The sequence below is a fragment of the Streptomyces sp. PR69 genome (genome assembly GCF_026420845.1).
In the GTDB taxonomy this organism is placed as follows: Bacteria; Actinomycetota; Actinomycetes; order Streptomycetales; family Streptomycetaceae; genus Streptomyces.
Map to the genome: position 1 here is coordinate 1 of NZ_JAOWCB010000001.1, position 56673 is coordinate 56673.

54 protein-coding genes and 1 riboswitch (1 of these 55 only partly in view) are annotated in these 56673 nt (G+C 71.7%); of the genes, 34 read left to right on the top strand and 20 right to left on the bottom strand.

Translation table 11 applies throughout. The features are described from left to right. Positions 1 to 102: 102 nt before the first annotated feature. Positions 103 to 876 (bottom strand): adenosylcobinamide-GDP ribazoletransferase, encoded by a 774-nt coding sequence (locus OF819_RS00005; RefSeq protein WP_267241459.1) that lies wholly within the window; start codon positions 874 to 876, stop codon positions 103 to 105. A gap of 285 nt (positions 877 to 1161) precedes the next feature. Here OF819_RS00005 and OF819_RS00010 point away from each other — a divergent pair, with 285 nt between their 5' ends. Continuing rightward, positions 1162 to 1926 carry a hypothetical protein gene (locus tag OF819_RS00010; RefSeq protein ID WP_267241143.1) on the top strand — a complete coding sequence of 255 codons (765 nt, stop codon included), beginning with the start codon at positions 1162 to 1164 and terminating at the stop codon, positions 1924 to 1926. On the opposite strand, the gene OF819_RS00015 is transcribed toward OF819_RS00010, so the two are convergent. From OF819_RS00015 to OF819_RS00025, 3 genes are all read right to left on the bottom strand, one after another. Then, positions 1874 to 2608, bottom strand: coding sequence for a hypothetical protein (locus tag OF819_RS00015; protein ID WP_416370434.1), 735 nt, complete (start codon positions 2606 to 2608; stop codon positions 1874 to 1876). The two genes, OF819_RS00010 and OF819_RS00015, sit on opposite strands and share 53 nt — an antisense overlap. A gap of 50 nt (positions 2609 to 2658) precedes the next feature. Further along, complete coding sequence (gene cobT / locus OF819_RS00020; protein WP_267241460.1) at positions 2659 to 3768, bottom strand: nicotinate-nucleotide--dimethylbenzimidazole phosphoribosyltransferase; 1110 nt, start codon at positions 3766 to 3768, stop codon at positions 2659 to 2661. 924 nt (positions 3769 to 4692) lie between these two features. Beyond that, positions 4693 to 5901 (bottom strand): bifunctional adenosylcobinamide kinase/adenosylcobinamide-phosphate guanylyltransferase, encoded by a 1209-nt coding sequence (locus OF819_RS00025; RefSeq protein WP_267241145.1) that lies wholly within the window; start codon positions 5899 to 5901, stop codon positions 4693 to 4695. Between the two features lie 93 nt (positions 5902 to 5994). Between OF819_RS00025 and OF819_RS00030 the strand changes: the two genes are divergently transcribed. Then, a complete protein-coding gene (locus OF819_RS00030; RefSeq protein WP_267241146.1) occupies positions 5995 to 6222 on the top strand; it encodes a hypothetical protein in 228 nt (75 codons plus the stop codon). A gap of 583 nt (positions 6223 to 6805) precedes the next feature. Here OF819_RS00030 and OF819_RS00035 read toward each other — a convergent pair. The 3 genes from OF819_RS00035 to OF819_RS00045 all read right to left on the bottom strand — a co-directional run bounded on the left by OF819_RS00035 (position 6806) and on the right by OF819_RS00045 (position 9469). Beyond that, positions 6806 to 7954 (bottom strand): S1C family serine protease, encoded by a 1149-nt coding sequence (locus OF819_RS00035; RefSeq protein ID WP_267241147.1) that lies wholly within the window; start codon positions 7952 to 7954, stop codon positions 6806 to 6808. 100 nt (positions 7955 to 8054) lie between these two features. Beyond that, on the bottom strand, positions 8055 to 8759 hold the full coding sequence (locus OF819_RS00040; protein ID WP_416370435.1) for a class I SAM-dependent methyltransferase: 705 nt from the start codon (positions 8757 to 8759) through the stop codon (positions 8055 to 8057). A 110-nt stretch (positions 8760 to 8869) separates the two neighbouring features. Further along, the gene (locus OF819_RS00045; RefSeq protein WP_267241148.1) at positions 8870 to 9469 is read right to left on the bottom strand and encodes a DUF3043 domain-containing protein; all 600 of its coding nucleotides are present in this window, start codon (positions 9467 to 9469) and stop codon (positions 8870 to 8872) included. Positions 9470 to 9740: 271 nt separating this feature from the next. On the opposite strand from OF819_RS00045, the gene OF819_RS00050 reads away from it, so the two are divergent. The 4 genes from OF819_RS00050 to OF819_RS00065 all read left to right on the top strand — a co-directional run bounded on the left by OF819_RS00050 (position 9741) and on the right by OF819_RS00065 (position 13049). After that, a complete protein-coding gene (locus tag OF819_RS00050) occupies positions 9741 to 10541 on the top strand; it encodes a PspA/IM30 family protein (protein ID WP_267241149.1) in 801 nt (266 codons plus the stop codon). A 126-nt stretch (positions 10542 to 10667) separates the two neighbouring features. Further along, positions 10668 to 10946: a PspA-associated protein PspAA gene (pspAA, locus tag OF819_RS00055; protein ID WP_267241150.1), complete on the top strand. Its 279-nt coding sequence runs from the start codon at positions 10668 to 10670 to the stop codon at positions 10944 to 10946. 154 nt (positions 10947 to 11100) lie between these two features. Further along, positions 11101 to 12363 carry a sensor histidine kinase gene (locus OF819_RS00060; RefSeq protein WP_267241151.1) on the top strand — a complete coding sequence of 421 codons (1263 nt, stop codon included), beginning with the start codon at positions 11101 to 11103 and terminating at the stop codon, positions 12361 to 12363. Then, positions 12360 to 13049 carry a response regulator gene (locus OF819_RS00065; protein ID WP_267241152.1) on the top strand — a complete coding sequence of 230 codons (690 nt, stop codon included), beginning with the start codon at positions 12360 to 12362 and terminating at the stop codon, positions 13047 to 13049. The genes OF819_RS00060 and OF819_RS00065 overlap by 4 nt, the downstream gene beginning before the upstream one ends. A gap of 72 nt (positions 13050 to 13121) precedes the next feature. On the opposite strand, the gene OF819_RS00070 is transcribed toward OF819_RS00065, so the two are convergent. Together OF819_RS00070 and OF819_RS00075 are read right to left on the bottom strand one after the other, a co-directional pair. Further along, the gene (locus tag OF819_RS00070) at positions 13122 to 13397 is read right to left on the bottom strand and encodes a DUF397 domain-containing protein (RefSeq protein WP_267241153.1); all 276 of its coding nucleotides are present in this window, start codon (positions 13395 to 13397) and stop codon (positions 13122 to 13124) included. Then, positions 13376 to 14221, bottom strand: coding sequence for a helix-turn-helix domain-containing protein (locus OF819_RS00075; protein WP_267241154.1), 846 nt, complete (start codon positions 14219 to 14221; stop codon positions 13376 to 13378). The genes OF819_RS00070 and OF819_RS00075 overlap by 22 nt, the downstream gene beginning before the upstream one ends. A gap of 132 nt (positions 14222 to 14353) precedes the next feature. Here OF819_RS00075 and OF819_RS00080 point away from each other — a divergent pair, with 132 nt between their 5' ends. Next, complete coding sequence (locus tag OF819_RS00080) at positions 14354 to 14647, top strand: hypothetical protein (protein WP_267241155.1); 294 nt, start codon at positions 14354 to 14356, stop codon at positions 14645 to 14647. Further along, a complete protein-coding gene (locus OF819_RS00085) occupies positions 14644 to 14808 on the top strand; it encodes a hypothetical protein (RefSeq protein ID WP_267241156.1) in 165 nt (54 codons plus the stop codon). Before OF819_RS00080 ends, OF819_RS00085 begins: the two co-directional genes overlap by 4 nt. 130 nt (positions 14809 to 14938) lie before the next feature. On the opposite strand, the gene nadA is transcribed toward OF819_RS00085, so the two are convergent. Then, complete coding sequence (gene nadA / locus OF819_RS00090) at positions 14939 to 16129, bottom strand: quinolinate synthase NadA (protein ID WP_267241157.1); 1191 nt, start codon at positions 16127 to 16129, stop codon at positions 14939 to 14941. Between the two features lie 298 nt (positions 16130 to 16427). Here nadA and erpA point away from each other — a divergent pair, with 298 nt between their 5' ends. Together erpA and OF819_RS00100 are read left to right on the top strand one after the other, a co-directional pair. Next, positions 16428 to 16784: an iron-sulfur cluster insertion protein ErpA gene (erpA, locus tag OF819_RS00095; RefSeq protein ID WP_267241158.1), complete on the top strand. Its 357-nt coding sequence runs from the start codon at positions 16428 to 16430 to the stop codon at positions 16782 to 16784. Positions 16785 to 17133: 349 nt separating this feature from the next. After that, positions 17134 to 17916, top strand: a complete 783-nt coding sequence (locus tag OF819_RS00100) for a hypothetical protein (protein WP_267241159.1) — start codon at positions 17134 to 17136, stop codon at positions 17914 to 17916. 164 nt (positions 17917 to 18080) lie between these two features. On the opposite strand, the gene OF819_RS00105 is transcribed toward OF819_RS00100, so the two are convergent. Both OF819_RS00105 and OF819_RS00110 read right to left on the bottom strand, forming a co-directional pair. Then, positions 18081 to 19616 carry a hypothetical protein gene (locus OF819_RS00105; protein WP_267241160.1) on the bottom strand — a complete coding sequence of 512 codons (1536 nt, stop codon included), beginning with the start codon at positions 19614 to 19616 and terminating at the stop codon, positions 18081 to 18083. A gap of 235 nt (positions 19617 to 19851) precedes the next feature. After that, complete coding sequence (locus OF819_RS00110; RefSeq protein WP_267241161.1) at positions 19852 to 20058, bottom strand: hypothetical protein; 207 nt, start codon at positions 20056 to 20058, stop codon at positions 19852 to 19854. A 131-nt stretch (positions 20059 to 20189) separates the two neighbouring features. Here OF819_RS00110 and OF819_RS00115 point away from each other — a divergent pair, with 131 nt between their 5' ends. Continuing rightward, positions 20190 to 21164 carry a carbohydrate kinase family protein gene (locus tag OF819_RS00115; RefSeq protein ID WP_267241162.1) on the top strand — a complete coding sequence of 325 codons (975 nt, stop codon included), beginning with the start codon at positions 20190 to 20192 and terminating at the stop codon, positions 21162 to 21164. 65 nt (positions 21165 to 21229) lie between these two features. Here the strand turns inward: OF819_RS00115 and OF819_RS00120 are convergent, their stop codons facing one another. Continuing rightward, entirely contained in the window at positions 21230 to 22603 is a 1374-nt protein-coding gene (locus tag OF819_RS00120; protein ID WP_267241163.1) for a cysteine desulfurase/sulfurtransferase TusA family protein, read from the bottom strand. Positions 22604 to 22929: 326 nt separating this feature from the next. Between OF819_RS00120 and coxB the strand changes: the two genes are divergently transcribed. From coxB to OF819_RS00140, 4 genes are all read left to right on the top strand, one after another. Then, positions 22930 to 23934, top strand: coding sequence for a cytochrome c oxidase subunit II (coxB, locus tag OF819_RS00125; RefSeq protein WP_416370436.1), 1005 nt, complete (start codon positions 22930 to 22932; stop codon positions 23932 to 23934). Further along, entirely contained in the window at positions 23931 to 25667 is a 1737-nt protein-coding gene (gene ctaD / locus OF819_RS00130; protein ID WP_267241165.1) for a cytochrome c oxidase subunit I, read from the top strand. Before coxB ends, ctaD begins: the two co-directional genes overlap by 4 nt. Next, positions 25664 to 26062, top strand: coding sequence for a cytochrome c oxidase subunit 4 (locus tag OF819_RS00135; protein ID WP_267241166.1), 399 nt, complete (start codon positions 25664 to 25666; stop codon positions 26060 to 26062). Before ctaD ends, OF819_RS00135 begins: the two co-directional genes overlap by 4 nt. A gap of 162 nt (positions 26063 to 26224) precedes the next feature. Further along, a complete protein-coding gene (locus OF819_RS00140) occupies positions 26225 to 27475 on the top strand; it encodes a L,D-transpeptidase (protein WP_267241167.1) in 1251 nt (416 codons plus the stop codon). A 162-nt stretch (positions 27476 to 27637) separates the two neighbouring features. On the opposite strand, the gene OF819_RS00145 is transcribed toward OF819_RS00140, so the two are convergent. After that, positions 27638 to 28039 carry a hypothetical protein gene (locus tag OF819_RS00145; protein ID WP_267241168.1) on the bottom strand — a complete coding sequence of 134 codons (402 nt, stop codon included), beginning with the start codon at positions 28037 to 28039 and terminating at the stop codon, positions 27638 to 27640. A 212-nt stretch (positions 28040 to 28251) separates the two neighbouring features. Between OF819_RS00145 and OF819_RS00150 the strand changes: the two genes are divergently transcribed. The 6 genes from OF819_RS00150 (at position 28252) to OF819_RS00175 (ending at position 35612) form a co-directional block, all read left to right on the top strand. Beyond that, positions 28252 to 28872: a cytochrome c oxidase subunit 3 gene (locus tag OF819_RS00150; protein WP_267241169.1), complete on the top strand. Its 621-nt coding sequence runs from the start codon at positions 28252 to 28254 to the stop codon at positions 28870 to 28872. 112 nt (positions 28873 to 28984) lie between these two features. Then, on the top strand, positions 28985 to 29794 hold the full coding sequence (locus OF819_RS00155; RefSeq protein ID WP_267241170.1) for a c-type cytochrome: 810 nt from the start codon (positions 28985 to 28987) through the stop codon (positions 29792 to 29794). Further along, positions 29791 to 30846 (top strand): ubiquinol-cytochrome c reductase iron-sulfur subunit, encoded by a 1056-nt coding sequence (locus OF819_RS00160; RefSeq protein ID WP_267241171.1) that lies wholly within the window; start codon positions 29791 to 29793, stop codon positions 30844 to 30846. Before OF819_RS00155 ends, OF819_RS00160 begins: the two co-directional genes overlap by 4 nt. Then, entirely contained in the window at positions 30843 to 32477 is a 1635-nt protein-coding gene (locus tag OF819_RS00165) for a cytochrome b (protein WP_267241172.1), read from the top strand. Before OF819_RS00160 ends, OF819_RS00165 begins: the two co-directional genes overlap by 4 nt. A 170-nt stretch (positions 32478 to 32647) precedes the next feature. Next, entirely contained in the window at positions 32648 to 33712 is a 1065-nt protein-coding gene (gene trpD / locus OF819_RS00170; protein WP_267241173.1) for an anthranilate phosphoribosyltransferase, read from the top strand. Between the two features lie 176 nt (positions 33713 to 33888). Then, a riboswitch (SAM riboswitch) is annotated at positions 33889 to 34006 on the top strand. 160 nt (positions 34007 to 34166) lie between these two features. After that, complete coding sequence (locus OF819_RS00175; protein WP_267241174.1) at positions 34167 to 35612, top strand: aminotransferase class V-fold PLP-dependent enzyme; 1446 nt, start codon at positions 34167 to 34169, stop codon at positions 35610 to 35612. An 886-nt stretch (positions 35613 to 36498) separates the two neighbouring features. On the opposite strand, the gene OF819_RS00180 is transcribed toward OF819_RS00175, so the two are convergent. Then, the gene (locus OF819_RS00180; protein ID WP_267241175.1) at positions 36499 to 36780 is read right to left on the bottom strand and encodes an Lrp/AsnC family transcriptional regulator; all 282 of its coding nucleotides are present in this window, start codon (positions 36778 to 36780) and stop codon (positions 36499 to 36501) included. Further along, positions 36777 to 37538 (bottom strand): rhomboid family intramembrane serine protease, encoded by a 762-nt coding sequence (locus tag OF819_RS00185; protein ID WP_416370451.1) that lies wholly within the window; start codon positions 37536 to 37538, stop codon positions 36777 to 36779. Before OF819_RS00185 ends, OF819_RS00180 begins: the two co-directional genes overlap by 4 nt. Positions 37539 to 37704: 166 nt before the next feature. Between OF819_RS00185 and OF819_RS00190 the strand changes: the two genes are divergently transcribed. The 5 genes from OF819_RS00190 to OF819_RS00210 all read left to right on the top strand — a co-directional run bounded on the left by OF819_RS00190 (position 37705) and on the right by OF819_RS00210 (position 43164). Continuing rightward, a complete protein-coding gene (locus OF819_RS00190; RefSeq protein WP_267241177.1) occupies positions 37705 to 37950 on the top strand; it encodes a hypothetical protein in 246 nt (81 codons plus the stop codon). A 63-nt stretch (positions 37951 to 38013) separates the two neighbouring features. Beyond that, positions 38014 to 39375 (top strand): NYN domain-containing protein, encoded by a 1362-nt coding sequence (locus OF819_RS00195; protein WP_267241178.1) that lies wholly within the window; start codon positions 38014 to 38016, stop codon positions 39373 to 39375. A 338-nt stretch (positions 39376 to 39713) separates the two neighbouring features. Further along, a complete protein-coding gene (locus OF819_RS00200) occupies positions 39714 to 40763 on the top strand; it encodes a C40 family peptidase (protein ID WP_267241179.1) in 1050 nt (349 codons plus the stop codon). A gap of 241 nt (positions 40764 to 41004) precedes the next feature. Further along, positions 41005 to 42048 carry an NlpC/P60 family protein gene (locus OF819_RS00205; protein WP_267241180.1) on the top strand — a complete coding sequence of 348 codons (1044 nt, stop codon included), beginning with the start codon at positions 41005 to 41007 and terminating at the stop codon, positions 42046 to 42048. Positions 42049 to 42063: 15 nt separating this feature from the next. Further along, complete coding sequence (locus OF819_RS00210) at positions 42064 to 43164, top strand: hypothetical protein (RefSeq protein ID WP_267241181.1); 1101 nt, start codon at positions 42064 to 42066, stop codon at positions 43162 to 43164. A 490-nt stretch (positions 43165 to 43654) separates the two neighbouring features. Here OF819_RS00210 and OF819_RS00215 read toward each other — a convergent pair whose 3' ends face one another. Continuing rightward, a complete protein-coding gene (locus OF819_RS00215; protein WP_267241462.1) occupies positions 43655 to 44911 on the bottom strand; it encodes a glycosyltransferase 87 family protein in 1257 nt (418 codons plus the stop codon). Positions 44912 to 44971: 60 nt separating this feature from the next. Here OF819_RS00215 and OF819_RS00220 point away from each other — a divergent pair, with 60 nt between their 5' ends. Then, on the top strand, positions 44972 to 46114 hold the full coding sequence (locus OF819_RS00220) for a glycosyltransferase family 4 protein (RefSeq protein ID WP_267241182.1): 1143 nt from the start codon (positions 44972 to 44974) through the stop codon (positions 46112 to 46114). A gap of 135 nt (positions 46115 to 46249) precedes the next feature. After that, positions 46250 to 47908 (top strand): GMC oxidoreductase, encoded by a 1659-nt coding sequence (locus OF819_RS00225; protein ID WP_267241183.1) that lies wholly within the window; start codon positions 46250 to 46252, stop codon positions 47906 to 47908. Positions 47909 to 47915: 7 nt separating this feature from the next. Here OF819_RS00225 and OF819_RS00230 read toward each other — a convergent pair whose 3' ends face one another. Continuing rightward, positions 47916 to 49712: an AMP-dependent synthetase/ligase gene (locus OF819_RS00230; protein WP_267241184.1), complete on the bottom strand. Its 1797-nt coding sequence runs from the start codon at positions 49710 to 49712 to the stop codon at positions 47916 to 47918. A 290-nt stretch (positions 49713 to 50002) separates the two neighbouring features. Between OF819_RS00230 and OF819_RS00235 the strand changes: the two genes are divergently transcribed. From OF819_RS00235 to OF819_RS00260, 6 genes are all read left to right on the top strand, one after another. Next, on the top strand, positions 50003 to 50770 hold the full coding sequence (locus tag OF819_RS00235) for a metallophosphoesterase family protein (RefSeq protein ID WP_267241463.1): 768 nt from the start codon (positions 50003 to 50005) through the stop codon (positions 50768 to 50770). Positions 50771 to 50938: 168 nt separating this feature from the next. Beyond that, a complete protein-coding gene (locus OF819_RS00240; protein ID WP_267241185.1) occupies positions 50939 to 51388 on the top strand; it encodes an SRPBCC family protein in 450 nt (149 codons plus the stop codon). Further along, the gene (locus OF819_RS00245; protein ID WP_267241186.1) at positions 51388 to 52566 is read left to right on the top strand and encodes an ArsA family ATPase; all 1179 of its coding nucleotides are present in this window, start codon (positions 51388 to 51390) and stop codon (positions 52564 to 52566) included. The genes OF819_RS00240 and OF819_RS00245 overlap by 1 nt, the downstream gene beginning before the upstream one ends. Before the next feature lie 73 nt (positions 52567 to 52639). Further along, positions 52640 to 53110 carry a DUF5304 domain-containing protein gene (locus OF819_RS00250; protein WP_267241187.1) on the top strand — a complete coding sequence of 157 codons (471 nt, stop codon included), beginning with the start codon at positions 52640 to 52642 and terminating at the stop codon, positions 53108 to 53110. A gap of 65 nt (positions 53111 to 53175) precedes the next feature. Then, positions 53176 to 54117 carry an ROK family glucokinase gene (locus tag OF819_RS00255; protein ID WP_267241188.1) on the top strand — a complete coding sequence of 314 codons (942 nt, stop codon included), beginning with the start codon at positions 53176 to 53178 and terminating at the stop codon, positions 54115 to 54117. 368 nt (positions 54118 to 54485) lie between these two features. After that, positions 54486 to 55241 (top strand): endonuclease/exonuclease/phosphatase family protein, encoded by a 756-nt coding sequence (locus OF819_RS00260; RefSeq protein WP_267241189.1) that lies wholly within the window; start codon positions 54486 to 54488, stop codon positions 55239 to 55241. A gap of 93 nt (positions 55242 to 55334) precedes the next feature. Here the strand turns inward: OF819_RS00260 and OF819_RS00265 are convergent, their stop codons facing one another. Then, a complete protein-coding gene (locus OF819_RS00265) occupies positions 55335 to 55961 on the bottom strand; it encodes a hypothetical protein (RefSeq protein WP_267241190.1) in 627 nt (208 codons plus the stop codon). After that, on the bottom strand, positions 55954 to 56673 hold the 3' portion of the coding sequence (locus tag OF819_RS00270) for an alpha/beta hydrolase (RefSeq protein WP_267241191.1). The gene runs 60 nt beyond the window's last position; 720 of the gene's 780 nt are visible here — the last part of the coding sequence; its start codon lies off the right edge, out of view; it ends in the stop codon at positions 55954 to 55956. The genes OF819_RS00265 and OF819_RS00270 overlap by 8 nt, the downstream gene beginning before the upstream one ends.

Sequence of the window (56673 nt, forward strand, 5' to 3'; positions counted from 1 at the left end):
GTACAGGGGGTAGGGGGCGGAGCCCTCCAGTTTCGGGAAGTGGGGGTCCCCCACGCCTCCAGGGCGTAGGGGGAGGGGAGGGGAGCGCCCCGCCCGACGCGCCTACGCCAGCGCGAGCGCCACCACCGCCGCCGTCGCCGCGGTCTCCGCAAGCGCGCCGAAGACATCTCCCGTCACCCCGCCGAACCGCCGCACGCAGCGTCGCAGCAGCGCCTGCGCGGCGAGCAGCCCGACGGCGAGCGCGAGCGCGTGGTGCAGCGCCCCGAGCGCGCCGAAGAGCGCCCCCGCCGCCCCGGCGCAGACCGCCGCCGTCGTCGCGGCGACGGCCAGCGCGCCGGGCGCCGGGACGACGCCGGCGACCGCCGCGCCCAGGCCCTCGGGGCGCGCGGCGGGGACGCCGGGCCGGGAGGCGAGGGTCAGCGCGAGCCGTGCGGCCACGGCGCTCAGCACGGCTGCCGCCGCACCCCGCGGCCAGCTCTGCGCGTACAGCTCGTACACCGCGGCGATCTGGGCGGACAGGACGAACAGCAGTGTGATCACACCGAACGGTCCGATGTCGGACTGCTTCATGATCCGCAGCGCGTCCGCGGCGGGCTTGCCGCTGCCCAGGCCGTCCGCCGTGTCGGCGAGACCGTCCAGATGGAGCCCCCGGGTGAGGACGGCGGGGACGGCCGCGGTGGCGACGGCGGCGAGCAGTGGGCCGCCGCCCAGCAGCAGGATCAGTCCGCCGGCGGCCGCCGCGGCGAGGCCGACGACGAGCCCGGCGAGCGGCGCGCACAGCATGCCGGCGCGGGCGGCGGTGCGGTCCCATCGGGTGACGCGCACCGGGAGCACGGTCAGGGTGCCGAAGGCGAAGCGCAGCCCGTGCAGGCCGATGGCGGAGTCGGGGGCCGGTGCCGGGGCAGGTCCCGGGGCCGACCTGGCGGCCGGGTCGGGGGCCGGTGCCGGGGCAGGTGCCGGGGCCACCCCGGCCGCCGGGTCGGAGGCGGGGTCGGGCGTTGGGCCGGACCTCGCGTCGGAGGCGGGGTCGGGCGTCGGACCGGAGGCCGGCTCCGGAGAGTGATTGGCATCCACCGCGCGAAGGGTAGCCGGACGCCTCCGACGGTAAATTGCGCATGACGCACATTCACCGGCATAACGTGTGAACCGGAAGCGGACGGCATGGGTGACTGGTTCTACCGCAACATCGTCGAGCCGGGAAAGCTCCCGACGCTCCTCGCCCTGACCTCCTTCATCCTCACCTTCCTGATCACCCGGGCCGTCACCCGGCTGATCCGCGCGGGCAAGGGGCCGTTCCGCAATGTCACACCCGGCGGGATGCACATCCACCATGTCGTCCCAGGCGTCGTCCTCACCGTGGTCGGCGGCTTCGCCTCCGTCGGCAGCGGCCGGCACGGACCCGCCGCGGCCGCCTCCGCCGTCATCTTCGGCATCGGCGTGGGCCTCGTTCTCGACGAGTTCGCGCTCATCCTCCATCTCGACGACGTCTACTGGACCGAACAGGGCCGCCAGAGCGTCGAGGTGGTCGTTCTGGCCGCCGCGCTGGCGCTGCTGGCGCTCGGCGGCTTCTCGCCGCTCGGCGTCGACCAGCTCACGCCCGAGGAGCGGCAGAACCGGGCCGTCGTGCTGGTGACGCTCGCGGGCAACTTCCTCTTCGTCGTCATCACGCTGGTCAAGGGCAAGATGCGGATGGCCTTCATCGGGGTGCTGGTGCCGTTCGTGGCGCTCTTCGGCGCGGTACGGCTGGCCCGGCCGGGCTCGCCGTGGGCCCGGCGCTTCTACCGGAAACGGCCGAGGGCCCGCGCCAGGGCCCGGCTGCGCTCGTACCACCACGACCGACGCTGGGACCGGCCCCGCCGCAAGTTCCAGGACCTCATCGGGGGCGCGCCCGACCGGCCGAACCGCCGGGACGGCGTCGACCGCTGAGCCCCTCGGCTGCGCCGTCGGCGGTGCGGCGCTTCACCGACAGCGCGGCGCACAGGGCGAGCACCGCCGCGATCGCCGCCAGATGCTCCTTGCCCGCCAGATTGGGTTTGACGATCACTTCGACGACCATCGCGGCGATGACCAGGCCCGCCGTGAACCAGGCCCGGTAACGCCAGCAGACGAACACCGCCAGGCCCACGACCGCGGCGGACGGCCCGGTGTCGACCACGCGCGCGTCGGAGGCCGGCAGCCCGAGGCCGGCGAAGGCGTCGGGCCCCAGGGCGACGCCGATCCGGGCGTACATCGTCCCGGCGAGCGTCGCCAGATAGGCGACCGCCAGCGTCCGCGCCCGGCCCACAGTGATCTCCGCTATGCCGAACACCAGCAGGATCTGCGCCAGCGCGCCCCACACCGGAAGGTCCAGCGCGGGCACGAACAGCGACAGCGGGGTGCGCAGCAGCGCCAGCCACAGCGGGTCCTCGGCGCGTACGGCTCCGATCTCCTGGACCGGTCCGTACCCCCACGACTGGTGCTGTACGACCTGGAACAGCGCGGTGAGGCAGACGGCCGTCAGGGTCAGGGGGACCGCTCGCCACTTGTCGGTGACGAGCGCCGTGCGCACGGTTCTGTGCAGCGGGCCCCACTCGCGGCGCGCAAAAGCAGACAAGCGGACCTCTCCCATGAAACGCGATCATATGGGGCATCACGTGTCATGACGGTCCGCCTGATCCGTCAGTCGTCGCTGTGCACGCTCTCGCTGCGCACGCTCCCGCTCTCCGCCTCCGCAGAACCCTGTTCGGGCTGTTCGGGCCGTTCGGGCAGTTCCGCCGCGAGCGCGGCGGCCGCCTGGACGAGGGGGAGCGCGAGCAGTGCCCCGGTTCCTTCGCCCACAGTGACGCCGTGGTCGAGCAGCGGGTTGAGCGCCATCCGGTCGAACGCCTTCGTCTGCGCCGGTTCGCCGCTGACCTGGCCCGCCAGCCACCAGTCCGGCGCGCGGAACGCGGCGCGCTGGCCGACCAGCGCGCAGGCCGCGGTGACGACCCCGTCGAGGATGACCGGCATCCGGCGCACCGCCGACTGGAGCAGAAAGCCGGTCATCGCGGCGAGGTCCGCGCCGCCGACCGCGGCGAGCAGCTCCAGCTGGTCGCCCAGCACCGGACGGGCGCGGCGAAGGGAGTCCCGGACCGCCGCGCACTTGCGCATCCAGGCCAGATCGTCGATGGCGACGCCGCCGCGTCCGGTGACCACCGAGGCGTCGGTGCCGCACAGTGCGGCGACGAGGGTGGCGGCGGGCGTCGTGCCGCCGACGCTCAGATCGCCGAGCACGACGAGGTCCGTGCCGGAGTCGGCCTCCTCGTCGGCGATGGCCATGCCGAGGCGCACGGCCGCCTCGGCCTCCTCGGCGGTGAGCGCGTCCTCGACGTCGATACGGCCGCTGCCCCGGCGCACCCGGTGGCGGACGACCTCCTCCGGCAGCAGGGCCGGGTCGCAGTCGAGACCGGCGTCCACGATGCGGACGGGAACGTCCATACGGCGGGCGAGCACGGCGACCGGGCTCGCCCCGTCCAGCACATCCCGCACCAGCCGGTGCGCGGCGCCCGCCGGGCGGCGGGACACCCCCAGCCCGGCGACCCCGTGATCCCCGGCGAACAGCACGACCCGCGGCTGAGCCACGGCCTTCACCGGGGCGACGCCCTGCGCGGCCGACAGCCACTCCGCGAGCTCGTCCAGCCGCCCCAGGGCCCCGGGGGCGACCGCGAGCCGCTCACGCCGGGCTTCGGCGTCGCGGCGGGTGCCGCTGTCGGGACGCTCGATCAGATCGGAGAAGTCGTCGAGATTCAACCTGCTCATTCGCCGAACAGTACCGGGCCCACCCGCTCTTGGGGGTGTTGCCCCCAGCCCCCTTTCCCGCTTTGGGTGCGGGGGCTTCGGCCCTCCACGGCCCTGCGGCGCTGCGCGCTGCGGGCGTCTCCCGGGCGTGCCCGGTCTCCGCGGGCCGCGGGCCCTTTCCCGCCCACCCGCCCTCACCGCCGCGGGGCTGCGCCCCGCACCCCTGCGGCGAGGGGGCGACCGCGAGCCGCTCACGCCGGGCTTCGGCGTCGCGGCGGGTGCCGCTGTCGGGACGCTCGCCGCGGGGCTGCGCCCCGCACCCCTGCGGCGCTGCGCGCCGTGCGCCCTTCGGGCCTTGGGGCGGAGGGGCCCGTGGGCGGCGGGCCTTCAGGCCCTTGGGGTGCGGGGCCTTGCCGGGTGCGGGCGGTCGGGGCCCCTCCGGGCTCACCTCCTCGGGGCCGGCGGCGTGACCGCCCCTGTCCCGGTGCCCCGGTCTTGCCGCCGATCCCCTGCGGGGGCGCCCCTGCACGGCCCCTCCCCACCAGACGGCCCCGGCCCCCTTCCGAGCCTCGCGGGGTGCTGGAAACGGGCTGGGGGTTCCCCACGCCCTCAGGGCAATGCCGTTGCACTAACAGGCCTTCCCGGTCTCCGCCGGGCAGCTTTCCGCAGCTCTCCGGCCCGGGACCGCTGGGTAAGGCGACGGCGCCCCCAGGGCGCAGGGGGAGGGAGGGAAAGGCACCTGCCCGGGCCACAGGGGCGGCTCGCCCCGGGCCCGCGCCTGGCAAGGTGCTGGAAACGTGGGGGTCCCCCACGCCCTCAGGGCGTAGGGGGCGGGTGGGCGGGAAGGGAACCCGCCCGGGCCACGGGCAGCCCGCGCCGACAGACGGCGGCGCCCGCGAGGCCCCCGCACCCCGCCCGTCACCCGCACCCCGCCCGTCACCCCCGCAGCACCACCGCCTGCCCCGCCACCACCAGCACCACCTGCTCGCACTCGTCGGCGAACGCCGCGTTCAACCGCCCCAGTTCGTCCCGGAAGCGCCGCCCCGCCGCCGTCGCGGGCACCACGCCCGAGCCCGTCTCGTTGGTGACGGCGACGACCGTCCGGGTCGTCTCCCGGACGGCCGTGACGAGTTCGGCCACCCGCTTGCGCAGCGCCCCCCGCGCCGACCGGTCGCCGGCCGCCCACTTCTCGTCGTCCCAGGCGCCGACCCGGTCCATCGCATCGGTCAGCCACAGCGACAGGCAGTCGATGAGCAGCGGCGGCCCGTCCGCCGCGAGCAGCGGCACGAGGTCGCAGGTCTCGGCGGTGCGCCAGCTGCCGGGACGGCGTTCGCGGTGCAGGGCGACCCGCTCCGCCCACTCGGCGTCCCCCTCCCGCGTCCCGCCCGTCGCGACGTACAGCACGTCGGGGAAGGTCTGCAGCCGGCGTTCGGCCTCCACGGACTTGCCGGACCGTGCGCCGCCGGTGACCAGGGTGCGGCGCGGCACGTCCGGGACGGCGTGGTACTCGCCGACGTACAGCGTCGTCCCGTCGGGCACCGCCCGCGCCCCCGCGGCCGCGAGACGCCTCGTCAGTTCCGGCCCGCCGGGCACATCGTGGTCGAGGTGCGCGGCGATGACGTCCGTGGTCGCCCCGACCGCCCCGGACGCCCGCAGCCGGGCCAGCGCGTCGGGCCGTCCGACGACGTCGGCGATGACCATGTCATACGCGGCGAGCCCCTCGGCGAGGCCCGCGGGGGCGCCGCCGGGCGGGAGGTAGAGGAGGCGTTCGCCGTCGGGGGAGGCCACCTCGTATCCCGTGCCGGGGTGGTCCATCGGCACGGCACGCACCCGGTGCCCGCTGATGAGGGTCAGCTCGCGTCCGTCCGGCACCCGCCCGGCCGTGGGCAGCCCGGCGGGCAGGTCGAGGGCGGGCCCGTTGTGCGGATGTGTGAGCAGCACCTGCCGTACGCCGACGAGGGAGTGCCCGGCGCGCGCCGCGGCGAGCGCGGCGCCCGGAGTGAGGTCGAGCAGCAGCGCGCTGTCCACCAGAAGCGCCGTCGAGGCCCGTGCGAGGCCGCCGCGGGCGGTGGCGCAGACGGCGCAGGGGCAGTCGGGGCGGGGGAGTCCGGCGGGCGCGCCGGTGCCGAGCAGAGTCACTTCCACGCCCCTGATCCTGCCGCGTCGCCGTCTGGCCTGCGCGCCCGGCTACGCTGCGGGCAGCAATGAGCGATCAGTCGGCGGGACCCGGGAGGCGACATGGCATGGACGTGGCGGTTCGAGAAGTCCGACGGCACGGAGGTCCAGCCTGCGGTGCAGCCGGAGGAGTTCACCACGCAGGGCGACGCGGAGACCTGGATCGGTGAGCACTGGAAGGATCTGCTGGAGGGCGGCGCGGACCAGGTGGTGCTTTCGGACGACGGCAGAAAGGTCTACGGGCCGATGAGCCTGCACGCGGCCGAGGGAGACGGCGAGGGCGAGCGATAGCCCCAGGGGGCGGGGAGCCGCGCAGTTCGCTCTCCGCCCCCGCGGGCGCGCGGACGCACGCGTGCCTCCGCGGGCTTGCAGCTGCGCGCCTCGGCCGAGTGCCGGCCACCGCGTTTCCGGCCATTCCGCCGGCGGGTCGAACTCTGCGCACCCGGGTGGGCGTCGCGTCAGTCTCCGGCGTGTGTGCGCGGGCCGAGTTCCCCGTTCCCCGTCCCCTCGCGGGCACGCGGCCCGCACCCGCCTCCGCCGGCTGCCCGACGCGGCATAAGCCCCCGCACCCCCGGGCGCGTCAGCTTCCGCCTCCCGCAGGTGTGTTGGCCCTCCGCTTCCCGCGGGTCGGTTGAGCCCTCCGCCTCCCGCAGGCGCATCGACCATCCGGCCCCCGGCGCGGTCTGAGCCTCCGCAGCCTGGCGGGCGCGCCGAACTCCGGGCTCTGCGGGCCCGCGACCCGCAGGTCCGCAGCCCCCAGGCCCGTTGGTCCGCTGGTCCGCAGGCATCCGGCCCCTGGCCCCGCCCCCGGGCGTCCGACCCCCGCCCCCGGTCTCCCACGGGCCGCCGCGCCGCACGCCGTCGCTCCACCGCGTCATTCCATTTCGCCCAGCGTCACCTCCGCCGACCGTGCCGTACCGCCCCGCACATACTCCACGTCCACCGTGTCGCCCGGCCTCAGGGAGGCCAGCGCCTCCGCCAGGGACGTGATCGTGGTGACCGCCTTGTCGCCGACGCGGGTGATGATGTCGCCGGACCTGAGTCCCGCCTCTGCCGCCGCGCCGCCGGGCGTCACCTCCACCACCGCCACACCAGACGGCTGGTACTCGGTGTTCAGCACGGTGCGGCCCCGGATGCCGAGGGCTGCCCGGCCCGAGTCAGTGACCTGGCCGTCGCGGATGATCTGGTCCGCGATCGAGCGGACCGTGGAGGCGGGGATGGCGAACCCGATGCCCGGCGCCGCGCTGCCGCCCAGCTCGGGGTCGGTCGCGGCCAGCGTCGGCACGCCGATGACCTGGCCGTCCAGGTCGACGAGCGCGCCCCCGCTATTGCCCGGGTTGATCGCCGCCGACGTCTGGACCATGTTGCCGAACGTCGTGCCGACGCCCCCGCCCGCGCCGCTGGTGGTCACCGCGCGGCCCACCGCAGAGACGATGCCCTGGGTGACGCTGCTCGACAGGCCCAGCGGCGAGCCCATCGCCAGCACGATCTGACCCACCTCGACCTCCCCCGAATCGCCGAAGGCCGCGGGCTTCAGCCCCTCGGGCGTCTGCTCCAGCTTGATGACGGCAAGATCCTGCTCGGGGTACGAGAACACCAGCTCGGCGGTCAGCGGCTGTTCCCCGGTCGCGGTGGTCACCCGCATCGACCGCTCCCGGCCGACCACATGCGCGTTGGTGACGATATGGCCCTGGTCGTCGTAGACCACGCCGGAGCCGAGGCTGTCGTCCGCCTCGATCTGGACGACCGACGGCAGGACGTTCTCGATCACGTTCTGGTAGTCGTCCTGGAGTTCGCTCGCCGCCTTCGGCGCGGCCGCGCGCCCCGCCGCCTGGTTCGAGGCTTCGGCCGTGGAGCGCGCCTGCCCCTGAGACGCGGGCGCGGGCGAGCCCGGCGAGCAGCCGCAGGCCAGGGCGATCACGCCGACCGCCCCGAGAACGGCGGCGGTCGTACGGCGGAGAAGGGACGTCGTACGGCGGCGAGGGGACGTCGTACGACGGCGAGGGGACAGAGAAGCGCTCATGCTGGGAGTGTCCCCGCCGGACCGCCCCCGTTGCCCGCCGAGCGCCGCCGATCAGAGGGCCGGGGCCTTGACGCGCCCCGGCTCAGTCCTCCCGCGCGGCTCAGTCCTCCCGCCCCGGCCGGTCGCCCCGCACCCCGCACAGATGCAGCAGCGCCGCGACCCGGCGGTACGGTTCCGTGCGGCCCGCCCGGTCCTCGGCCGTCAGCAGCCGGGCCAGTTCCGCCGCGGGCGGCAGCGGCTCGTCGTTGTCGGCGAGGTCGGTGAAGACCCGTACCCCGTACCAGGCGTGCAGCGGCGCCGCGATCCCCGCCAGGGTCGCCGTCAGCGCCTCCAGGCGGTCCGCGCGCACCTTCAGACCGAGCCGGTTGGTGTACGCGTCCGAGTCGAAGGCCGCGAGCGCGCTGTCCCAGTCTCCGGCGAGGCCGGGCCGCAGGGCGAGCGCGTCGCCGTTGCGGACCAGCAGGGAGAGCAGTCCGCCGGGCGCGAGCATCCTCGCCAGTCCGGCGAGCATCGCGTCGGGCTCCTCGACGTACATGAGCACGCCGTGGCAGAGCACCACGTCGAAGCTGCCGGGCCGGAAGTGGACGCCCGTCTCCCGGCCGTCGCCCTCGATCATCCGGAACCGCTCCCGGATGCCCGGGGGCTCGCCGGCCAGCGAGGCCTGGGCCGCTTCGAGCATCGCCGGGTCGGACTCAAGCCCGGTCACCGTGTGCCCGGCGCGGGCGAGCCGCAGCGCCTGCGTGCCCTGGCCCATGCCGACGTCGAGGACGCGCAGCCGCTGTCCGACCGGGAAGCGCGCGGCCATCTGTTCGTCCAGCTGGCGGGCGACGAGCTCCTGGCGGACGACGTTGCGCAGCCCGCCCAGTCCCGCCAGCCACTCGGCGGACGCCCCCGAGAAGGGGGTGACGTCCGCGCTCAGGGCCGTTCCCCGCGCTTGACCTTCGGCTTGGGCAGCCGCAGTCGGCGCATCTGCAGGGTGCGCATCAGCCCGTAGGCGACCGCGCCGCGCTTGGGCTCGTTCGGGAAGCGCGCCTTGAGCTGCTTCTTCAGCCGTACGGCCAGACCGACCGAGTCCACGACGATCAGCACGATCACACCCAGCCACAGCAGCAGCGCGATGTTCTGCATCTGCGGGTTCTGGAGCATGCTCAGCACCAGGATCACCACGGCGAGCGGCAGGAACCACTCGGCGATGTGGAAGCGCGAGTCGACGAAGTCGCGGACGAAGCGGCGGACCGGGCCCTTGTCCCGGGCCGGGAGATAGCGCTCGTCACCGCTGGCGAGGGCCTCACGCTGGCGGGCCAGGTCCGCACGGCGGGCCTCCCGCTGGCGGCGCATGGCCTCCTTGCGGCTCTGCGGCGCGCCGCTGTTGGCGCGGCGGCGCTGGCTCTGGGCCTCGTTGCGCTTGGGCGTGGGACGGCCCTTGGGGGCCTGGGGGTCGCGGGGCTGCTTGGAGAGGTCCGCCGTCACCGGAGCGGTGGGGGCCTTCTCTTCCTTGGAACGGCTACGGAACACAAAGCCCAAGGGTACGGGCTGACAGGAGTGGGGCCTACTGCGGCGGGGAACGATCCCGCAACGGCAGCTGCCGCCGGGGCCCGCCGCCGGTTCCCCGGCGGTCATCTACTCCTTGGGCCGGAGCGGCGTCCGGTCGCAGTCGTCCTTGGGGAGGAGCCCATCCGCGCTCGGACAGTGCGGTAATAGAGACAGGGCCCGTACTGTGGGTTCTGTTGGAGTGCTGGAGCTCAAGTCCGTCAGAAGGGGGCGCGCGAAGCCCATGAGCGGTGTCATGAAGCGTATGGGGATGATCTTCCGCGCGAAGGCAAACAAGGCCCTGGACAGGGCCGAGGACCCGCGCGAGACCCTTGATTACTCGTATCAGAAGCAGCTGGAACTGCTCCAGAAGGTGCGCCGCGGCGTCGCCGACGTGGCGACCTCGCGCAAGCGTCTTGAGCTGCAGCTCAACCAGCTGCAGGGCCAGTCCGCCAAGCTGGAGGACCAGGGCCGCAAGGCGCTGGCGCTGGGCCGCGAGGACCTGGCGCGCGAGGCGCTGTCCCGCAGGGCGGCGCTCCAGCAGCAGGTCACGGACCTGGAGACACAGCACCAGACGCTGCAGGGCGAGGAGGAGAAGCTGACCCTCGCGGCGCAGCGGCTGCAGGCCAAGGTCGACGCCTTCCGTACGAAGAAGGAGACGATCAAGGCGACGTACACGGCGGCGCAGGCCCAGACGCGCATCGGCGAGGCGTTCTCCGGCATCTCGGAGGAGATGGGCGACGTCGGTCTGGCCATCCAGCGGGCCGAGGACAAGACCGCCCAGCTCCAGGCGCGGGCCGGGGCGATCGACGAGCTGCTCGCCTCGGGCGCCCTGGACGACCCCTCCGGCATGGCGAAGGACGACATCGCGGCCGAGCTGGACCGGATCTCCGGCGGCACGGATGTGGAGCTGGAGCTCCAGCGGATGAAGGCGGAGCTCGCGGGTGGCTCGGGTGCGGAGAAGCAGGCGATCGAGGGAGGCAACGGCGCGGCGGGCGCTGCCGGTCAGCAGGACGCGCAGCAGCAGAACAGCCCGCACCGCTTCGACAAGCAGTGACAAGCAGTGACAAGCAGCGACAAGCGGTGATGCGGCAGCAGTGAACGGCGTCTGAACACGGACCACGGTAGTGTGACCATCAGTGTGCGTTGGTGACCGACAGTAGGCCGACAGTTGGGACTCGACATGATCGTACGGATCATGGGGGAGGGGCAGGTGAAGCTGGCGGACAGCCACTTCGCCGAACTGAACAAGCTCGACGACGAGCTGCTTGAGGAAATGGAGAGCGGCGACGGACCGGGGTTCCGCACCACGCTCCAAGCGCTCCTGGACAAGGTCCGCGAGCTGGGCGAGCCGCTGCCGGATGACGCTCTGGAGCCGTCGGAGCTGATCCTGCCGGCCCCGGACGCCACCCTTGAGGAGGTCCGCGCCATGCTCAGCGACGACGGTCTGATCCCCGGCTGAGCCTCCCGGCTCGCTGCCCCCGCTCCACTCCAGCCCTCTGCGCCGCCCCGCGCCCGGAAGCCCGGGTGCGGGGCGCGCGCGTATCCATGCGCGTGTATATGCGCATGTACGCGTGCGTACCCGTGCGCGGGCCGACGCCGTACCGTTGCGTGACGTGACCACACTCGCCCCCGGGCTCGCCCCCACCCAGCGCTGGCTGCGCACGCATCCGACGGTGTGCGACGGCGTGCTCGCACTGGGCGTGCTGCTGTGCATGGTTCTCGCGGCCTACGCCGATCCGCATGCGCCGCGCGGCGCTTTTGGCACGTTCGGCGCCCGGACGCCCGAGCCGAGCAGCCTGCTGCTGATGCTGCCCGCCGCCGGGGCCCTGGTCTTCCGCCGCCGCGCTCCGGTGGCCGTGCTCGGCTGCACCGGCCTCATCACGGTCATCGAACTGATCAAGAGCGAGCCGCCCGCCCCGCTGGCGATGTCCGCCGTGATCGCCCTCTACACCGTGGCATCCCGCACCGACCGGCCCACCACCTGGCGGGTCGGCCTGCCGACCATGATCACGCTGACCGGGACGGCCATGGTCTTCGGCCCCGCGCCCTGGTACGCACAGGAGCACCTCGGCATCTTCGCCTGGACCGGCATGGCCGCGGCCGCGGGCGACGCCGTACGCAGCCGCCGCGCCTTCGTCGACGCCATGCGCGAACGGGCCGAACGCGCCGAACGCACCCGCGAGGAGGAGGCCCGCCGCCGGGTCGCGGAGGAGCGGCTGCGCATCGCCCGCGATCTGCACGACGTGGTCGCCCACCACATCGCCCTGGTCAATGTGCAGGCGGGCGTCGCCGCCCATGTGATGGACCGGCGGCCCGACCAGGCCAAGGAGGCGCTCGCCCATGTACGGGAGGCCAGCCGCTCGGCGCTGACCGAACTGCGCGCCACCGTGGGACTGCTGAGGCAGTCCGGCGACCCGGAGGCCCCCACCGAGCCCGCCCCCGGCCTCCATGTCCTCGACGAGCTGATCACCACCTTCCGGCAGGCGGGGCTCCCCGTCGACGTCGCCCGCGCCGACGGCGGCGAGCCGCTCCCGGCGGCCGTGGACCTCGCCGCGTACCGGATCGTCCAGGAGGCCCTGACGAACGTCCGCAAGCACGCCGGGCCGGACGCCACGGCCGAGGTGAGCGTCGTACGGGTCGGGCCCGCCGTGGAGATCACCGTCCTGGACAGCGGCGGCGGCGACCCGGCCGACGACTCCGCCGGACAGCCGGGCGAGGGCCAGCCCGGCGGCCACGGGCTGCTCGGCATGCGCGAACGCGTCGCCGCCCTCGGCGGAACCCTCACGACAGGGCCCCGCCACGGCGGCGGTTTCCGCGTCCAGGCGATACTGCCTGCGACAGCTGCCGCCACGGCCCGGGTACAGGGGGACGGATGACCATCCGCGTGCTGCTCGCCGACGACCAGGCCCTGCTGCGCAGCGCCTTCCGCGTGCTGGTGAACTCCGAGCCCGACATGGAGGTCGTCGGCGAGGCCGCGGACGGCGCGCAGGCGGTGGAGCTGGCGCGCAGCGGCAAGGCCGACGTCGTGCTGATGGACATCCGCATGCCCGGCGTCGACGGACTCGCCGCCACCCGCCTGATCAGCGAGGACCCCGAACTCGCCGACGTACGCGTGGTCATGCTCACCACCTTCGAGGTCGACGAGTACGTGGTCCAGTCGCTGCGCGCCGGAGCCTCGGGCTTCCTCGGCAAGGGCGCGGAGCCGGACGAACTCCTCAACGCCATCCGCACCGCGGCCGCGGGCGACGCCCTGCTGTCCCCGGCCGCGACCAAGGGTCTGATCGCCCGGTTCCTCTCCCAGGGCGGGGGAGCGGACGAGGGCCGGCCCGACTCGGGTCCGTACGCCGAGAAGCTCGCCGCGCTCACCGGCCGCGAACGCGAGGTCCTGGTCCATGTCGCGGGAGGACTGTCCAACGACGAGATCGCCGAACGGCTCGAAGTCAGCCCGCTGACCGTGAAGACGCATGTGAACCGCGCGATGGCCAAGCTGGGCGCCCGCGACCGCGCGCAACTCGTCGTCACCGCCTATGAGTCGGGCCTGGTCCGCCCGAGGACCGAATAGCCCGAGTAGCCGGGTAACGCCCTTGGCCCGTCCCAGCACCTTCCCGGGACGGGCCCCGTGCGCGTGCTGCTCCTATGCCTTGAGCCCGCCGACGAAGACGGCCCAGGCGGCGGCGGGGACGACGATCGGGGGGAGGTGGGGGTTCTTGCTGTCCCGTACGGGGACGACGCCGGGGAGATTCGCGGCGACCTCGACGCACGCGCCCCCGTTGGAGTTGCTGTAGCTGCTCCTGCGCCAGCGGGCGGCTCCGGGGAAGTCCTGGGCCACTTCGACGCAGTTGCCGCCGTCCATGTTGCTGTAGCTGCTCTTGCGCCAAGTGGCTGCGCTCAGCTCGACTCTGATTCGCATGGCTCGTACCCCTCCATCACTTGCCGGATAAGCGACGCGGAGTCCTCTGGAGACAGAGCGTACGCCCGGAGCGCATCGTAAAGCGCCCAGCGCTGGTTGACTTCTTCCGGGTCCTCCAGTAGATGGCCGGACTTGCGCCCCTCCTCGTACGCGACGACCTGTCGGCCAGGCAGCCTCAGCAGCGTCACCGGCCCTTCCATGAGCGCGTATCCGCCGTGGCGGAAGGGGAGCACCTGAACCTTGGTGTGCGGAGTATCGATCCGTGTCAGCAGCGACTCCAACTGACCATGCATCACCGCAGGCCCGCCCACAGGCCGGTGCAGCACAGCCTCATCCAGAATTGCCCAGTACCGCGCAGCGGAGGCTGAGCGCAGACGCTCCTGACGACCGAGCCGCGCTTGTACACGCTCCTCGATCTCCTCTGGGGTGATCCCCGGCACATAGCCGAAGAAGGCACGGGCGTACGCCTCGCTCTGGAGCATCCCCGGTACGACGTGTGTCGCCACGTCTTCCATGACTTCGGCGCGGGCCTCGAAGTCCATGTACCTCCGGTACTGGTCCGGATGCGCCTCGCGCTTGGCGAGTTGGTACAGCCCGTGGAAGTACTCGTCCGTCCCGAACGCCGCATCCAGCCGCGCGGGCAGATCCGGCGGCGGCATCAACTCCGCGGTCTCCACCCGCGCCAGCGCGCTCTTGCTGGAGTTCACGATCCCGGCGAGCTGCACCAGCGACAGCCGTGCCCGCTCCCGGTGGCGGCGCTGCTCGGAGCCGAAGTAGTGGCGGGCGGAGACGTACGGGGTCAGGGCCTGGGGCTGGAACTTCATCGGTCGAACCTTTCTGCCGTCCCGTTCTCAACGCGGGGACGCGCAGCCCCTGTTGAGCCCATGCGCCACAGGGCAACGATGGGAGCACACACCGTAATCGCCCGAAGCACGGCATGGAGGACATACGCGATAATGCGCAACGAACAGGGGACCCCGCTGCGACTGCTGCCGTGGGCGTCGGCGACGGGCGGCCCGTGCTACCTGAGCACCGAGGACTCGGCCAGCCGCATGTCGCGGCTGGCCGACAAAATGGAGGCGGACCTGCTCGCCTCGGCCGCGTTCGTCCTCTCCGAGGCGAGGCCGCTGCTCGCGGAGCCCGCCACGGAGGCGCGGGAGCTCCGCTTCACGGGCGTACGCCTCGCCGAGGCGCTGGGCGACGCGCTGCGCATCGCGTCGAGCCGCGGCGCGCGGCTGGAGGGGGAGTGAGCGGGTCGGAGGAGCTCGCGGATCTCGAAGACGACCTCGCTATCGCGCAGAACCGTCTGAACGAGGCGCTGGGCTCCCCGGAGCCGGTCCTTACGCTGGATGAGCTGAGCGCCGAGCTGGCCGCCGCTGACAGCGGCGAGGAGGAGCCGCATGGGCGCTGACGTCGTGATCTCCGTCGAAACCGTGGGTCGGGTCCCGTGACACGCAATGGCCCCGCCTGATGCAGCTGTCGCCCCGGCCAGGTGTGATCACCCGGCCGGGGCGACGGGCAAGGGCTCGGCAGGCCTGCGGCTACGGCAGTGCCAGCATGCGCTCAAGCGCCAGCTTGGCGAAGCTTTCCGTCTCGCGGTCGACCTGGATGTGGTTGATCAGCTTGCCGTCCGCGAGGGACTCCAGCGCCCACACCAGGTGGGGGAGGTCGATGCGGTTCATCGTGGAGCAGAAGCAGACCGTCTTGTCGAGGAAGACGACCTCCTTGCCCTCCGGGGCGAAACGATTCGCCAGGCGGCGGACGAGGTTCAGCTCGGTGCCGATGGCCCACTTGGAGCCGGCCGGGGCCGCCTCCAGGGTCTTGATGATGTACTCCGTGGAGCCCACGTAGTCCGCCGCGGCGACGACCTCGTGCTTGCACTCGGGGTGCACCAGCACGTTCACGCCCGGGATGCGCTCCCGTACGTCGTTGACGGAGTCGAGGCTGAAGCGGCCGTGCACCGAGCAGTGGCCGCGCCAGAGGATCATCTTGGCCGCGCGCAGCTCATCGGCGGTCAGGCCGCCGTTGGGGCGGTGCGGGTTGTAGACGACGCAGTCGTCGAGGGACATGCCCATGTCGCGGACGGCCGTGTTCCGGCCCAGGTGCTGGTCCGGCAGGAAGAGGACCTTGTTCTGCCGGGGCTCCCCCTGCTCGAAAGCCCAGTCCAGCGCCCGCTTGGCGTTGGACGAGGTGCAGATCGTGCCGCCGTGCTTGCCGGTGAAGGCCTTGATGTCCGCGGAGGAGTTCATATACGAGACGGGGACGGTGGCCTCGGCGACCCCCGCCTCCGTGAGCACGTCCCAGCACTCCGCCACCTGCTCCGCCGTGGCCATGTCGGCCATCGAGCAGCCCGCCGCCAGGTCCGGCAGCACGACCTTCTGGTCGTCGGAGGTCAGGATGTCGGCCGACTCGGCCATGAAGTGCACGCCGCAGAAGACGATGTACTCCGCCTCCGGCCGCGCCGCCGCGTCCCGCGCCAGCTTGAAGGAGTCGCCGGTGACGTCCGCGAACTGGATGACCTCGTCGCGCTGGTAGTGGTGGCCGAGGACGAAGACCTTGTCCCCGAGCTTCTCCTTGGCCGCGCGGGCGCGCTCCACCAGATCCGGGTCGGACGGGGAGGGGAGGTCGCCGGGGCACTCCACGCCCCGCTCGCTCTTGGGGTCGGCCTCGCGGCCGAGCAGCAGCAGAGCGAGAGGCGTCGGCTGGACATCCAGCGGCTGGGCGGTGGTCACGTCACGCACCCTTTCTTCTGATTCGATAAGCGCGGCGAAGCCGCTCGGACGGAGTCGGTGCCGACGCCGCCAGCGGCCTTCTCGTCTAAATGACGCTATCTATCATAACCGCTTCACGTCAGTTTGACGATGCCCATAGTGTCGATGTGACGCACCCCCCGTTCCCGCGCTCGTGCCCCATTCCGGCGCGGTATGCGAGCATGAGAGGAAGAGGACGAGAGCTCCGCGGAATGAATCCGCGATCACGCCGGTTGCTACCGTCGGCAAGCAGTCTCCGTACAACCCGGGAGAGATGTAGATGTCCGTATCGGACGAGACCACCACCGTCACCGACGGCATCATCCTGACCGACGCCGCCGCGGCCAAGGTCAAGGCCCTGCTCGACCAGGAAGGCCGGGACGACCTGGCGCTTCGCGTCGCCGTTCAGCCCGGTGGCTGCTCCGGTCTGCGGTACCAGCTCTTCTTCGACGAGCGCTCGCTCGACGGCGATGTGGTGAAGGACTTCGACGGGGTCAAGGTCGTCACCGACCGGATGAGCGCCCCGTACCTGGGCGGCGCCACGATCGACTTCGTCGACACCATCGAGAAGCAGGGCTTCACGATCGACAACCCGAACGCGTCGGGTTCCTGCGCCTGCGGCGACTCCTTCAGCTGACGGGCATCTGACAGCACGGACGAGGCGGCGAGCCCCCAGCCGGGGCTCGCCGCCTCGTCCGTATGCCGCGCTGCCCGCGTCGTAGCGGAATGGCGGTTCCTGTCCGCCCCCGGTCCGACGGCGCGTCGAGCGCGGTGAGCGCAGCAGTGCCTGAGGGCGCGTGCTGGGCATCGTGCGCTGTGGTGTGCTCCTGTGTCAGGCCGTGCGGCCGGTGCGGGCATCGACAGCCATCCGCAGCTCCGCTCCAATGCCATGGGTGACGCATGTCACCTCTCGTGTGCGGACGTCGCGTCCCGCCCCGGGTGGGGCCGGGGCGCCGCGTCCGCCGTGTGGCAGTGAAGGAGTGAGCATGTCCGGTCTCTTCCTCCGAATCCGGCAGGCGGCCCGGTTGGCCGCCGCCACCGTCGCCGCCCTGGGCCTGGGGCTGGCCGGCACGGGCCCCGTGCACGCCGACACCCCCGAGGGCAACGGCATCACCATAGAGAACGTCACCGAAGTCGACCCGGACACCCTGGAGTTCACCGGCACCTACTCGTGCAGCGGCTCCACCACGGTCCAGGTGGCCGTCGAGGCCAAGGACACCGCGCTCGGCGTCGGCGCGTTCCTGGAAGGCTTCCCCTGCCCGGCCGCGGGCGAGCCCTTCAGCGGGCAGCTGGTCAACCAGACCCCGGGCCAGACATGGGACAGCAGCGTCGCCGCCGTGGGCGTCCTGGCCGAGCTGCGCAACCCCACCGGAGGGGCCCTGCTGTCCACGCACAACGGCTTCCTCATCGACGACATCTTCGAGGTGATCATGGTCGACTCGGCCGAGCTCACCTCCACCGGTGCCGTGACCGTCTCCGGGCGCATCCGCTGCTCCACCTCGGGCGACAACCGGACCCTGACCGTCAACGTCACCCAGACCGACGCCAACGGCGGCACCACCACCGGCGAGGTCATCAAGACCGCCCAGTGCCCGGCCACGCCCGGCACCCTGGGCACCTGGACCGACGACGTCGCGCCCCTCGCGTTCGAGTACCAGCCAGGCACCGCCAGTGTCCTCACCACCATGGAGGCCGACGCAATCCTCGTTCCCGACTTCCCCGCCGACAAGGAGACCAAGCTGAACGTGATGCTGAACGACTTCGCGTAGAAACGCCGTCTGTCCGCTTGTCGCTCCCGCAGCGCCGCTCCCTGTCGGCGACCCGCGATGCGATGCAGCGTGACGGATGACTCGGCAGGGCGCCGCCCAGGCGGGCGGCCCTGCCGAGAGGACCGGCACGGTCGGCTGAAGCCAGGAGAACAGCCGTGCGGGGCTCAGTGCGCGGGGACGACCTCCTCCGACTCCGCGTCCACGACCTTCCGCTCGCCCAGCGGCTTCTCCAGCGTCACCGTCGCCGTCAGCTCCTTCGCCAGTGCGATGCACGCCCGGCCGGGGTCCGGCACCGACTCGACGATGCGCACGGCGACCTCGCCGTCCCGCTCGTCCGCCTCCGCGGCGTAGCTGCTGCACACGCCGCCCCAGAACCACACCGTCAGCTCCCGGCCGCCGTCGCCGTCCGCGCTGTACGCCAGCACCCGCCGGTCCGACACCGGCGGCGTCCCGCCCTTGTCCTTGGGCGGACCGGGCTCCTTCAGATACTCCGCGGCCACCGCCGGATGCGTGATCGTGAACGAACCGGTCGGGCCCTCGGCCTCCACCTCGAACAGCCAGGACGGCACCAGGGCCTGCCGCCCGTCCACATAGCGGGCGGCCAGCCCGAAGACTGCCTGGTCGATCAGTACGACCTCCGTCGATCGCGACGGGTCCGGCTCGCAGGGGGCCACGGGCTCCGCTTCCCCTGTCTTGGCCTCGCCTTCCTCGCCTTCCTGCACCGGCACCGGCGTCGCACAGCCCCCGATGCCGATCGGGCCCCGGCTCGCCCCCTCGTTCAGCCGCTTCAGCGCCTCCTCCGCGGGGACCACCGGGTATGAGTCGCTCCTGCGCGGCTCCTTGAGCTGCCCGCTGCCGCCCGTCACCCGGCCGTCAGGGCCGACCTGGACGCCCGTGGACCAGCCGTACGTAGGGAGCCCGCCGACCACGGGATCGGCGTTCACCACCCGTACCGCGCCCATGAGCTGGCGCGCGTCCAGCTTGGCGTCGTCCTGGCCGAGTGCCTTGAGCACGGGGGCCGCCGCCTGCTTCGCGGCCTGTTCGCTCACCGGTGTACCGGGGTCGGAGGGGACTGCGGGGTCGGAGGGGGAGCCAGGGTTGGCGGGCAGGCGCGCGCCTCCGTGGCCGTCCGAGGGGCAGGTCGTCTTGCCCTTCACACAGTTGTCGCTGCCCGGCGCGGCCCCGAAAAGGCCGTACGTCCAGGTGCCGGGGGCCTCCTTGTTGACCTGGAGCAGCGGACCGTCGCCGTCCTTGTCCCCGCCGACCTTCCACACCGTGCCCTGGAGCCGCGGCGTGCCCGACAGACCGAGCGCCTCCGCCAGCCGTGTCACCTCGGCCTCGGTCACCGTCCCCTGCGCACGGTGTACGGCCGCGCTGTCCGGACCCTTCGGCAGCGAGCCCTTGGCCCGGTAGACGACCCCGCCGGACGGATCGGGCTCGCCCGGAGCGATCCCGGCCGCGCCGTCGGCCGGTCGGTCGGCCGGTCCGTCGCCCGCGCCCTCCAGCGCGAGCACCGGCGGGCGCGCGCCGTTCCCGGGGTCGTCCGCGGCGGTCTCCCGGCCCGAGTCGCCGCCCCCGAACGCCGATGTCGCGAGATACGCTCCGCCGCCCGCGACCAGCACCGCAGCCGCGACCGAGACGACGACTGCCGCAGAGCGCCGGCTTCGGGGGCTGTCGTGCGAGTTCTCCGTGCTGCTCACCGCATCGCTCCTTTGTCGCAAGTCCCCTTGACTCCCACAGGCCCCTGCACTGCATTTCCCGGGGAGCAGGGATGGGACGGAGCGGGGGAGCGCGCGGTTCCCTCGAATGCGCCGCCGCGCGCCCTCGTGCGGCGGCGCGACCTCACCCGGTCGCCGTAAAGCGGCCTGAGGGCGTCGTCAACCAGAGGCCGTCGTCAAGCTGTCCGGCCCAGGCTCGTACGGCGGGGTGGGTGCCTCAGTCGCCGTAGTCCGACATCGCGTCGATCAGCCGCGCCGAGGCGGGCGGAACGACCACACCGTGAATGAGGGACGGGGAGACGGGCGCGGGCGCCTCGGCGGCGGGCACCGCCCAGTGCGGGGCCATACGGACGCAGTCGCCGCGCAGCTCAGCCAGGCTCATCTCGAACTCTCGCGACTCACGGGGGGTGGAGTGCTTCGTCATAACCGCACGGTACGCACCGCTTAAGCCCACGACAATAGACCTACTATCGGGTAGTTTCCGCCATTCAGGGACGGCCGGGAAAACGGGTAGCGTGAACTGTCACAGTCGTCCCTCACCAGGAGCGCCTCGCCGTGCGAATCGCAGTCACCGGCTCCATCGCCACCGACCACCTCATGACTTTCCCCGGTCGCTTCTCCGACCAGCTGGTCGCGGACCAGCTCCACACGGTCTCCCTCTCCTTCCTGGTCGACAACCTCGACGTACGGCGGGGCGGCGTCGGCGCGAACATCTGCTTCGGCATGGGCCAGCTCGGCGCCCGGCCGATCCTCGTCGGCGCGGCGGGCTCCGACTTCGCCGAGTACCGCGCGTGGCTGGACCGCAACGGCGTGGACACCTCGTCCGTCCGGATCTCCGAGGTGCTGCACACCGCCCGCTTCGTCTGCACCACCGACGCCGACCACAACCAGATCGGCTCCTTCTACACGGGCGCGATGAGCGAGGCGCGCCTGATCGAGCTGAAGTCCGTCGCCGACCGGGTCGGCGGGCTGGACCTGGTGCTGATCGGCGCGGACGACCCCGAGGCGATGCTGCGCCACACCGAGGAGTGCAAGACGCGCGGAATCCCCTTCGCGGCGGACTTCTCCCAGCAGATCGCCCGTATGGGCGGCGACGAGATCCGCACGCTGCTGGACGGCGCGGCGTATCTCTTCTCGAACGAGTACGAGAAGGGGCTCATCGAGTCCAAGACCGGCTGGACGGACGAGGAGATCCTCGGCAAGGTCGGCTGCCGGGTCACCACGCTGGGCGCGCGCGGCGTACGCATCGAGCGCTCCGGGGACGACCCGATCGAGGTCGGCTGCCCGGAGGAGGAGTCCAAGGCCGACCCCACGGGCGTCGGCGACGCCTTCCGCGCCGGATTCCTCTCCGGGCTGTCGTGGGGCGTCGGCCTGGAGCGGGCGGCGCAGGTGGGCTGCATGCTGGCGACGCTGGTCATCGAGACGGTGGGGACGCAGGAGTACACGCTGCGGCGGGCGAACTTCATGGACCGCTTTACGAAGGCGTACGGGGACGAGGCGGCGGCGGAGGTCCGCGCGCAGCTGGCGTAACGGCGGGCCTTTCCCCCTCCCCTCCCCCTACGCCCTAGGGGCGTGGGGGGAGGGGAGGGGAAACGTCACGCCACCCGCCGCACCGTATACGCCACGCCCCCCTCCACCCCCCGCTCGCCCACATACTCCTGCCCCCGCATCTCGCACCACGCGGGAATGTCCAGCCGTGCCGCCTCGTCGTCCGAGAGGACTGTGACCGTGCCGCCCACGGGGACGTCGCCGATGACCTTGGCCAGTTCGATGACGGGGATCGGGCAGCGCTTGCCGAGGGCGTCCACCAGGATCGAGGAAGACTCCTCGGGGCGCGGCACGGAGGCGACCGGGGCGGCCAGGCGGGCGCGGGTCGCGGCGACCACGTCGGGGAGGGTGGCCAAGAAGGCGTCCACGTCCGTCTCTTCGGCGCCCCGCGGCAGGGAGACGCGGACATTGCCCTCCGAAAGCACCCCCATCGCCCGCAGCACATGGCTCGGCGTCAGCGTGGAGCTCGTACACGACGAACCGGACGAAACGGAGAAGCCCTTCCGGTCCAGCTCATGCAGCAGTGTCTCTCCGTCGACATAGAGACAGGAGAAGGTGACCAGATGGGGGAGCCGGCGCACCGGGTCGCCGACCACCTCCACATCGGGCACCAGCTCCGGCACCCGGGCGCGGATCCGGTCCACCAGGGCCCGCAGCCGTGCCGCCTCGGCGTCAGCCTCCGCCCGTACCGCCCGCAGTGAGGCCGCCGCGGCCACGATCGCCGGGAGGTTCTCAAAGCCGGGCGCTCGCCCCGACTCCCGCTCATCGGCGGGATGTTGCGGGGCGAAACGGACACCTTTGCGGACGGCGAGCAGGCCCACCCCCGCCGGTCCGCCCCATTTGTGGGCGCTCGCGGCCAGCAGCGACCAGTCGCCCGCCACCGATCCCCAGCCCAGCGACTGCGCCCCGTCGACCAGCAGCGGCACGCCCGCCTCCCGGCAGACCTGCGCGACCTCGGCCACCGGCTGTTCGGTGCCGACCTCGTGGTTGGCGGACTGCAGACACGCCAGGGCGGTGTCGGCGCGCAGGGCCGCCGCGAACGCCTCCGCGTCCACCGCGCCCGTGCGGTCCACGGCGACTTCCGTCACCTCGCCGCCGACCGCCTCGGCCGCGTGGAGTACGGACGAATGCTCGACCGCCGACACGACCAGGTGGTTTCCGGTGCGCCGCCGCCCGGCCGCCGCGCCGGACACCGCCGAGTGAACCGCGTACGTCCCCGAAGGGGTGAAGACCAGTTCGTCCGGACGGCAGCCGACCGCCTCCGCGGCGGTCTCCCGGGCCGCGTCCAGCAGCATCCGGGCGCGCCGCCCCTCGCGGTAGAGGCGGGCGGGGTCGGCCCACCCCTCGTCGAGGGCCGCCTGCAGGGCCTGGCGGGCGACGGGGTGCAGCGGTGCGGAGGACGCGGCGTCAAAGTAGGGCACGCTGCCACGCTAACTCCGCGGCGGCTGCACGGAGGAACCAGCGGCCGGGCAGCGGCGGAACCGCGGCTCCGCAGCGGCCGGAGAAGCGGCGGGCAGCGGCCTGGCAGCGGCTGGAGAAGGCGTCAGAACGCAGGCCGGAACAGGTCCGTCCACCCCTTGGGGGTGTCGGACGGCGCGTTGGGCACCCTCCCCGCGCGACCCCAAATAGCGTCCAGTAGGGTTTGGTCCGCATAAACATCCAAACCCCTGCCCGCGTCAGGGCCGGCGACCGACCAGCGAGACGGCCGCGGCCGGCCGCGCGGGCGAGACTCTCGGGAAGGCGCTACGTGAGTCCCAACGGCTCCGACCTCCCCCACCGCCCGCAGGGCGGGGGCGGTACCTCCATGTCGCGGCGCCCGGTGCGGCGGAAACTGCCGCAGGTGCTGACTGCGGGCCTGATCCTGGCTACCGCCTCCGGTTGCTCGTACAACTGGGAGGACTTCCCCCGCCTCGGTATGCCCACCCCGGTCACGGAGGAGGCTCCTCGGATCCTCTCCCTCTGGCAGGGCTCCTGGGCGGCCGCGCTCGCCGTGGGCGTGCTGGTATGGGGTCTGATCCTGTGGAGTGTCATCTTCCACCGGCGCAGCCGCACCAAGGTCGAGGTTCCCCCGCAGACCCGGTACAACATGCCCATCGAGGCCCTGTACACCGTGGTCCCGCTGATCATCGTCTCGGTGCTTTTCTACTTCACCGCACGCGATGAGTCGAAGCTCCTCGCCCTCTCCGACAAGCCCGCCCACACCATCAACGTGGTCGGCTACCAGTGGAGCTGGGGCTTCAACTACCTCGAGGACGTGGACGGGAACCCGGCCACCGGCGACGCCGCGGCCGACAAGAACCTGAACGCGATCCCGGACAGGTACACCAATGACTTCCCGGCGGGCGCCGAGGGCGTGTACGACGCCGGCATCCCCGGCACCCGGAACCCGCAGACGGGCAACCCCGGCCCGACGCTGTGGCTGCCGAAGGGCGAGAAGGTCCGCTTCATCCTGACCTCCCGTGACGTCATCCACTCCTTCTGGGTCGTCCCCTTCCTCTTCAAGCAGGACGTCATCCCCGGTCACACCAATGTCTTCGAGGTGACCGCCACCGAGGAGGGCACCTTCCTGGGCAAGTGCGCCGAACTCTGCGGCGTCGACCACTCCCGGATGCTCTTCAACGTCAAGGTGGTCTCCCCTGAGCGCTACCAGCAGCACCTGAAGGAGCTGGCGGAGAAGGGGCAGACCGGCTTCATCCCGTCGGGCATCGAGCAGACGGACCCGGCCAGGAATGCGGAGAAGAACCAACTGTGAGCATCCTCAACGAACCTCAGGGTGCCGCCGCGGCTGAGGACTCTTACGAGAACGAGCTGCCGGTACGGCGCAAGCAGCCGGGCAATGTGGTGGTGAAGTGGCTGACCACCACCGACCACAAGACCATCGGCACGCTCTACCTGGTCACCTCGTTTGCCTTCTTCTGCATCGGCGGCTTGATGGCGCTCTTCATGCGCGCCGAGCTTGCCCGCCCGGGTACGCAGATCATGTCGAACGAGCAGTTCAACCAGGCGTTCACGATGCACGGCACGATCATGCTGCTGATGTTCGCGACGCCGCTCTTCGCCGGATTCGCGAACTGGATCATGCCGCTGCAGATCGGCGCGCCCGATGTGGCGTTCCCGCGGCTGAACATGTTCGCCTACTGGCTCTACCTGTTCGGCTCGCTGATCGCGGTGGCCGGCTTCCTGACCCCGCAGGGCGCCGCCGACTTCGGCTGGTTCGCCTACTCCCCGCTGTCGGACGCGGTCCGCTCGCCGGGCATCGGCGCCGATATGTGGATCATGGGTCTGGCCTTCTCCGGGTTCGGCACGATCCTCGGCTCGGTCAACTTCATCACCACGATCATCTGCATGCGCGCTCCGGGCATGACGATGTTCCGGATGCCGATCTTCACCTGGAATGTGCTGCTGACCGGTGTGCTGGTCCTGCTCGCCTTCCCGGTGCTGGCCGCCGCGCTCTTCGCGCTGGAGGCGGACCGCAAGTTCGGCGCCCATGTCTTCGACGCGTCCAATGGCGGCGCGCTGCTGTGGCAGCACCTCTTCTGGTTCTTCGGCCACCCAGAGGTGTACATCATCGCGCTGCCGTTCTTCGGCATCGTCTCGGAGATCATCCCGGTCTTCAGCCGTAAGCCGATGTTCGGTTACATCGGTCTGATCGCCGCGACCATCGCGATCGCCGGTCTGTCCGTGACCGTGTGGGCCCACCACATGTACGTCACAGGCGGCGTGCTGTTGCCGTTCTTCTCCTTTATGACCTTCCTGATCGCGGTGCCCACCGGTGTGAAGTTCTTCAACTGGATCGGCACCATGTGGAAGGGGTCGCTGTCCTTCGAGACGCCGATGCTCTGGACGATCGGCTTCCTGATCACCTTCACCTTCGGCGGTCTGACCGGTGTCATCCTGGCCTCGCCGCCGATGGACTTCCATGTCTCGGACTCGTACTTCGTCGTCGCGCACTTCCACTACGTCGTCTTCGGCACCGTGGTCTTCGCGATGTTCGCCGGATTCCACTTCTGGTGGCCGAAGTTCACCGGCAAGCTGCTGGACGAGCGGCTTGGAAAGATCACCTTCTGGACGCTGTTCATCGGCTTCCACGGCACGTTCCTGGTGCAGCACTGGCTCGGCGCCGAGGGCATGCCGCGCCGGTACGCCGACTATCTGGACGCCGACGGCTTCACCGCGCTGAACACCATCTCCACGATCAGCTCGTTCCTGCTCGGCCTGTCGATCCTGCCGTTCTTCTACAACGTCTGGAAGACCGCCAAGTACGGCAAGAAGGTCGAGGTCGACGACCCGTGGGGCTATGGCCGTTCGCTCGAATGGGCGACTTCGTGCCCGCCGCCGCGGCATAACTTCCTCACCCTGCCGCGCATTCGCTCGGAATCCCCGGCGTTCGACCTGCACCACCCGGAGATCGCCGCGCTCGACCAGCTCGAGAACCGCGCGCACGGCGACAAGGCCCTCGCGGGTGAGAAGGAGGCCGGCAAGTGAAGATCCAGGGCAAGATGTTCATCTGGCTGAGCGTCTTCATCCTCGCCATGGCGATCGTCTATGGCGTGTGGGCGAAGGAGCCGGTCGGCACCACGGCGCTCTTCCTGTCCTTCGGCCTGGCCATCATGATCGGCTACTACCTGGCCTTCACGGCCCGGCGCGTGGACGACCTGGCCCAGGACAACAAGGAAGCCGATGTCGCGGACGAAGCCGGCGAGGTGGGCTTCTTCTCCCCGCACAGCTGGCAGCCGCTGTCGCTGGCCATCGGCGGCGCGCTCGCCTTCCTCGCCGTCGCGATCGGCTGGTGGCTGCTGTACTTCTCGCTGCCGCTGATCCTCGTCGGCGTCTGGGGCTGGGTCTTCGAGTACTACCGCGGAGAGAACCAGAACCAGTAAGTCCGGCTGAGCCCGGCCGCAACGCGGCAGCACGGCAGTACGGCAGCAAGTCAATACGGCATACGAACGGGCCCGGCTCCTTCACTCCGGTGGAGGAGCCGGGTCCCTCGTTTGCGGTCGCCTGACGCGCCCTGGTGGACGATTCTTCATACTGTGTGATCTATGAATCGCACGCCGCACATCCGGACCGTTGTCAGCTGCACGCTGCTGGTCGTGACCTTCGGGGCGGTCGCGACGGCGTGCAGCGGCCCTGACGGCCACCCGCTGTCCGCCCAGCCCTACGACGCGGCGCACCAGGTCGCCTTCAACGCCGAGGACGACGGCGCCAAGGTGGACCCCGACCGGCCGCTGGAAGTCACCGCCAAGGGCGGCGACGGACGCATCACCGATGTCACCGCCATCGACGACAAGGGCCACTTCCTCGCCGGAGAGCTCTCCGCGGACGGCACACGCTGGCGCTCCACCGCCGCGCTCGGCGCCGGAGTCAAGTACACCGTGCGGGTCTCCACAGAGGACGAGGACGGCGCTCCAGGCCTCAGGACGCTCACCTTCGAGACGTCCCCGGCCAAACGCCACCTCACCGTCGAATTCGGCCCGGAGTCGGGCACGTACGGCGTCGGCCAGCCCATCACGGCGGAACTCAACCGCCCGGTGAAGGACAAGAAGGCCAGGACCGTCGTCGAGCGTGCGCTGAAGGTCGAGTCCACGCCGCGTGTGACCGGCGCCTGGCACTGGGTGGACGACAAGACCCTGCACTACCGCCCCAAGGACTACTGGCCCAGCGGCGCAAAGGTCCGCGCGGTCAGCAACCTCCAGGGCGTCAAGGTCGCCGACAAGCTCTACGGCAAGGCGTCCAAGCCGGTGGAGCTCACGATCGGGGACCGCGTCGAGGCCATCACCGACGCCTCCGCACACAGCATGACGGTCAAGCGCAACGGAAAAGTGATCAACACCATTCCGGTGACCACCGGCAAACCGGGCTTCTCCACCCGTAACGGAACCAAAGTGGTGCTGGAGAAGCAGTACTTCGTACGAATGCGCAGCTCGACCGTCGGCATCGGCGGCAGTGAGTTCTACGACCTGCCCGTCTACTACGCGACCCGGGTCACCTGGAGCGGTGAGTATGTGCACGCCGCGCCCTGGTCCGCGGGCTCGCACGGGTACGCCAACGTCAGCCACGGCTGTGTGGGCATGTCCACGGGCAACGCCGCCTGGTTCTACGAGAACGTGCGGCCGGGCGATCTGGTCACGGTCGTCAACAGCTACGGCGAGAAGATGCCCACGTTCGGCAATGGCTTCGGCGACTGGAACATGCCCTGGGACAAGTGGCGCAAGGGCAGCGCCCTGATCGGCGGCACCCGCGACGGAGCCAGCCCCGTCGACACGGCCCGCCTGCGCCCCCAGGCGCTGTGATTCTTGTGGCTCCTTCGCCTCCGGGGCGCCTTAGCGTCTGTCGACGGTCGATCATGCTCGGTCCCTCGTTCCTCACGACCTGCGCGTGATCTCCCTTTCGACACCCGCGCACCCCTTCGGCTCACTCGCCCATGGGGTGAGGCAACGGGTGTGAGCAGGCCTCTACGCCTCCACGGAGAGTCTGCTGCGCAGCAGCGCGGCCAGTGAGTCGGCGAACTCCACCGGCTCCACCGGCAGCGTCACCGCGGCGTCCGCGCGGCTCCAGGAGGCCAGCCAGGCGTCCTGGGGGCGGCCGATCAGCAGCAGCACGGGCGGGCAGTCGAAGATCTCGTCCTTGATCTGCCGGCACACCCCCATGCCGCCCGCCGGCACCGTCTCCCCGTCCAGGACGCAGACGTCCACGCCCCCGCCCTGCAGGGCCTTGAGCACCGCGGGCAGGGTCGCGCACTCGACGAAGTCGACCGGGGGAACGTCGGCGGCCGGCCTGCGGCCCGCCGCCAGCCGCACCTGCGCGCGGGTGTTCGCGTCGTCGCTGTAGACCAGCACGGTGGCGCTCGACTGCATTGTTCCTCCGAGTTCGTCGTCGTACATCGGCGGCGGTGCCCAAGGGACCGATGCGGCGGATGCTACTCCGTCCGACAGCTTGTCAACACTGGTTCGGACAGTGCTTCGAGCGGGTCGCCCCAGCGCCCGGATGGGCCGTTCGGGCTGGACACAGCGCACGGACACACCGAACGGCACCCCCCGGAGTGAGGGCGGGATAAGCGACCGACATAATGTCGGTCGTGGCGACAGCAACGACAGTAGATACCGGGCACGCGCACCCGTCGGTCAATCGGCCGAACCTCACCAGCGTCGGAACCATCATCTGGCTGAGTTCCGAGCTGATGTTCTTCGCGGCCCTCTTCGCGATGTACTTCACCCTGCGATCGGTGATGGGCGCGGAGTACTGGGCGGAACAGGCCTCGGCCCTGAACTTCCCGTTCTCCGCGACCAACACCACGATCCTGGTGCTCTCCTCTCTCACCTGCCAGCTCGGCGTGTTCGCCGCCGAGCGCGGTGATGTGAAGAAGCTGCGCACCTGGTTCGTGATCACGTTCGTGATGGGTGCGATCTTCATCGGCGGGCAGGTGTACGAGTACACCGAGCTGGTCAAGCACGAGGGCCTGTCGCTCTCGTCCGATCCGTACGGCTCGGTCTTCTACCTGACCACCGGCTTCCACGGCCTGCATGTGACGGGCGGACTCATCGCCTTCCTGCTGGTCCTCGGCCGTACGTACGCGGCCAGGAGGTTCACCCACGAGCAGGCAACCGCCGCCATCGTCGTGTCCTACTACTGGCACTTCGTCGATGTCGTCTGGATCGGCCTCTTCGCCACGATCTACATGATCAAGTAACCGGCCGCGGCCAGCGGCCGGCCGCGGCGTGACCGCCGCACGTGCCGGGCCCTGACCGCCGCCGCACAGTCCAGAAGCACCGACGCAGAAGATCCTGACACCGGGGTAATCCGTGAAAAAGCTCTCCGCACGACGACGCCACCCGCTGGCGGCGGTCGTCGTCCTACTCCTCGCGCTGGCGGCCACTGGGGGGCTGTATGCCGCGTTCGCGCCCGCGGACAAGGCGCAGGCTGAAGAAACCGCCCAGTCCCTCGCCATCGAGGAGGGCAAGAAGCTCTACACCGTCGGCTGCGCCAGCTGCCACGGAACCGGCGGTCAGGGCACCACTGACGGTCCCAGTCTGGTCGGCGTGGGCTCCGCGGCAGTCGACTTCCAGGTCGGCACCGGCCGGATGCCGGCCATGCAGCCGGGCGCGCAGGTCCCGAAGAAGCCGAAGGTCTACTCGCAGGCCGAGATCGACCAGCTCGCGGCGTACGTCGCCTCGCTCGGCGCCGGTCCGATCACGCCCACCAAGGAGCAGTACGACCCCGCCGGGGCGGACATCGCCAAGGGCGGTGAGCTGTTCCGCACCAACTGCGCCCAGTGCCACAACTTCACCGGTGAGGGCGGCGCGCTGACGAACGGCAAGTTCGCCCCGAGCCTTGAGGGCGTCAGCTCCAAGCACATCTACGAGGCCATGCAGACCGGCCCGCAGAACATGCCGTCCTTCCCCGACGCGACGATGCCCGAGCAGGAGAAGCGGGACATCATCGCGTACATCGAGGCTGTCAACGGCGATGAGACCCCGACCCCCGGCGGCTTCGGTCTGGGCGGGCTCGGCCCGGTCAGCGAGGGCCTGTTCGGCTGGATCTTCGGTCTCGGCTCGCTCGTCGCAGTCGCCGTCTGGGTTGCGGCCCACACCGCTAAGGCCAAGAAGTCATGAGTACCCAAGAGATTCCAGAAGAGAACCTGCCGTCAGGGCAGGGCGAAGCCGCCCATGGCGCGGTGAAGGTCGCCGAGGATCCGTTCGCCGACCCCGGGCTGCCGGCGCACAAGCCGCGTGTCCAGGACATCGACGAGCGGGCCGCCAAGCGCTCCGAGCGCACGGTCGCGCTGCTGTTCACGGTCTCGATGCTGTCCACGATCGGCTTTATCGCGTCGTTCGTGATCTTCCCGGTCGACCACATCGTCTACATCTGGCCGTTCGGGCACATCAGCTCGCTGAACTTCTCGCTCGGCATGACCCTCGGGCTCGCCCTGTTCTGCATCGGCGCGGGCGCGGTCCACTGGGCCCGCACCCTGATGTCGGATGTGGAGACCGCCCAGGAGCGCCACCCGATCGAGGCGACCCCCGAGGTCAAGGCCAAGGTCATGGAGGACTTCCGGGCCGGCGCCGCGGAGTCCCAGCTGGGCCGCCGCAAGCTGATCCGCAACACCATGTTCGGCGCGCTGGCCATGGTGCCGCTCTCCGGTGTGGTGCTGCTGCGCGAACTGGGTCCGCTGCCCGAGGACAAGCTCCGCCACACGCTGTGGGCCCGGGGCAAGATGCTCATCAACCAGAACACCAATGAGCCGCTGCGTCCCGGGGACGTCGCGGTGGGATCGCTGACCTTCGCGATCCCCGAGGGCCTGGAAGAGAGCGACCACAACTTCAACACCGAGATCGCCAAGGCCGCCCTGATGATCGTCCGGCTCCAGCCCGGCGACATCAAGGACAAGCAGGAGCTGGAGTGGTCCCACGAGGGCATCGTGGCCTACTCGAAGATCTGCACCCATGTCGGCTGCCCGATCAGCCTGTACGAGCAGCAGACGCACCATGTGCTGTGCCCGTGCCACCAGTCCACCTTCGACCTCGCCGACGGCGCCCGTGTCATCTTCGGCCCGGCCGGGCACGCCCTTCCGCAGCTGCGGATCGGCGTCAATGACGAGGGTTATCTCGAGGCGCTCGGCGACTTCGAAGAGCCCGTCGGTCCTGCCTTCTGGGAGCGCGGATGAGTACTGCGACTGCGACCGAAGCAAAGAACCGCAAGGCACCCGCGGGCGAGCGGGTCGCCGACTGGGCGGACGGCCGACTGGGGATCTACTCCCTGGCCAAGGCCAATATGCGGAAGATCTTCCCGGACCACTGGTCCTTCATGCTGGGCGAGGTCGCCCTCTACAGCTTCATCATCATCATCCTCACGGGTGTGTATCTGACGCTGTTCTTCCACCCGAGCATGAACGAGATCGAGTACCACGGCTCGTATGTGCCGATGCAGGGCATCCGGATGACCGAGGCCTACGCCTCGACCCTGGACATCAGCTTCGACGTCCGCGGCGGTCTGCTGATCCGGCAGATCCACCACTGGGCGGCGCTGATCTTCCTGGCCGCGATGTTCGTGCACATGATGCGCGTCTTCTTCACCGGCGCGTTCCGCAAGCCGCGTGAGCTGAACTGGCTCTTCGGCTTCCTGCTGTTCGTCCTCGGCATGTTCACCGGCTTCACCGGCTACTCGCTCCCGGACGACCTGCTCTCCGGCACCGGTGTCCGCTTCACCCAGGGCGCGATCCTGTCGACGCCGATCGTCGGCACGTACATCTCGATGTTCCTGTTCGGCGGGGAGTTCCCCGGCCACGACATGGTGGCCCGGTTCTACTCGATCCACATCCTGCTGCTGCCGGGCATCATGCTCGGCCTTGTGGTGGCACACCTGATCCTGGTCTTCTACCACAAGCACACGCAGTTCGGCGGTCCCGGCAAGACCGAGAAGAACGTCGTCGGCATGCCGCTGCTGCCGGTCTACATGGCCAAGGCGGGAGGCTTCTTCTTCCTGGTCTTCGGCGTGATCGCGATGATCGCGGCGATGTTCACGATCAACCCGGTGTGGGCGCTCGGCCCGTACCGCCCGGACCAGGTGTCCACCGGCGCCCAGCCCGACTGGTACATGGGCTTCGCCGAAGGTCTGATCCGGGTGATGCCCGGCTGGGAGATCAATATCGCGGGCCATACGCTCGTCCTGGGCGTGTTCATCCCGCTGGTGATCTTCGGTGTGATGCTCGGCGCGATCGCGGTCTACCCGTTCATCGAGTCGTGGATCACCGGCGACAAGCGCGAGCACCACATCCTGGACCGCCCGCGCAACGCGCCGACCCGCACCGCGCTGGGCGTCGCCTGGATCACCGCGTACGTCCTGATGCTGATCGGCGGCGGAAACGACATCTTCGCCACGCACTTCCATCTGTCGATCAACGCGATCACCTGGTTTGTGCGGATCATGTACTTCGTCGGGCCGGTCCTGGCGTTCGTCGTCACCAAGCGGATCTGCCTCGGCCTCCAGCGCCGCGACAAGGAGAAGGTGCTGCACGGACGTGAGTCCGGCATCATCAAGCGCCTGCCGCACGGTGAGTTCGTCGAGGTCCATGAGCCGCTCGACCCGGAGGCCCGCTACCAGCTCGTCGCGCACGAGCAGTACGAGCCGGCCGAGATCGGCCCGGAGGTCGACGAGAACGGCGTCAAGCGCAAGATCAAGCGCTCGGAGAAGCTCCGCGCCAAGCTCAGCAAGGGCTACTACGGCGAGGGGAACCAGATCCCCAAGCCCACGGCCGAGGAGTACCGGGAGATCACGAGCGGCCACGGCCACCACTGATCCCTGATCGGACAGTCCGCCACGGCAAGAGCCCCGTCCATGCGCTGGACGGGGCTCTTCGCCGTCTCCGGGGCTGGATAGGGTGGTATGCATACCCCGCGTATGCATACCCGGTGGATGTGTATACGTGCGGACGCATCCCCATCGGCTGTGGACCCCAGGAGCGGACCATGAACGTTGTGACCCCGGTCGGCGGCGACAGCGTGGCGGACCTCTCCTGGCCCGTCGTGCTGAACGCCCTGCTGGACAACCGCGACCAGAGCGCGGAGGCCACCGCCTGGGCGATGGACCGCATCCTCAGCGGCGAGGCCACCAACGCCCAGATCGCGGGCTTCGCCGTCGCCCTGCGCGCCAAGGGCGAGACGGTCGAGGAGATCTCCGGCCTGGTGCGCACCATGTACCGGCACGCCAATGTGATCGAGGTGCCCGGCAGAACCGTCGACATCGTCGGCACCGGCGGCGACGGCGCGAAGACGGTCAACATCTCCACGATGTCGGCGATCGTCGTCGCCGGCGCCGGAGCGAAGGTCGTCAAGCACGGCAACCGCGCCGCGTCCTCCGCGAGCGGCGCCTCCGACGTGCTGGAGAAGCTCGGCGTCAATCTGGAGCTCACCCCCCAGCGGGTCGCCCAGGTCGCCGAGGAGGCCGGGATCACCTTCTGCTTCGCGGTGAAGTTCCACCCGGCGCTGCGGCATGTGGCCGCGGCCCGCAAGGAGCTGGGAATCCGTACCACGTTCAACTTCCTAGGCCCGCTGACCAACCCCGCACGGGTCAAGGCACAGGCCACCGGCGTGGCGGACGCCCGGATGGCCCCGATCATGGCCGGAGTGCTCGCCGAGCGCGGTTCCTCGGCCCTTGTCTTCCGCGGCGATGACGGTCTGGACGAGCTGACCACCACGGCCACCTCGCGCGTGTGGACCGTACGCGACGGCCAGGTGCGGGAGGAGAGCTTCGACCCCCGGGACGTCGGCATCGAGCTGGTGCCCGTGGAGGCGCTGCGCGGCGGCGACTCGTCGTATAACGCCGATGTCGCCCGCCGGCTCCTGGACGGCGAGCAGGGCCCCGTACGGGACGCGGTGCTGCTCAACGCGGCGGCGGCGCTGGCCGCCCTGGAGCCGGCCGACGGCACGCTCGCCGAGCGGCTGGCGGCGGGCATCGAGCAGGCGGCGCAGTCGATCGACTCCGGCGCGGCCAAGGCGGCGCTGGAGCGTTGGGTCGCGGCGAGCAACGCCTGAGCGCGCGCTCTGCGCGGACCGCGGACGGCCCTCGCGCGGACCGCGGCGCGAGCTGTGCGGGGATCGCGCGAGCGTCGCGCGAGCGTCGCGCGGGCCTCGTGTGTGACACAAGGCGCAGTCCGGATTGCGGGACTGCGCCTTGCGCATGCTGAGACATATGGCAGGATGCTCAGCAAGGTCATGAGTGACAGCGACTACGGCCCCGGCCCGCTGTCCGGCAACCCTCCGTCCGTGGCGGGGTGCCCCGGGTGAAGACCAGGCCGTGGGCAGCGAGGTCCGCGGCAAGCGCGGACCCCTGCGAACCCTGGGGTCCTGGTCCTCAAGGGAGCAGTTTCGTGAGCAAGCGAATGCGCTAGGGCCGTCTGGCCCCTTCTTTCATGTCTCCGCGCGGCGGCGCCCGCCGTGTGTCGAGCTTTCACAGCCATCTCGCCTTGTCCCACCGGGAGTCACCGCCATGTCCGCATGCCCGAACACCGCCGTCTCCGATGCTGCCGTTTCCGACTCTGCTGTCTCTGAGCCTGCTGTCTCCGACTCTGCCCGTTCCGAGTCGTACGGGCTCTCCGGTCCGCTGCCCGTGCTGGGGCGCGATGTCACCGTGCCGCTGGTGACCGGCGGCGACGTCGCCTACGCCGCCCTCGACTACGCGGCCAGCGCGCCCGCCCTGCAGCGCGTCTGGGACGACATCGCCGCCTACGCTCCGTACTACGGCAGCGTGCACCGCGGCGCGGGCTACCTCTCCCAGCTCTCCACCGACCTGTTCGAGAACAGCCGGGCCACCGTCGCCGACTTCCTCGGCTGCCGGGCCGATGACCAGGTCATCTTCACCCGCTCCACGACCGACTCGCTCAATCTGCTGGCCGCCGCGCTCCCGGAAGGCTGCGAGGTCTTCGTCTTCGAGACCGAGCACCATGCCGCGCTGCTGCCTTGGAGGACGGCCCGGGTGACCTATCTGGACGCCCCGCGGACCCCCGGACAGGCCGTTCAGACCCTGGAGCGGGCCCTCGCCGACCGCGACCCCCACGGGCCCGCGCTGGTCTGTGTCACCGGCGCGTCCAATGTGACGGGCGAGATCTGGCCGGTGCGGGAACTCGCGGCGGCGGCGCACGCCCACGGCGCGCGCATTGTGCTGGACGCCGCCCAGCTCGCCCCGCACCACCCGGTGGACATCGCCGAACTCGACGTCGACTGGGTCGCGTTCTCCGGGCACAAGCTGTACGCGCCCTTCGGCTCCGGCGTCCTCGCCGGACGCGCCGACTGGCTGCGGGAGGCCGAGCCGTACCTCGCCGGCGGCGGCGCGTCCCGGTCCGTGGCGCGGCGCGCCGCCGCCGACGACGACGGCGGCGGTGGCGGTGGCGGTGGCGGTGGCGTGGACGTGGAGTGGCACGACACCGCCGCGCGGCACGAGGCCGGTTCGCCGAACGTCATCGGCGCATACGCCATCGCCTCCGCCTGCCGGACGCTGACCGCGGCCGGTTTCGACGCCCTCGTCGCCCGCGAGCAGCGTCTCGTCGACACGGTCCGCGCCGGCCTCGCGGATGTGCCCGGCGTGCGGGTGCTCTCGCTGTTCGGCGACGACGCGCCCCGCGTCGGCGTCATCTCCTTCGTCGTCGACGGCTGGAACAGCTCGCACTTCGCGGCGGCGCTGTCGGCGGAGTACGGGATCGGGGTACGCGACGGCCTCTTCTGCGCCCACCCCCTGGTGCGCACGCTCCTCGGCGGCGAGCCCGAGCGATCCGCCGGATGCGGTGCGCCCGAGGCGCTCAACGCGATCCGCGTCAGCTTCGGCGCGGGCACCCCCGACGAGCACGTTGAGCGCTTTCTGCACGCGGTGCGGGAGCTGGTGCGGGACGGGGCGCGCTGGCTGTACCGCACGGAGGCGGGCCGCTGCGTCCCGGCCTGACTGGGGTGCCCCGAGGCCCCGCCTGGGGTGCGGGGGCCCAGCCCGTTTCCGGCACCCCGCCGGGCGCGGGCCGAGGGCACCCCGGCGTGCCGCCTTTTGCTCCTGCGGGTTTCCCGGTGCGCGGGTAGGTGCTTTTCCCTCCCTCCCGCCCGTTTCCAGCCCCTCGCCGGGCGCGGCCCAGGGGTGCTCCGGCGTGCCGGTAGCCCGCCCGGCGCGGGGGCGGGTGGTGGAGCGCCGCGGGGGGTGTGGGGGAGCCGTCACACCTGCGCAGGGTGGGTGGGTGGGAAAGCAGCCTGCGCGTTGTGGAGGGAGCTCGCTCTGCGGGGGGGGGAGCTGTCACATCCACGCAGGGTGGGTGGGCATGAAGGCAGCCCGCGCGTTGTGGAGGGGGCTCGCTTCTGTGGGGGCGGGGCTGCCGTATTCACGCAGCGTGGGTGGGTGGGAAAGGGCTTGCGCGTTGTGGGGGTGGCTCGCTCTGTGGGGGCGGGGCTGCCGCATTCACGTAGGGCGGGTGGGTGGGAAAGAGCCTGCGGTCCGTGGAGGTGGGCTTGCCCAGGGGCGCTCACGGCGCGCAGCGCCGCGGGGGGTGTGGGGCGGAGCCGTCACACCCGCGCAGGGTGGGTGGGCATGAAGGCAGCCCGCGCGTTGTGGAGGGGGCTCGCTCTGTGGGGGCGGGGCTGCCGCATTCACGTAGGGCGGGTGGGTGGGAAAGAGCCTGCGGTCCGTGGAGGTGGGCTCGCCCGGGGGCGCTCACGGCGCGCAGCGCCGCGCGGGGGGTGTGGCGGCGGAGCCCCACACCTGGGCAGGGCGGGTGGGTGGGAAAGGGGCCCGCGCCTCGCGGAGGGGGCTCGCCCGGGGGCCCGGGCCCGCAACCCCGCGGGAGGCGCTACGCGTCGAGGCCGATCGCGAACGCCGCCTCCAAGTCATGCTGCGAGTACGTCCGGAACGCCACATGCGTGTCCGTCGCCTCCACGCCCGGGATCTTGCTGATCCGGCCCGGGATGACGTCCGCCAGGTCGTCGTGCTTCGCCACCCGCACCATCGCGATCAGGTCATACGTACCCGTCACGGAGAAGACCTCGCTGACGTTCTCCAGCGCGGCGATCGACTCAGCGATCTCCGGAATGCGGTCCACGCTGGTCTTGATGAGCACGATCGCGGTGATCACGGTTGGCGTTCTCCCTCGGTGGCCGCTGCTGGGGGCTTCGGCTTTACTCTAGCCCCACCTCTGAACCGCCCCCACGCGTAGACGAAGCCGAGCCCGAACCCCACGAGGTGGGCGAGGTAGGCCACGCCCGGCCCGCTGTCCGCCTCCCGCGCCGCCAGCCACTGGAGCACAAACCAGAAGATCAGCACCGCCCAGGCGGGGAACCGCAGAGGCAGAAAGAACAGAAACGGGAAGAGACTGGTCACCCGGGCCCGGGGGAAGAGGCATAGGAACGCCCCGAGGACGCCAGAGATGGACCCGGACGCGCCCACGAGGGTCTGCTCCGATCCGGCGTTCGCCGCCGCGTAGGCGAACAGCGCCAGACAGCCGCAGCCGAGATAGAACAGACAGAACTCCAGATGCCCTATGCGTTCCTCTGTCATCGCGCCGAAGACGAACAGAAACAGCATGTTGCCGAGCAGATGCAGCCAGCTTCCGTGCACGAACAGCGCGGTGAGCGGGGTGAGCAGCGCCCGGGGCCGGCCTGTGAGCAGCTCCGCGGGGATCACGCCCCAGCGTTCGAAGTACTCGGTCTGCGCGGCGATGAGGGTGTCGAGGGAGCCGCCGGCGCCGTACCCGGGGACGAGGCCCGATACGGGGCTGACCAGGAACACCGCGCAGCATATGGCGATCACGCCGTGGGTGACCCAGGGGCCCGTGCCCAGGCCCCGTACCGCCCCCCGCGCCGCACGCCGCCAACCGATCACGGGACAGATCATGGCGTAGCGGGACCCACCGGTACAGAGTGCCTCGCCGCTCCAATGGGTACCCGCGAGGCCGTAGGGTTGCGGGCAGCACTTCCGCAGTTCGACGGCGCACCGCGGCACCCGCACCCGTACGGCGGCGCACGACGCACGGCGTACGACGAAAGAGGAGACGGCAGGCATGACGACGACGGTTCCCCAGCCGACCGCCGACACCCGCTGGCGCTGCACGCTCTGCGGCAATCTCACGCGCTTCGATGTGACCCGCTCGTCCCGTGTCGTCGAGTATGTCCATCTGGACCTGGCGGGAGAGCCGAAGGTCGAGGAGCGCGAGGTGCTCAGTGAGACCATCGAGTCGGTCCGCTGCCGCTGGTGCAGTGCGGTGGACCAGGTCGAGCTGGTCGACAGGCCCGGCGCGGGCTCCTGACGGAGCAGCCCGCAGGGGCCATGGGGCAGGGACAGGCAGGACAGGCAGCAGAGGTGACGGATCGTGGAGCAGCCCGAAGGCGGCGCGGAGCCGGCCGGTGCGGCCGGTGACGCCGCGGAGGCGCTCGACCGCCCGCTGCCGGAGGGCGTACGGCGGCGGATCGTCGCCCTGGTGTCGGACGCCTTCGGCGGGCTGACCGTCACGGAACTGCCGCCGCAGCTGCGCCAGTATGCCCGGTTCACCCCGTCCCGCCGGGCCCGGTTCGCGGGCAACGCGATGGCGGCCGCACTGGAGAGCGACCCCGTCTTCCGGCAGCGGATCGGGGAGCGGCTCAGCAAGGCGGAGCCGGAGCTGGCCCGCGCCCTGGAGGGCGGGTCGCCCCCAGCGGCCGCCGACCCGGTGGATGTGGCGGCCGCGGCCTATGTGCTCAGACCCACCGGATGGGTGAAATTGGTGGCGGCCGCGGGGGAGGAGGCCCAGCGCGCCGACGCCGAGCGGGCCGATGAGGCCGGCCGCCGTGAGCTGGAGCGGCTGCGCGCGGAGCTCGCCGAGGCGCGCGACCGGGCCAAGGGCGAGACCGAGCGGCTGCGCGCGGAGTTGGATGCAGCGCGCAAGGAAGCTGAATCGCTTCGCCGCAAGCTCCGCAGCGCGCAGAGCGATGTGAAGCGCGGCGAGGCCGCGCTGCGGCGTGCGCAGGCGGACGCCGAGGCGCAGCGGTCGGATTCCGCGGCCCAGATCTCGGCGGCGGAGAGCGAGGCCCGGCGGCTCAAGGCCCGGCTCGGTGAGGCCGAGGCGGCCGTGGAGGCGGGGCGGCGGGCCGCGCGTGAGGGCCGTTCGATAGAGGACATGCGGCTGCGGCTGCTGCTGGACACGGTGCTGGACGCCGCCCAGGGGCTGCGCCGCGAGCTGGCGCTGCCCCCCGCGGGCATGCATCCGGCGGACACGGTCGACGCGGTGGAGCCGGGGCGGATGTCGCCCAAGGACGTCGCGGCCCGTGCGCTGTCGGCGACCGATCCGGCGCTGCTGGACCAGCTGCTGGCGCTGCCGCAGGCGCATCTGGTGGTGGACGGCTACAACGTCACCAAGACCGGCTATCCGACCATGCCGCTGGAGCAGCAGCGGCTGCGGCTGCTGGGCGGTCTTTCGATGCTCGCCGCGCAGACGGGCGCGGAGATCACCTGTGTCTTCGACGGCGCCGAGCTGGCCGCGCCGGTGCTGCTGGCGCCGCCCCGCGGGGTGCGGGTGCTGTTCTCCAAGCCGGGTGTGACGGCGGACGAGCTGATCCGCCAGCTGGTGCGGGCCGAGCCGCCGGGACGTCCCGTCATCGTCGTCTCCACCGACCGCGAGGTGGCGGACGGCGTCGCGAAGGCGGGTGCACGTCCGGTCGCGTCCGCTTTGCTGCTCAAGCGGCTTTCGCGGGTCTGACCCCCTCGTCGACGGGTTCCCGTAACTGTCATATGGAATGCCCGAATTGACCCGGTGTCGATGGAACATTGTGTCAAGTGGCGGCTACTGCCCGTGGGAAGCGAGTAAAGAATGAGCTGCGTGGGTGAGTTTTTTCCCATGAGGATTTGAAGTGATCACAAGAAGGTCACTAGGGTCTGACCTCGAACCTTCGCGCGGTTGATCGCCCATCCGGGGTGACAGCGAAGGAACCGCCGAGTCCGTGCACTTCAGCCCTTTCCCCCGAGGGTGTGAGGCCGGAAGCCGGGGCCTGGCCCCCACGCCCGGCAGGCGGCTTATGGAAGAAGGAGCTCGCCTTCGTGGCGTCCCACCGTCGTCCCAAGCAGCCAAGCCGCGCTCGTGTGACCGTGCTCACCGCGACCGCCGCGGCGGCCGTGGCCCTGACTTCCCAGTCCGCCCAGGCCGACCCCAAGCCGACCAAGGAAGAGGTCAAGGCCAAGGTCGACAAGCTCTACCACGAGGCGGAGAAGGCCACCGAGGAGTACAACGGGGCCAAGGAGCAGCAGGACAAGCTGCAGAAGCAGGTCGACACCATCCAGGACCAGGTGGCGCGCGGCCAGGAAGAGGTCAACGAGCTGCGTGACAAGCTCGGTTCGGTGGCCAGCGCCCAGTACCGTTCGGGCGGAATCGACCCGTCCGTCCAGCTTTTCCTCTCTTCCGACCCGGACACCTACCTCGACAAGGCGTCCGCCGTGGACCAGTTCGGCGCGCGTCAGGCAGAGGTCCTGGAGGACATCCAGCTCAAGCAGCGCGCCCTTGCGCAGCAGCGCGCTGAGGCCGCCGAGAAGCTCACCGACCTCGAAGACGTCCGCAAGAAGCTCGGCGAGAAGAAGAAGAGCTACCAGGGCAAGCTCGCCGAGGCGCGCAAGCTGCTCAACACGCTGACCGCCGAAGAGCGCGAGAAGATGCGCCAGGAGGAGCAGAAGCGCGCCCAGGAGGCCGAGAAGCGCGTCGCCCGCTCCACGGGTGACCGCGTCGACCTCGGCAACGAGGTCCCGGCCTCGCAGCGGGGCGCTGCCGCCCTCAGTGCCGCCGCGACCCAGATCGGCAAGCCGTATGTCTCCGGTGCGGAAGGCCCCAACTCCTACGACTGCTCGGGTCTGACCCAGTGGGCGTACCGCCAGGCGGGCGTGAGCATCACCCGCACCACCTACACCCAGCAGAACGACGGCACCAAGATCGGTCGCAGCCAGCTCAAGCCGGGTGACCTGGTCTTCTTCAACGGCCTGTCGCACGTCGGCCTGTACGCGGGCAACAACACCATCCTGCACTCCCCGAAGCCGGGGGCCTATGTCCGCTATGAGTCGATGGACTACATGGGCACGTTCCAGTTCGGCGTGCGCATCTGAGCAGCCCCGGCTGAACGGCCCCGGCCGGAGAGAGGGCACACGCTGCCCTTCGGGTGAATTCCGGCATCCGACGCTGACGCCCCGCCCCGCCGGTGACCTGTGGTCTCCGGCGGGGCGTCACTGTTCGTGCCCCGGACGGCCGTTGGTCCTCATGTGATCGTCCGGCTACTGTCGGCCGCGCAACATCCCTCGTTTTTCCCGTACATCTCGGTGTACGCGCATGAGGAAGGGAGCGCGGCACGTGGCGTCCCATCGCAGGCCCTCGCAGCCGGGTTTCACCCACGGCGCCCGGGTCACCGTCCTGTCCGCCGCCGCGGCCACCGCGGCCGCGGCCCTCGGCGCCGCTCCGCCGGCGAGCGCCGACCCGCACGAGACGGCCGAGGGGGCTCGGGCCGCGGTCGACCGCCTCTACGAGGAGGCCGAGAAGGCCACCGAGCAGTTCAACAAGGCCGAAGAGCGCGTGGAGCGGCTGCGCGAGCGGGTGGCGCAGGCACAGGACCGCGTGGCACGCGGCCAGGAGGCCGTCAACCGTATGCGGGCGGCGCTGGGTTCGCTGGCCGGCGCGCAGTACCGGTCCGGGGGCATGGACCCCTCACTCGCCCTGCTGCTGTCCGAGGACCCGGACGGCTATCTCGACAAGGCCGTCACACTGGACCGGATCAGCGAGCGGCAGGCGACGGCGCTGAGCGATCTGCGTGAGGCCCAGCGCAGGATCGGCCAGGAGCGGGCGGAAGCCGGGCGTGACCTCGCGGAGCTGGAGCAGGGCCGCAAGGCGGTCGCCCGGCACAAGCGCCTCGTCGAGGGCAAACTCGCCGAGGCGCAGCGGCTGCTGAACGCGCTGACGGCGCGGGAGCGCGCCGCGTACGACGAGGAGCGGGCCTCCCGCTCCGGCCGCGGTGAGTCCCTGCCGGAGATGACGCCCGGTCTCGGGCCCGCCTCCGCGCGCGCCGCCGCGGCCGCCGCCGCGGCACGCAGCGCGGTCGGCCGGCCCTATGTGTGGGGGGCCAACGGGCCCTCCGGCTTCGACTGCTCCGGACTGATGCAGTGGGCGTACGCCCAGGCAGGGGTCGGTCTGCCGAGGACCTCGCAGGCGCAGCGGTACGCGGGCCGGCAGGTGCCGCTGTCGCAGGCGCGGCCGGGGGATCTGGTGACGTACCGCAGCGACGCCAGCCATGTGGGCATGTACATGGGCAACGGTCAGGTGGTGCACGCGCCGTATCCGGGCGCGTCCGTGCGGTACGACCCTGTGGGCATGATGCCCATCGCCTCGGTCACCCGGGTCTGATCCTACGATCGTGGGGTGGCGACCAGGCGTGAGGCGATCCGGGCCGCGGCCGGTGCGGGCGCGGCGGCGCTGCTGACGGCGTCCGGATGCACGGCGCCCGGCGAGCCGCCCCTCGACGACGCGCTGGAGGAGCACGCGGCCGCCCTCCGCGCCCGGTTGCCGCTCGCCTCGTGCGCGTACCGCGTGACCTCGGTGCGCCGCGAGGGCGCACGGGCCGCCGTCGCGGCGGAACTGCGCTACCGCTTCGAGGGGTACGGCTCCGGGCCCGAGGCCGCCGTGGCGCGCCGGCTGGAACTGCGCCGCGGCGGCGACGGCGGGAGCCGCTGGCGGGTGCGTGCCGACCGTCCCGCGGACGGGGCCCCGCAGCAGCTCTGGGACCAGGGCGAGGTGCGGACGGCGCGGGGCGCGCGGAGCCTGGTGCTCGGCGTCTCACAGCCCGCCGCCCGGCTGCGCGCCCTCGCCGCCGAAGCCGATCGGGCGGTCCCCGCAGTCTCGGCCGCGTGGCCGCTGCCGTGGGCGCGGCGGGTCGTGGTCCTCGTCCCCGCCTCCCTGGACGGGATGGGCGCGCTGCTGGGCGCGGCTCCGGCCGCGTACCGGGGGATGGCGGCGGTGGCCGCCGGCGGGGCGGGGAACCCCGACCGGCTGATCGTCAACCCCGAGGCGTACGGGGAGCTCAGCGCGTACGGGCGCGAGGTGGTCCTCACCCATGAGGCCGCGCATGTCGCCACCCGCGCGGACACATCGCCGTCGACCCCCATGTGGCTCTCCGAGGGCTTCGCGGACTGGTGCGCCTACCGCACCTCCCCCCGCCCCGCGCCGGACCTCGCCCCCGCCCTGACCCGCGCGGTCCGCCGCGGCGACCTCCCCGCGGCCCTCCCCGCCGACACCTCCTTCACCTTCGGCGGCCCTCCCCAGACCCTCGCCCTCGCCTACGAGGGCGCCTGGCTGGCCTGCGCCCTCGTCGCGGACCGCTGGGGCGAGGCCCGCCTGCGGGAGCTGTACCGGGCGGCGGGGGCGGGGGGAGCGGAGAGTGCGGTGCGGGAGGTGCTGGGGGTGACGGTGAACACGCTGCAGGCGCGATGGCGGGCCTACACCCAATCCCGCCTGTCCCCCTGACCCGCACGGGCCACGGCCTCTTCTGCCACCCGCCCTGAGGGCGTGAGGGGACCCCAGCCCTGTGTGGGTGCGGGGGCTTGGCCCCTCGCACCCCGTGCGGCCCCTCGCACCCCGTGCGGCGCTGCGCGCCGCGGGGGCCTCTCGGGCGTGCCGGTCTCCGCGGGTGCGGGTCGCCTGCCTCCCCACCCGCCTTGTGTGGGTGCGGGGGGCTTCGCCCTCACACTCCTGAGCGGCGCTGCGCGCCGTGGGGGTTCCCCCCTCGCCCCCAGGGCGAAGGGGGAGGGTGGGCGGGACAGGCACCGGCCCGGGCCTCGGGCAGCCCGCGCGGGTGGGCAGCCGCGACCTCGGCCCCCGCGGGCGCGGGTCTCTTGCCCACACCCGCCCGCGGCGCGGCCCAGGCTGCTCTGACGGCCGGGAGGGGGGTCTCGTGGGGCGGCAAGCCCCGCCCGGCCTCCCCCTCCCGGAGGGGGGCTGGGGGCGGAGCCCCCAGTTACGGGAAGGGGCGGGGGAGGGGGGAAACTCGCCCCGCGGAACCCGGCTCCCCGCGCACCGCCTCCCCCCGTACCCCCGCCCCCCACACCCTCCCGCACGCGACTGCCGTCGCCCCCGCCAGCAGCCCGTTGCGGGCGATCAGCAGGCCGAGGCCCAGCGCGTCGCTGGCGACGACGTTGCCGAAGAAGACGGGGAACTCCAGCAGCGTGACGGCGGTTGCCGCGAGCACCAGCATCGCCGGCGGGCCCATCCGGCTGGGGCGGAAGGTCAGGCACACCGCGGCCAGGCCGACGAGCCAGAGCACGTACTGGGGGCTGATCACCCGGCTGGTCACGGTGAACAGCAGCACCGCCGCGAACGCGGCGTCGCACACCGTGCTCGCGGTGAATCTCCGCGTCCGTACGCGCCACAGCAGCAGCCAGCCCAGCGCCAGGGCGCTGAGCCCCAGGGAGACGGCGCTGACCAGCGGCACATAGGGCCCGAGGAACTCGACCGAGCCGTAGTTCAGCATCATCTGGCCGTCCCAGCCGACATGCCGCGCCACATGGAACACCAGCGCGCCGAGCGACTCGATCTCGATGCCGCGGTCGCGCTGGAAGGCGAGGAAGGCCAGCGCGCCGGGCGCCGCCGCGACCAGGAGGACCGTGAGCGCGGCCGCGGTGACCGCAGCGGCGGACCAGGCGGCCCGCGCGGGCCGCCCCCGCCGCACGCCGACGAGCAGCAGCGCGGGCCACAGCTTCAGCAGCGCACCGACGGCCGCCAGCGCCCCCAGCGCCCGCGGCCTGCGGGCCCCCGCCAGCAGCGCGGCGACGGCGACCGCGGTCACCATCAGGTCGTAACGGGCGTATGCGGTCGGCCCGAGCAGCGGCACCCCGGCTGTCCACACCCATGCGCCCCGCGCCGACCGGCCCGGCCCGCCCGCGCCGGCGTACAGCAGCAGCCCGAAGACGGCCGCGTCGCACAGCAGGCACAGCACGAAGAAGGCGGACGCGTAGTCCAGGAACGGCAGCGTCCCCGGCGCGAGGACGGGCAGCGCGGCGCCGGGCGGGTACTGCCAGGTGACGTCGTTCAGCGGATACGTTCCGCCGCGCAGCACCTCGTACCAGCCCCGGTAGATCACTGAGACATCCGAGGTGACGTCGGGGCCCGGCACGACGATCACTTTGAAGACGCACAGCAGCAGCGCCGCTCTGCTGAGCAGCCAGGCCGACACAAGCCACGGCAGGGTCCGGTACGCGCCGATCACGACGGCCATGATGCCGCCGCGGACGGCCCGCAGGCGGACAGGCGCGGCCGTTCGGTACTGTCTGCGGCGATGCACAAGACCCTGATCGTGACCAACGACTTCCCGCCCCGCCCCGGCGGCATCCAGGCGTTTCTGCACAATATGGCGCTGCGGCTGGACCCGGGGCAGCTTGTGGTCTACGCCTCCACCTGGAAGCGGACCCGCGAGGGCGCCGAGGCGACCGCCGCCTTCGACGCGGAGCAGCCGTTCACCGTCGTACGGGACCGAACGACCATGCTGCTGCCGACGCCGCGCGTGACCCGGCGGGCGGTGCAGCTGCTGCGTGAGCACGGATGCGAGTCCGTGTGGTTCGGGGCGGCCGCCCCGCTGGGGCTGATGGCCCCGGCGCTGCGTGCCGCGGGCGCGCGGCGGATCGTGGCCACCACACATGGCCACGAGGCGGGCTGGGCGCAGCTTCCGGCGTCCCGGCAGCTGTTGCGGCGGATCGGCGAGACCACGGACACGATCACCTATCTGGGTGAGTACACCCGTTCCCGGATCGCCGCCGCCCTCACCCCTGAGGCGGCCTCCCGCATGGTGCAGTTGCCGCCCGGAGTCGATGAGAAGACCTTCCACCCCGGCTCGGGGGGCGACGCGGTGCGCGAGCGGCTCGGGCTCGCGGACCGGCCCGTGGTGGTGTGCGTGTCGCGGCTGGTGCCGCGCAAGGGCCAGGACACGCTGATCCGCGCGATGCCGGCGATCCTGGCGGAGATCCCGGACGCCGTGCTGCTGATCGTGGGCGGCGGCCCGTATGAGAAGGAGCTGCGGCGGCTGGCGGGGGAGACCGGGGTGGCCGGGGCGGTGCGGTTCACCGGCGCGGTGCCGTGGGAGGAGCTGCCCGCCCACTACGGCGCGGGCGACGTGTTCGCGATGCCGTGCCGCACGCGCAGACGGGGCCTCGATGTGGAGGGCCTCGGCATCGTCTATCTGGAGGCGTCCGCCACCGGCCTGCCGGTCGTCGCGGGCGACTCGGGCGGTGCGCCGGACGCCGTGCTCGACGGCGAGACGGGCTGGGTGGTCCGCGGCGGCGCGCCCGAGGAGGCGGCTGAGCGGATCCTCAAGCTGCTGGACGACCCGGAGCTGCGGCGCGCCATGGGCGAGCGGGGCCGTGCCTGGGTCGAGGAGAGGTGGCGCTGGGATCTGCTGGCCGAGAAGCTCCGTACGCTCCTGTAGAAACCAGCCGCGTCCCGCTTGCTGACGGTTGTGTTAAACACCTCGCTGAGCTGCGTCAAAGCTTTTTGACGGGCGGTCAGTTCCAGCCGTGCGCGGCATATGGGCGGAATTCCGAATTCCGCCCATGCTCCGGCTATGAACCCGCATCTGACACGTCGTCACCTCATTGGTCTGGCCGCCCTCCAGACGGCGGCCTCCCTCGGCTTCACCCGCATCGGCCCGGCCGCCCGCCATGCCGCCGCCCCGGCGTCCGCCGACGGCGCACCCGCCGACTACGTGCCCGCCGTCGTGGTCGGCTCCGGCTACGGCGCGTCCGTGGCCGCCCTGCGCCTCGCGGAGGCGGGCGTGGACACCCTCGTCCTCGAAATGGGCCGCCTGTGGAACACCCCCGGACCGGACGGCAAGGTGTTCTGCTCCACCAAAGCGCCCGACCACCGCTCCATGTGGTTCCGCGGCCGCACCGAGGCCCCGCTCGCGACCTTCCTCTGGCTGGACGTCGTCAACAAGGACATCACCCCCTACCCCGGCGTCCTCGACCGGGTGGCCCACCCGGACATGTCCGTCTACGTCGGCCGCGGCGTCGGCGGCGGATCGCTGGTCAACGGCGGTATGGCGGTCACCCCGCCGCGCTCGTACCTCACCGAGGTCCTCCCGCGGATCGACGCGGCGCGCATGTACGACACCTACTTCCCGCGCGCCCGCGCCGCACTGGGCGTCAACACCGTCGACCCCGGCTGGTTCGAGTCGACCAAGTGGTACCGCTTCTCCCGGATCTCCCGCGGACACGCCCATCACGCCGGGCTGCGCACCGTCTTCGTGCCCAGCGTCTACGACTTCGCCCACATGGAGCGCGAGGCGTCCGGACAGGCTCTGAAGTCCGCGCTGGCGGGCGAGGTCATCTACGGCAACAACCACGGCAAGCGCAGCCTGGACAAGACCTATCTCGCCGCCGCCCTCGGCACCGGCCGCGTCGTCATCGCCACCCGGCACCGGGCGAGATCCCTGCGCAGGGAGAGCGACGGCACGTATGTCGTCACCGCCGACCGCACCGACGACGCCGGGCGCACCGTCGAGACCAGGGAGATCGGCTGCGCCCGGCTGTTCCTCGGGGCGGGCAGCCTGGGCACCGCGGAACTCCTGGTGCGCGCCCGCGAGACGGGCACACTGCCCGGCCTCGACGACGAGATCGGCCGCGGCTGGGGCCACAACGGCAATGTGATGACGGCGCGCGCCAATCACCTCTGGGACACGGTCGGCGCCTGCCAGGCCACCATGCCCGTGCTGGGCATCGACGACTGGGCCAACCCGGACTGCCCGGTGTTCGCCGAGGTCGCGCCGCTGCCCATGGGGTTCGAGCACTGGATCAGCCTCTATCTGGCGATCACCAGAAACCCGGAACGCGGTGTGCTCCGCTATGACGCGGCCGCCGACGCCGTACGGCTCGACTGGCGCAGGGAGCAGAACCAGCCGTCCGTCAGCGCCGCCAAGTCCCTGTTCGACCGGATCAACCGGGCCAACGCCACCATCTACCGGTACGACCTCTTCGGAGGGAACCGGGCCTTCGCCGACGACTTCACCTACCACCCGCTGGGCGGCTGCGTACTGGGCCGGGCCACAGACGACTTCGGGCGCGTCAAGGGTCATCCGGGCCTGTATGTCGTCGACGGCTCGCTGATCCCCGGCTCGATCGGCGTCAATCCGTTCCTCACCATCACCGCGCTCGCGGAGCGCAACATGGAGCGGATCCTCGCCGCCGACTTCCCCGCACCCTTTGCCGGGGGCGCCGGGCCCTGATCAGCCGTCAGCCGCGGTAGATCGACTCGATCTCGTCCGCGAAGTCCTTCGCCACCACATTGCGCTTGAGCTTCAGCGACGGCGTGATGTGACCGGCCTCCTCGGTGAACTGAGACGGCAGAACACGGAACTTCCGCACCGACTCCGCCTTGGAGACGGCCGCGTTGCCGTCGTCCACCGCCTTCTGGACCTCCGCCAGCAGCTCCGGGTCCTCGCGCAGCGAAGCGGCCGTCGCCCCCTCGGGCTTGCCGTGCTCCGCCGCCCAGCGGCCCAGGAACTCCTCGTCCAGGGTGATCAGCGCGCCCACGAAGGGACGTCCGTCGCCCACCACCATGCACTCCGCGACCAGCGCATGCCCGCGGATGCGGTCCTCGATCACCGCGGGGGCGACGTTCTTGCCGCCCGCGGTGACCAGGATCTCCTTCTTCCGGCCCGTGATCGTGAGATAGCCGTCCTCGTCGAGCGTGCCGATGTCGCCCGTGTGGAACCAGCCGTCGGCCAGCGCCTCCGCCGTCGCCGGCTCATTGTTCCAGTACCCCTGGAAGAGCTGATCGCCGTGCAGCAGCACCTCGCCGTCGTCCGCGATCCGCACGGTGGAGCCCGGCAGCGGCTGACCGACCGTGCCGATCTTCTGCCGGTCCCAGGGGTTGAACGCCGTCGCCGCGCAGGACTCGGTCAGTCCATAGCCCTCCAGCACCGTGAAGCCGATGCCGCGGAAGAAGTGGCCGAGCCGCTCGCCCAGCGGCGCGCCGCCGGAGATGGCGTACTCGCCGCGCCCGCCCAGCACCGCCCGGAGCTTGCGGTAGACGAGCAGGTCGAAGACCTTGTGCTTGAGCCGCAGCGCTGTCGAAGGGCCGGACGGGGCGGACAGCGCCCGGCTGTAGGCGATGGCGGTGTGCGCGGCCTTGTCGAAGATCGCGCCCTTGCCGTCCGCCTGCGCCTTGGCCCGCGCCCCGTTGTAGACCTTCTCGAAGACGCGCGGCACGCCGAGAATCAGCGTCGGCTTGAAGGAGGCCAGTTCATCGGTGAGCTGCTTGATGTCCGGTACGCAGCCGAGCTTGATCGGCGCCATCACGGCCGCGACCTCGACCAGCCGGCCGAAGACATGCGCGGCGGGCAGGAAGAGCAGCACGGAGCACTCGCCCGTGCGGAACAGCGGTTTGAGCCGCTCCACCGCGTTGCCGCACTCCGCGAAGAAGCTGCGGTGGGTGAGCACACAGCCCTTGGGACGGCCGGTGGTGCCCGAGGTGTAGACGATGGTCGCCGGGTCGTCCGCCTTGGCGCTCGCGCTGCGCTCGTCCACCGTGGCGTCGTCGATCTCCGCTCCGGCCGCGACCAGTTCACCGACCCCGTCACGCTCGATCTGCCAGACGTTGCACAGCTCCGGCAGCCGGTCGCGTACGGAGTCCACCGCGGCGGCGTGGGCGTCGCTCTCCACGAGCACGGCGACCGCGCCCGAGTCCCCGAGAATCCACTGGAGCTGCTCGGCGGAGCTGGTCTCGTACACCGGGACGGTCACCGCTCCGGCGCTCCAGATCGCGAAGTCCAGCAGCACCCACTCGTACCGGGTGCGCGACATCAGCCCCACCCGGTCGCCCGGCCGGACGCCCGAGGCGATCAGGCCCTTGGCCGCGGCCCGCACCTCGGCGAGGAACTGCCGGGCGGTCACATCCGTCCAGACGCCCGCCACCTTGCGGCCCATCACCGCGACATCCGGATGCTGAGCGGCATTGCGGCGGATCAGGTCGGTCAGGTTGCCGTCCGTGGGGACCTCGTACAGGGCCGGAAGGCTGAACTCGCGCAAGACTGCTGCTCCTCATCGGGCTGCCGACGCCACGGCTCTGTGCTGCACCGGCTGCGGTCCAAGATCGGGCAGGGTGCTCAGTGGGGGTGAGCACGACTGGACTGCCCGGACGTTACCCACCAGTACTCGTTTCCCGATAGGGGTTCCCGGCCAGATGTTCCCTGCGTCACACACGTTCCGCGGCGCTTCGCGCAGATTAGTCCACCCCTTTTGTGACTCGCAGGTAACCGCAGATCCACCGGCTCTACCCAGCTCCGAGCCCGCGTCCTAGGGTGATCGCCATGCGAGGCATGCGAGTCAACGTGGTCAGCGACGTGCACGGCAATGCAAAGGATCTCGCCACCGCGGGGGACGGCGCCGACGCCCTGATCTGCCTGGGAGACCTGGTGCTCTTCCTCGACTACGCCGACCACACACGAGGCATCTTCCCCGACCTCTTCGGCGTGCGGAACGCCGATCTGATCGTGGAACTGCGCACCGCCCGCCGCTTCGACGAGGCCCGTGACCTCGCCCGCAGACTCTGGGCGGAGCTCGGCGCCGACCGGGAACGCGCCATCGAGGCGGCCGTGCGCACCCAGTACGCCGAGATGTTCGCGGCCTTCCCCACCCCGACGTACGCCACCTACGGCAATGTCGACATCCCCGCGCTCTGGCCGGAATACGCCAGGCCCGGCACCACCGTCCTCGACGGCGAACGCACCGAGATCGGCGGCCTCGTCTTCGGCTTCGTCGGCGGCGGGCTGCAGTCCCCGATGCGCACCCCGTACGAGATCCCCGACGAGGAGTACGCGGCCAAGGTCGAGGCCCTCGGCGAGGTCGACGTCCTCTGCTCGCACATCCCTCCGGACGTCCCCGAACTGACCTATGACACCGTGCCGCGCCGCTTCGAACGCGGCAGCCGCGCCCTGCTGGAGGCCATCCACCGCACCCGGCCGCGCTACGCCCTCTTCGGCCATGTCCATCAGCCGCTGGCCCCGCGGATGCGCATCGGCGCCACCGAGTGTGTCAACGTCGGCCACTTCGCCGCCACCGGCAAGCCCTGGACGCTCACCTGGTGACCCCGGCCCCGGCCCCAGTCGGCAGGGCGGCGCATACGCCGGCCCATGCGCCCCGCAGGCCCCGGGCGGACCGCCCGACCGGCCGCGATAGCCTTCACACCGCACACACCACCACCCCGGTCAATACACACCACACCGGTCCGTACCGCACTGTGAGGAGCCGCAGCGATGGCGGAACACACCAGCTCGAGCATCGAGATCGCGGCGGCGCCGGCCGACGTCATGGCGGTGATCTCCGACTTCGCCCGCTACCCGGAGTGGACCGGAGAGGTGAAGCAGGCCGAGGTGCTCGCCGTCGACGACCAGGGCCGCGCCGACCAGGTACGGCTGGTCCTCGACGCGGGCGCGATCAAGGACGACCACACCCTCGCCTACACCTGGCACAGCCCGAACCAGGTCAGCTGGACGCTGGTCAAGTCCCAGATGCTGCGCGCCATCGACGGCTCCTACACCCTCGCCCCGATCGGCGCGGGCGACCGCACCGAGGTCACCTACCAGCTCACCGTGGATGTCAAGATCCCCATGCTGGGCATGATCAAGCGCAAGGCCGAGAAGGTCATCATCGACCGCGCGCTGGACGGGCTGAAGCAGCGCGTCGAGAGCGGGCCGCACACCTGATGCGCACGGTCCTCGTCACCGGCCTCGGCGGCGCGGGCCGCACCGCCGTCGCCGCGGCCACGGCCCTCGCCGCCGCCCGCCGCGGGGAGCGCACGCTCTTCCTGAGCGCCGACCCCGGCGAGGTGCTCGGCGCGCCCATACGCGGGGGCGTCACAACGCCCGAACCGGTCGCCGACGGACTGTGGGCCGCCCGCGTCGAGCCCGCCGCCGACTTCCGCGCCGAGTTCCTCTCCCTCCAGGAGCGCTGCGCCGCCGCCCTCGACCTGCTCGGCGCCGCCCGGCTTGAGGGCGAGGAGCTGACCGAACTGCCCGGCAGCGAGGAGTTCGCCCTGCTCCGCGCCCTGGCCCGCGCAGCGCGCGGCGACTGGGACCGGATCGTCCTCGACCTCCCCCCGCTGCGCAGGGCCATCGCCCTGCTCGCCCTGCCCGAGCAGCTCCGGCGCTATCTGCGCAGGCTGCTGCCGCCGGAACGGCAGGCCGCCCGCGCCCTGCGCCCCGTACTCGCGCAGCTGGCCGGGGTCCCGATGCCCGCGCAGCAGCTCTACGAGACCGCCGGGCGCTGGGACGCGGAGCTGGCCGCCGTCCAGGCGGTCGTCGAGCACCCGGACACCGCCGTGCGGCTGGTCGCCGAGCCGGGGCCGGCCGCCGCGGACGCCCTGCGCACCGCCCGTCTCGGCCTCGCCCTCCAGGGGCCCGCCCCCCAGATGGTGGTGGCCAACCGGGTGCTGCCCGCCGAGACGCCCGACACCTGGCTCGCCGGACTCATCGCACAGCAGCACAAGCATCTGGCGGAGCTGCGCGCCGAGTACGGCACGGTGTGCGAGCTGCCGCACCTCGGCCGCGACCCGCGCGGACTCGACGATCTCGCCCTGCTCGCCCCGTCCGAGGCCGCGACGCCTGCGGCGGCGCCCGCGCCCGCGGCAGGCTGGACCATCGAGGACCGGCGTGCGGAGGAAGGCTTCCTCATCTGGCGTCTTCCGCTGCCCGGAGCGGTCAAGGAGGAGCTCACGCTGGTCCGCCGCGGCGACGAACTCGTGATCACGGCCGGACCGTTCCGCAGGATCTTCGCCCTGGAGCCCGCGCTGCGCCGCTGCACGGTCGCGGGCGCGGGCCTGACCGGCGGTGAGCTGACGGTGCGGTTCGCCCCGGACCCCGGTCTGTGGCCGCGCGGGGCGTGAACGCCCATCGCCCGTTCGGGTAACGTCGAGCGTACGCAGGGCCGGACACACGGACACGGACACGGAGTACGCCATGAGCGATGCGACCGAGCGCCCCGACGCCTGGGTCGACGCCGACGCCGACGCCGACGCCTGGGCCGATGCGTGCGCCGAGGACCTGAAGGCGGAGCGGGCGCGCCGGCGCGAGCAGTACGGGGAGCAGCCCGGCACGGCCTCCGAGGAGTTCAGAAGGCTGCTGGACGCCGTCGCCGACAAGGTCGCCTCGATCCAGGGCTCCCTGCCCGGGACGGCCGCGCAGAACGCGGTACAGCAGTTCGTCCGGCAGGCCAAGGCGGCCGTCGAGCCGGTCATCGAGCGCAACCCCCAGGTCTTCGACCACCTCGCGGCCGCAGGCGGTGAGCTGCTCGCCGCCTATCGATCCGCCGTCGAGGGCCATGAGCGACGCTGGACGCAGCGGCCGAGCGACACCGCGGAGGCCGGGGACCCGCGCGACGGACGCTCTGACGAGGGCCCAGGCCCCAGTGAGCGCATCGACCTGGACTGACAGGCGGGCACCCGCCCTCGGGTACGGTTGGCCATAGCGGGGCTCGACCGAAAACTGAGGGACACATGGGACTCACCATCGGCGTCGACATCGGCGGCACGAAGATCGCGGCGGGCGTGGTCGACGAAGAGGGCACCATTCTCGAGACGCACAAGGTGCCCACCCCGTCGACCTCCGAGGGCATCGTCGACGCCATTTGCTCCGCCGTGGCCTCGGCCGGGGAGGGGCGCGACATCGAGGCCGTCGGCATCGGCGCGGCCGGATACGTCGATGACAAGCGTGCCACCGTGCTCTTCGCGCCGAACATCGACTGGCGGCACGAGCCGCTCAAGGACAAGGTCGAGCAGCGCGTCGGTCTGCCGGTGGTCGTCGAGAACGACGCGAACGCGGCCGCATGGGGCGAGTACCGCTTCGGCGCCGGCCAGGGCCATGACGACGTCATCTGCATCACCCTCGGCACCGGGCTCGGCGGCGGCATCATCATCGGCAACAAGCTGCGGCGCGGGCGCTTCGGCGTGGCCGCGGAGTTCGGCCACATCCGGGTGGTGCCGGACGGACTGCTGTGCGGCTGCGGCAGCCAGGGCTGCTGGGAGCAGTACGCCTCCGGCCGCGCCCTCGTCCGCTACGCGCGCCAGCGTGCCAACGCCACGCCCGAGAACGCGCGGATCCTGCTGGGGCTCGGCGACGGCACCCCCCAGGGCATCGAGGGCAAACACGTCAGCGCCGCGGCCCGGCAGGGCGACCCGGTCGCCATCGACTCCTTCCGCGAACTGGCCCGCTGGGCCGGCGCGGGCCTCGCGGACCTGGCGTCCCTGTTCGACCCCTCGGCGTTCATCGTCGGCGGCGGCGTCTCCGACGAGGGCGAGCTGGTCCTCGACCCGATCCGCAAGTCCTTCCGCCGCTGGCTGATCGGCGGCCAGTGGCGTCCCCACGCCCAGGTCCTCGCCGCGCAACTCGGCGGCAAGGCGGGCCTGGTGGGCGCGGCGGACCTGGCCCGCCACGGCTGACCCCTCCCGGTGGCTCCGCCCCCGGACCCCCGCGCCTCAAACTCCCCCAGCTACCGCTGGGAGGTGCCCCCACGAGGCTGGGTATCTGGCCCTCGCGCCTCAAGCGCCGGCGGGGCTGGGTTTCTGGCCCTCGCGTCTCAGGCGTCGGCGGGCTGGGTTTTTGACCCCTCGTGTCTCAGGCGTCGGCGGGGCTGGGTGTGCGCTTCCAATGTCGGCGGGGCTGGGATTTGGCGCAGCCAAATCCCAGCCCGTTGGGGGCACCTCCCAGCGGTAGCTGGGGGAGTTTGAGGACACGGCCGAAGGCCGTACGGGGGGCTGGGGGCTTGCCCCCAGTTTCGGGAAGGGGCGGGGCTGGGGAAAAGCCCCCCATGCCGCCCACCCCGCTCCCCACCCCCCACACCACCCCCGACGGCTCCGCCGTCATCCGCGTGCTCAGCTACAACATCCGCTCCATGCGGGACGACGAGAACGCCCTCGCCCGCGTCATCCGCGCCTGCGCCCCCGACCTCGTGTGCGTGCAGGAGGCCCCGCGTTTCTTCCGGTGGCGCAAGCACGCCGCCCGGCTGGCGGCCAAGAGCGAGCTGGTGGTGCTGAGCGGCGGGGCGACCGCCGCCGGGCCGCTGCTGTTGTGCTCGCTGCGCGCGACCGTGGAGCGTACGGAGGATGTGCTGCTGCCGCTCACCCCGGGGCTGCACCGCCGCGGCCTGGCCACGGCGGTCGTACGCTTCGGGGGCGCCCGGCTCGGGGTGCTTAGCTGCCATCTGAGCCTCCAGGCGGACGAGCGCTATGCACAGGCCGGCATGGTGCTTCAGCGGCTGGCGGCGCTGGACGTGCCGCATGCCGTCGCGGCGGGCGATGTCAACGACCGACCTGGTGGCCGCGCTTTCCGCAGGCTCGCGGCGGAGCTCCAGGACTGCTGGGCCGTTGCCCCCTGGGGCGGGGAGTACACCTCCACACCGGCCGACCCGCACCAGCGGATCGACGCGATCTTCGCCACCAAGGGCGTCGAGGTCCTCGGCTGCGGCGTTCCCGCCGGGCTGGAGGGCGTGTCCGACGACGATCTGAGGGCGGCCACGGACCATCTCCCGGTCCTGGCCGCCCTCCGCGTCCCCGCCGCCGTCTGACCCGGCCCCGGCGTGCCGACACCCCGGCACCCCGACGCACTGCCACCCCGGTATCCCGCCACACCCGCGCCCGCGCCCCCGCGCACCGCCGCGCTACACCACCGCGCCGCGCCCCGGATCGTCGTCCTCGTCGTCCCCCGGCCGCATCCGTGCCACCAGGGCGACGAAACCGCCCAGGAAGCCGCCCACGCACAGGGTGGTGAGCCACCAGGTCATCTCCCACCGCAACAGCACCGCGACCAGCATCAGCACCGGTCCGCCGATCACCGCGAGCCAGGCGAACTTCGCCGTGACGTCGGCCTCCGGCAGCGGCGGGGGCTCCGGCGGCACGAAATGGCCCTCGTCGTCCTCGCCGGGATCGTCGTCGGAGGGCTCGGAGACCCGGTAGTCGCGCGGGCCGCCGCCCACTCCGGGCGCAAAGGTCACCGAGCTGCCCAGCGAGGGCCCTCCGCCCGATCCCGCGCCGCCGTCGCCCGCGTCCCCGCGGGAGCCCGGTCCGCTGTCCCGCGGGCCGTCGTTGAACTCGCCCTCCAGCGCGGCCAGGTCCTCCACGGACTTGAAGGGCTTCGCCCCCGGCGGGTCCGCGGGCTCTTCGCCGTACCCCGCGACGATGGCGGCCCAGGCGGCCTCCTCGTCGACGGGCCGCGGCTCCCGTTCCCGGTCCCTGTCCCGGTCCCTGTCCCGGTCTCTGTCCCGGTCCGCGTCGTGCTGCTCAGCCACCGGTGGTGCTTCCTTCCTTCCCCGCACTGGGGGCGAGCCGGCCGATGAACGCGTAGCTCTCCTCGAATATCAGCTCCGCATCGTGGTCCAACGTCGCCACGTGGTAGCTCTGTTCCAGCAGGATCTCCTTGACGTCCCGCGAGGAGACACGGCTGAGTATGCGCGCGGAGTCGACGGACGGCACCACATGGTCCTGCGGGCTGTGCAGCAGCACCAGCGGCTGGGTGACCTGCGGCAGCTCGCCGTCCACCAGCTTCAGGAACTGCCGCAGCGAGTGCGCGGCGTGCAGCGGCACCCGGTCGTAGCCGAGCTCCTCCTCGCCGTCCTTGGCGATGTCGCTGGTCAGCCCCTTGGTTGTGCGCACCAGGTGCCTGGCGACCGGCAGCGCGTACGCGGACAGGCCGTGGACCTTGTTCGCCGGGTTCACCAGCACGATGCCGCTGATCGCCTCGCCGTGCTTGGCGGCGAGCCGCAGCGTGAGCGCCCCGCCCATGGACAGGCCGAAGACAAACACCTGGCTGCACCGCTCCCGCAGGGCCCGCAGCTCGCGGTCCACCTCCGCGTACCAGTCCTGCCAGCCGGTGAGCTGCATGTCCTGCCAGCGTGTGCCGTGCCCCGGCAGCAGCGGCAGCGACACCGTCAGCCCGCGCTCCGCGAGATAACCGGCCCAGGGGCGCAGCGACTGCGGGGATCCGGTGAATCCGTGACAGAG

Coding starts and splice junctions, on each gene's coding strand:
- OF819_RS00235 (WP_267241463.1), top strand. CDS start 50,003: ATGCGAGTCAACGTGGTCAGCGACGTGCACGGCAATGCAAAGGATCTC.
- OF819_RS00065 (WP_267241152.1), top strand. CDS start 12,360: ATGACCATCCGCGTGCTGCTCGCCGACGACCAGGCCCTGCTGCGCAGC.
- OF819_RS00220 (WP_267241182.1), top strand. CDS start 44,972: ATGCACAAGACCCTGATCGTGACCAACGACTTCCCGCCCCGCCCCGGC.
- OF819_RS00165 (WP_267241172.1), top strand. CDS start 30,843: ATGAGTACTGCGACTGCGACCGAAGCAAAGAACCGCAAGGCACCCGCG.
- OF819_RS00150 (WP_267241169.1), top strand. CDS start 28,252: ATGTCGGTCGTGGCGACAGCAACGACAGTAGATACCGGGCACGCGCAC.
- OF819_RS00250 (WP_267241187.1), top strand. CDS start 52,640: ATGAGCGATGCGACCGAGCGCCCCGACGCCTGGGTCGACGCCGACGCC.
- erpA (WP_267241158.1), top strand. CDS start 16,428: ATGTCCGTATCGGACGAGACCACCACCGTCACCGACGGCATCATCCTG.
- OF819_RS00185 (WP_416370451.1), bottom strand. CDS start 37,538: ATGATCTGTCCCGTGATCGGTTGGCGGCGTGCGGCGCGGGGGGCGGTA.
- OF819_RS00035 (WP_267241147.1), bottom strand. CDS start 7,954: ATGAGCGCTTCTCTGTCCCCTCGCCGTCGTACGACGTCCCCTCGCCGC.
- OF819_RS00050 (WP_267241149.1), top strand. CDS start 9,741: ATGAAGCGTATGGGGATGATCTTCCGCGCGAAGGCAAACAAGGCCCTG.
- OF819_RS00110 (WP_267241161.1), bottom strand. CDS start 20,058: ATGACGAAGCACTCCACCCCCCGTGAGTCGCGAGAGTTCGAGATGAGC.
- OF819_RS00160 (WP_267241171.1), top strand. CDS start 29,791: ATGAGTACCCAAGAGATTCCAGAAGAGAACCTGCCGTCAGGGCAGGGC.
- OF819_RS00040 (WP_416370435.1), bottom strand. CDS start 8,759: ATGGCCGCGCGCTTCCCGGTCGGACAGCGGCTGCGCGTCCTCGACGTC.
- OF819_RS00255 (WP_267241188.1), top strand. CDS start 53,176: ATGGGACTCACCATCGGCGTCGACATCGGCGGCACGAAGATCGCGGCG.
- OF819_RS00075 (WP_267241154.1), bottom strand. CDS start 14,221: ATGAAGTTCCAGCCCCAGGCCCTGACCCCGTACGTCTCCGCCCGCCAC.
- OF819_RS00215 (WP_267241462.1), bottom strand. CDS start 44,911: ATGGCCGTCGTGATCGGCGCGTACCGGACCCTGCCGTGGCTTGTGTCG.
- trpD (WP_267241173.1), top strand. CDS start 32,648: ATGAACGTTGTGACCCCGGTCGGCGGCGACAGCGTGGCGGACCTCTCC.
- OF819_RS00080 (WP_267241155.1), top strand. CDS start 14,354: ATGCGCAACGAACAGGGGACCCCGCTGCGACTGCTGCCGTGGGCGTCG.
- OF819_RS00100 (WP_267241159.1), top strand. CDS start 17,134: ATGTCCGGTCTCTTCCTCCGAATCCGGCAGGCGGCCCGGTTGGCCGCC.
- OF819_RS00015 (WP_416370434.1), bottom strand. CDS start 2,608: ATGGGAGAGGTCCGCTTGTCTGCTTTTGCGCGCCGCGAGTGGGGCCCG.
- OF819_RS00140 (WP_267241167.1), top strand. CDS start 26,225: ATGAATCGCACGCCGCACATCCGGACCGTTGTCAGCTGCACGCTGCTG.
- OF819_RS00225 (WP_267241183.1), top strand. CDS start 46,250: ATGAACCCGCATCTGACACGTCGTCACCTCATTGGTCTGGCCGCCCTC.
- OF819_RS00245 (WP_267241186.1), top strand. CDS start 51,388: ATGCGCACGGTCCTCGTCACCGGCCTCGGCGGCGCGGGCCGCACCGCC.
- OF819_RS00175 (WP_267241174.1), top strand. CDS start 34,167: ATGTCCGCATGCCCGAACACCGCCGTCTCCGATGCTGCCGTTTCCGAC.
- OF819_RS00030 (WP_267241146.1), top strand. CDS start 5,995: ATGGCATGGACGTGGCGGTTCGAGAAGTCCGACGGCACGGAGGTCCAG.
- OF819_RS00145 (WP_267241168.1), bottom strand. CDS start 28,039: ATGCAGTCGAGCGCCACCGTGCTGGTCTACAGCGACGACGCGAACACC.
- OF819_RS00260 (WP_267241189.1), top strand. CDS start 54,486: ATGCCGCCCACCCCGCTCCCCACCCCCCACACCACCCCCGACGGCTCC.
- OF819_RS00190 (WP_267241177.1), top strand. CDS start 37,705: ATGACGACGACGGTTCCCCAGCCGACCGCCGACACCCGCTGGCGCTGC.
- OF819_RS00010 (WP_267241143.1), top strand. CDS start 1,162: ATGGGTGACTGGTTCTACCGCAACATCGTCGAGCCGGGAAAGCTCCCG.
- OF819_RS00240 (WP_267241185.1), top strand. CDS start 50,939: ATGGCGGAACACACCAGCTCGAGCATCGAGATCGCGGCGGCGCCGGCC.
- OF819_RS00070 (WP_267241153.1), bottom strand. CDS start 13,397: ATGCGAATCAGAGTCGAGCTGAGCGCAGCCACTTGGCGCAAGAGCAGC.
- pspAA (WP_267241150.1), top strand. CDS start 10,668: ATGATCGTACGGATCATGGGGGAGGGGCAGGTGAAGCTGGCGGACAGC.